The organism is Streptomyces sp. NPDC088350, assembly GCF_044753545.1.
Classification (GTDB): Bacteria; Actinomycetota; Actinomycetes; order Streptomycetales; family Streptomycetaceae; genus Streptomyces.
The window spans coordinates 1-51,334 of sequence record NZ_JBIVNL010000006.1 but is presented as its reverse complement, the minus strand read 5'-3'; the positions used below and the strand labels follow the sequence as shown (position 1 = coordinate 51,334).

The window sequence follows — 51,334 nt, the reverse complement described above, 5'->3', positions numbered from 1 at the left end:
CGAGCGTGCTTATGCGTCTTATTCGTCGCTGACCGGCGGCGGGCCACCCGTAATCGTTCGGGGTGGCCGTGAACGCTAACGTGGGCCCACCCCTCCGTGTCCCCGTGGGACACGATCCCCAGCGGTGGAGGACCTTCCGCAGCGAGAAGACACTCGTCGTGGCGGCCCGTACCGTCACTTCGACGGTACGGGTGCTGGAATCGCTCCCGGCCCTATTGCGCAACGACAGCAGGGTCACCGTCGTCTTCGCCTACGACCCCACCTCCGCCTTCAACGACGGAGTCCTCGACCTTCTCAGCGATGCCGGCTGCCGGATCATGCCCTGGTCGCAGTTGAGCACCATCACGCCCGACCTCATCATCACCGCCAGCGAGAACGTCGACGTGCCCGAGGGCGACTGCCCCGTACTCGTCCTGCCGCACGGCATAGGCTTCCAGAAACTCGTACCGGATTCCCGCGCCTCAGAGACCCGCCTGTCCGGTGCTGTTCCGGACTCCCTCCTCGAAACCGGACGGGCCTGGATCGCCGTCTCGCACCCGGACCAGGAGAAGCAGCTGCTCGCCGCGCATCCGAAGGCGGACGGCCGCACGCTGCTCATCGGAGACCCCTGCTTCGACGAACTGTCCGCGAGTCTCCCGGACGCCGCTTCCTTCAAACGCTCGCTGGGTGTTGCCGACGGTCAGCGCCTGGTCGTCCTCAGCTCCACCTGGGGTCCGACGTCGCTCCTCGGCCGGGATCCAGAACTGCCCGCGCGCGTGCTCGCCGAGTTGCCGTGCGACGAGTACCGGGTCGCCGCGATCGTCCACCCCAACGTGTGGTCGGCGCACGGCTCTTGGCAGATCCGTTCCGTACTGGCCGGCGCGCTGGAAGCAGGGCTGCTGCTGATGCCGACGGTCCACGCCTGGCGGTCGGCGCTGGTCGCAGCCGACGCCGTCATAGGGGACCACGGCTCCGTGACGCTGTACGGGGCAGCGCTGGGCAAGCCGGTGCTCCTCGCCGCGTTCGGCGACGACGCGGTGCAAGGGACGGCGATCGCCAGGCTCGGACAGGCCGCGCCCCGCCTCGATATACGCGGTGACCTGCACCGGCAGGTCGACTCGGCAATCACGGGCCACGTCCCCGATCGCTATGCGGGGATCGCGCAGGCCGCCTTCGTTCAGACAGGCCAGGCATCCGCCCGGCTGCGTACCGCCGTGTACCGCCTTCTGGAGCTGGCCGAACCCGGCTCGGCCCCACCACGTGCGCGTACGCTGCCCCGCCCGAACACGCCGACCGCCACCGTCACCTCGTGGACTGTGGAAAGCACTGCCACACCCGACAAGGGCGGGCAGTGGACAGTCACCGTCCGCCGCCGTCCCGCGGCCGTTGCCGGCGCCCACGGTGAGGGGACCGACGCATATCTGCATCTCGCGTGCCACGAGGAGGAGCAGGACCACCAGTTGACCGAGAGCGCTTCGGTGCTGCTGTGCCATAGCCCCGCGCCAACCACGGTCAGCGCCCTCCGCTGGATCCGGAACACGTTGAGCCGCTTCCCCGGCTGCCGACTTGCCGCTACGGCGCTGGGAAGGGGCTGCTTCCTGGTGGGGCTGAACGACGGACGGATCGTGGAGGCAACGATCACCGGCCCCGCCGTCGACCCTGGACTGCCCGCCGCCGCGGTCTACACGTGCCTGCGCGAGGACCTACCCCTGGACGGCGTCTTCGTGACCCTGCGCATCGACGGTGTCCGGGAGGAAGACATCGGCCTCCGCCTACGGAACTCCCTGCCGGACACCGCCGATCCGGAGCGCTGAAACACGCCCCTCACACCGCGCCGCCCAGACGGTCGAGGCGTTCCCGGAGTTTCTCCGCCTCCGGGCCGCCGCCCGCCTCGTAGATCTCGTGGGCCCGGACGAGTTGCTCCCGTACGGTCTCCTGAGCGCCGCCGCTCCGCTCCGTAATGTCGGCGAGCAGGACCAGGACTTGCGCCTCGTAGTGACTCGCCTTCTCCGCCCGCAACGCGTTAGCCGCCTCGCCCAGTACGCGCATCGCCGCGTCCGGGTCCCCCTTGTGGTCGTGGACGGCACCGATGGCAGCCAGCGCGCGGGCCGCCATCCGCTTGTCGTCGCGGGCCAGCAGGTCCTGATGGGCCTGGCGCAACGTGTCCAGGGCCTGGTCGTGGCGGCCTGCGGCATCCTGCGCGCAGCCCAGGAAGTACGTGGCGATGGCCACCCCTCGCCATTCCCCGGCCTCGATGTTGAGCTCGACGGACCGCCGGTACGCCTCCATGGCGCGGACTGCGTCGACGCGGTCCCAGTAGCGTCCGAAGAACTCCTGCACGGAAGCCTTCAGCGCGGCGTGCGCCGACACCTCGGCACAGGCGACCGCCTTCTCCAGCTCCGCACGCGCCCGGTCGTACTCCCCGAGGTCCATGAGCGGCCGCGACAGCAGGCTGCGCAACCGGGCCTCCGCGGCCGGCACCATGGCCTCGGCCGCCGCAGCCGCTCCCAGCTCCAATGACTCCTTCCAGTCCCCCAGGTACCTGCGGTGCAGGAACAGGACCGTGAAGCCCTCCGCCAGCTGCCATACGTGTTTGTGGAGACCGAGCCCGGACGCCTCTCGCAGTACGGCCAGGATGCCGGCGCGCTCGGCCTCCAGCCAGGCCAGCGGATCCGGTCCGCCCTCCGCCGCGAAAGGGTCCGACGCATCTCGCAGGAGGCCGGTCAGATTCCCGATCCTCAACCGGTCCGCCCTGACAGCCCGGTCGGCGAACGCGGTGAGAGCCAGGTAGTGGGTGGCCACCCGTTCCACCACAGCCTGCCGACCGCCCTCCGGCTCCACCTCAGATGCCTCAGCCGCACGCTCGCGTGCGTGCAGGCGTACGAGATCATGGAAGCGAAAGCGATCGTCCTCCGTCACATCGACGAGGCTGGACTCCTCTAGGACATCCAGCAACGCTTCCGCCTCCGCCACGTCCAGGCACGCGGCGACGGCAACCATACCGGCGTCGAATGTACGCCCCGGGAGCCAGCCGAGGGCCCGGTACAGCCGAGCCGCGTCGGGCGGGAGCGCACGGTAGGTGAGATCGAGTACGGCGGACACCGAATGTTCCCCTCGCAGAGACAGCCCTCGCAGGCGGCGGGTCTCATCGGCGAGTTCCTCGGCCAGCCGGCTCATCGTGAGCCGCTTGCCGGTCCGTAGGCGGGCCGCCACCAGTTGCAGCGCCTTCGGCAGGCCGGCGCAGAACCCAACGAGCCGTTCGGCAGCGCCCCGCTCCGCCTCGACGGCCTCCTCACCACACCGCTGCGCCAGTAACCTCAGTCCATTGGCCATGTCCAATGGTTCGAGGGGCAGCGGGTGTGCCCCTTCCAGAGCCACCAGCTCACCCAGCTTGCCGTTACTGGTGACCAGCAACGCGCTGCCCAGCCCCTTCGGCACCAGGGGCAGCACTTGACCGGGCTGGTTCACATCGTCGAGAACGACGAGAATACGGCGGTCCGCGGTCCGGGAGCGGTAGTGCGCGGTCAGCTCCTCAAGGGACTCCGACATGAACGTGTCGTGCACCCCGAGAGCTCTCAGGCACATCACCAGGGCCGCCGACACATCACCACCCACCCGGCGGCGCAGTGCCGCGTAGTCGATGAAGATCTGCCCGTCCGGGAACCGGTCACGGGCCGTGGCAGCCCACCGACAGGCCAGCGTGGTCTTGCCGACGCCTGGAAGACCAGAGATCACGACGAATCCGATGACGGAGGATCCGCGCGGGACAACGCACAGGTCTGAGTCGAGAGACGAGAGTTCTTGCGTGTGGTTGACGTACTCCACGGTCGGCGGCGGCACCTGATCGGGACGGAGGTACGGACCGTCGGCCACCACCGTGTTGAACGTGATGCCACCGTGGATCTCCCCGGCCTGGACGACTGGCCCGTCGACGTTCCCGGACAGTTCGTTCCTGATGTACGGATCCCCCTGACCATCCCCGGAACTCTCGCTCATCACACCGCTCCCGCGGACGGCCCGGGCGGAACCGACCCCGAGCCACCGAAGGTCAGGCCAGAGAAGTTCTGCCCCTGGACGACCGGGCCGTTCTGCACGCCCCCGCTGATGCTGTTGTGCACGGAAACAGAGGGGGTGCTCCCGGCACTCGGATCCAACTCCGCGAGCAGGAGCCGGAGTTCTTCAGCAGCCTCGGGGTCGGCCAGGAGGACACGACGCAGCCGCGTCCTCCATACGGCCTCGATGTCGGCCCCGGAGAGTTCGTCCTGCGCCGCATGAGCCGCCATCAGCTCCTGCTGGGACAGCTGAAGTTCTTCCCCAGCTGAGCTCTCGTCGCCGCCACGTGCAAAGAATCGAGCGACTCGATCCCTCGCCTGTGCCCAGGTCTCCGACACCATGAGCCCGACCAGCGTTGTCGCTCCGGACGCCGCCAGCGCCGCCAACTCAGCTTCCACAAAACCCCCTTGGGCACGACCTTCAAGACCTCGCTGATGCAACCGTAGAGAGCCCGCTGATGCTTTGGTAGCCCGGCCACTGCAAACGAGCTCTCGGAAGCCCGGCCGAACGGTGTTCGAGCTCCCCGGACTCCGCGCCGGGCCGGTTCGGAGCAGGTCACGCCATCACAACAGCGTCGACGACCGCAGCACTGCCTGCCACAAGTCCCCGCTTCTGGCGCGGCCCCTCACGTCTGCTGCGTCCGTCGAAGTGAACAGACTCACTCACATCCGAGCGGCTTCAGCGGGCCGCGAGCGGGGTCCATCAGCGCGGTGAAGTGATCAACGACCCGGCCAACAAGCGCCCGGTTGTGAAGGACTAGCCCGATCTCCAGGTTGTCGGCGAACGCACGGTCGGTGAGATTGGCGCTACCCAGCAGTATGACCTCGCGGTCAGCTGCGATAATTTTTGCGTGCAGTGCTGCCCTGCCACCTCCGGTACGGCTACGACCTTCATCTGGCCAGTGCCAAAGGCGTGCCGAGGGACCAAGGCCCTCGAAGGCATTCACAGCAGAAGTCGATGTCTCCAGCACGAGATCGAGACGAACCCCGCGCCCAGCCGCCAGCTTGAGCTCCTGGACGATCTCCTTCACACCGTACGCGGCAAAGCTCACCACAAGGAGATTGGCCCGAGCATGGCGGATGACTTCGACAGCCACGCTGCTCGTCGACCGTACTGGTACGGCCCGCGAGGTGGGGCCACTCACCACGAGGTCCAGGTGTTGCTCCGCGCGCAGGTAATCAAACTGACTTGCCGCAGTCTCCAGTGCAAGCGCCAGCGCGGACCCGGACAGCTCTGGGGCGTTCTGCCTCCACAGGCTGACAAGTGCGTCGGCCCGAGCGGCAAGACCGGCACCTGGGTGCGCTGCGAGCAGTCTGGCTACCGTCGTCGGGCCCGGCCCTTCGAGCGACTGCAATACACGTGCCCACGCCCGTCGATGCACGGGCGGGAGGAAGCGGCCCAACTCAGCAAGCTGAGCCGCCAGGGGATCCGTGTCAGCGTCAACGACGACGTGATCGGAACTCACGAAGCGAAGAATCCGAACGTGCCACCCGCCAGGGTCTCCACGAGCATGGCCCGGTCCAAGAAGTGGTTGCCCTTTTCGCACGAAGTCTCGGCTGCGAAGAGGCAAGCGTGACAGGCCGCTCCGTGGAGTCGACTGTGCACTGTGGGGTCGTGTTCCGCGCACAGCGGGTCTGAACTACACAACCGGGCTGCATCCAGTGCTTGCGAGAGAAGCGGGCCAAGCCTCCCCTGCTGCCCGAGCGTCACCAATCCACCGAGCGTTCCTTCACTGTCGGGGGCGGCGGTGTACAGCAGCACGCCGGCCATGGGGTTGTCCCCGGACCGTGCGTAGATCCGTTCGCCTATCCCGGAGGCCCCGTAGCCGCACTCCAGGGCGAATTCTCGGATGAGCATGTGCGAGAAGGAGTGGAGTAGCACATAACGGGCTCCCGGCCATTGCGGGTCGACGGAACGGTTGGCGCACCATTGCGCATAGGCACCGCGCAGATCGCTCTCCCGCCTCCTTACTTCGGGCAGTCGCTCCCAGGCTGCGATGCGCTTCTCGTCGAAGCGCAGGAACACTCCCTCTCCCCTTAGTTCGGCGCATGGCACCCAGGCCGGCGGTTCAACAGAGAGAGGCGCGAGCCGGTCGGCATCGTTATCGTCCTGGGGGCGCCACTCCGGCGCGTCGATGCGCGTGAACCCGGTAAGCGCTGCGACTTCCCGAAGCCTTTGGACGAGAACCACCTGTTTCAACCAGCCACTCGCGGCGAGAGGGACGGGCTCCGGCTTCGTTGTGAAATCGGGCAGTTGGCTGCGGGTTCGCTTTGTGAACGCTTCCCACTCCGGTGTCGCGAGATCCAGCTCGTCGATATCCTCGGCGTCGCCCTGCTGATGCGATGCCTGCCGGTCGGCCTCGCTGCGAATGGCTTTCCAGACCTCACCGACGCCAAAGGGCTCGAGCTGCGGCCAGCACACCTGAGTGGGAAGCAGCATGAGCGCAGCTTCCGCAGGAACATGGGCGAGGAGGCTGAGCATCTTCCAGTTATCCCGGATGGCCTGTTCAAGCGGCTCCTCCGCCTTGGGCAGGCTGAAGACGCTGAGCTGTGCCGCGAACCAACTATTCGTAGCTCCTAGTGCCAGAGTTCGCACGGTCTGCCCACACCCCTGGAACGTGTCCAGGTGGGGATGGCGCCCGCGACATCCGGGAAGTTCGGATTCGCCGCGCATCCCGATCGCCTCGGCCATGGTGCGGCTGCTGTCGCATGAGCACGTGACGAAGATGTTCGCAGCTTCGCCGGTGGTGCCCCGCTCCTGGAGCTTGAGTGTGTGCTCACCAATCGGCTCTACGCCTCGGTGGACGAAGTAGGACCATGGGAAATCGTCGAGGTGGCCCTCGGCGCATGCGATGAGGAAGCGAGCGGGGACTGCGGACGGACGATTCCCGCCGCTTCCTCGACACGAGTGCACGTAGCGGATCTTCTCGGGCGAGTACGTGTGCGGGAGCAGTTCGAAGAGTCCAGAGTTCGCTGGGGCGAGACGGTTGCACCGTCCGTCGGAACAGCGGAGCCACCGCGGAAAGAGCGTGACAGGTACGCCCACCCGAGCCCATGCACCGTAGACATCCGTGGTTTCCGGCGCGTAAGGCGGGGTCCGTAGGGTCTGCACCTGCTGCCCGAGCCGACGCTTGGTGGCTGCAAGCAGGCGATCCTCCGTAAGGATCTTGGTGTTCTCCAGATTCCAGTGATCGAGGCCCATCACCATGACAGACAGGTTCGGCAGATCGGCGACCGATCCGATCCCGTAGGTATGCAGAAGTTGACTCGGGCGGAGTTCGCCGACACGTAGCGGCTGGGCAGAGGCGGTGGTCACGGCTCAGTTCTCCTCGTCGGCAATGGCTCCGCCGAGCTGTTGCGGATGTGAGGTCTCCGGGTCGTCCACTCGAGGCTGGAAGGCAGGCTCCTCTGTCTCTTCACCACTCGGACCAGTATGGAGAATGAGCCGGATCCCCGGTTCCACCTCTCGCAGCGAAGTCGGACAGCTCATCGCACGCCAGGGGCCACCGTCCGGTTCGTGAAGCAAGCCGATCATGTCGTCTTGGATCCGGTACGGCTTGCGGTAGCCCAGGACGGTCGCGGGCTGCTTGCGCATACGGTCCCAGTGGTCGAGGCGGCTGTCGAGCTGGCGTCGAACCTCGTCACCGACGGGCCGGGCGGCAGCGACATCACGCGCTCGTCGGCTGAGGTAGCCCGATACGTGGTCGGACAGCTTGCCGCGAGTGTCGAACTGCTGCGCGCCCGTGTTGCCGTTGTACTGCTGCTCCAGGTTGCGGACCAGCGCGACGAGGACACCCGAAAGCCCACGGTCCACCGCGCGGTCAGCGAAGGGAGTGACAGACAGGGCCTCAACGTGACGGTAGATCGTGGCGTGGAACGACTCGAACGTCTCGTAGTGGGAGAGATCTCGGGGGCGAACCCAGTTGAGCACGGTGAAGACCAGGCCTGGAGAGGCACGGCCTACTCGGCTTGTCGCCTGGATGTACTCGGCCGTTGACTTGGGCTGGTTGGTGACCACCATGACACCGAGACGGGACACGTCCACGCCCACGGCGATCATGTTGGTGGCAAGGAGCACATCGATTGGTCGGCGCGAGGTGGTCCCGCCGCTCTTCTTCGGGCTTCGCGGCCGGAACGTGAGGTCCAACTGTTCCAGGACCTCGGGGATGTCGTCCGATGACATGCGCGAGGTGAGTTCGCGCAGTAGAGGGTCGTAGCGCTTGGCCAGGCCGCGCTGATCTGCACGGCCGAGTCGGGTGGTGACATCGTCCTCGACCAGCCGACGCATGCCGCCGAGGTCTCGCAGGCTGTTGAAGTACCCCACCAGCGTCATGTAGGGGTCGGTGATCTCGTTCTGGCCGTACTTCTCGTGAATGAGCTGGGCGGCTCCCAGTACAGCGACATAGATACGGATCAGCGTCGATTTCGTGCGCACGCCCTGCGCGCAGATCCCCACGTACCTGCGTCCGGGGACACCGGTGATGGCAGGTCGGTTCTCCGTTGCTTCCTGATCCTGAGTTTCACGCTGGCGAGCGAAGAAGTTGTCACTCGCCTCTAGCCCGGGTGGCGGGAAGACCTCGGTCCGACGGTTGAACAGCGAATGGATCTGGCGATCCGCTCGGCGGACCGTTGCCGTCGAAGCAATCACCTTGGGGCGCACTGACTTGCCTGGCGCGATCTCCCACGTAGAGAGTTTGTCGACCGCCGACTCGTAGAGGCCCACCAGGGATCCCAATGGCCCGGAGATCAGGTGCAGCTCATCCTGGATGATCAGATCCGGTGGCCGCACCCGCAAGGCCGGGGTGGTCGAAGCAGAAGGGTGCACACCCTTCGCGTCGTGGCTGGGCTTCTCCCACTCTGCGGAGGCCAGATCCTTGGTGACGTACCCATGCCGACTGCAACGCTGTGTCACCTGACCGAAGAGGGCCTGTGTCTCCCCCTTCCAGGGGAGCTGCGCGAACTTGTCGACCGTGGCGATGATGACGCTCGGCAGAAGTCGGTAGATCTCCTCATCCACGACGAGGACGGGCAGTCCTTGGCCCCCCGAACTGCTGTCGGACATCGCCCCGAATGGGCAGCCGAACAGTTCCGGGCAGGTGATAACGGTTCGACGGGTGGTCAGATCCACACTGACGTCGCGGCCGGGCACAATCTGACTGCCGCACCAGGGACAACTGGTGAGCTGATGCGGAGATCCCTGCGCCCGCGCCGGACGCCCCTGGGAACGACGGAGACTGGTCAGCCAGTCGTCGGCCTGATCCGTCCGGTTCGGCGTCACGCCGCTACCGACCCACAGGCCGAGCCGGAAGGGCTGCTCCCCCCAGACACCGGTGTCCTGACGACGCAGGACCTCGCAGGCGCAGATGAGTGCGGCTGCACGCTGGAACTGTTGGATCGTCAGTAGACGGAGGGTGTAGCGCATGAGCACTGCGACCCCGTTGCGGGCATCGATCCCGCCAAGGTCCGGCCGCAGACGACGGATTGCCAAGGTGAAGGCGGTCAGGCCCAGATACGCCTCGGTCTTTCCACCACCGGTCGGGAACCACAGGAGGTCGGCGATCGCACTGGTTGCTTCCTCCGCGCGTTCGGGGTGCCCCGGGTCCGCCAGGGCGGGGAGGTTAAGAAGCACGAACGCCAACTGGAAGGGACGCCAGCTGCGGTTCTTGGGGAGGTCCACGGCGGAGACAGCGGATTCCAGGTCAATATTGTCGTTCCGCCGACGGATCGCAGCGGCCATGCTGTGGACACGCTGATCGCGCATCGCCCTGTTAGCGAAGCGAAACGCCTCCAGTGCTGGCCCTGTCGTCAGAAGGTTGATGCCATCTTCGATCCGGCTCGCAGCCCGTGTGGCCCGTCGAAGATTGTCCCGAGCGTCTGCTGCGAATCCTTCGAGACGCTGCTCCGGATCATCGATCCGGGCTTCGCACCGACCGATCCAGGCTCGGTACCCGTCGACCAAGGGCATCAGAGCGCTTCGGAGCTGATTCGGCGTGAGCTCCGCCAACTCCTTCATGTCGAGTACAAGACCAGCGAGTTCCGGCAGATCGGAGTCTGCGGGGTGGGTGTAGCTCGGGACGTCCGTGAAGGGGACCTCGTACGCGGGTGCCGCGACAGTCCGGATCGCGGAGGCGCGGAGCCGATCATGCCGGGCAGGCACAGCATGTACGCCGGTACCGTGCCCGACCGCGAACTCGGGATGGAATCGGTAGGCCATGGCCAGCGCCCGCTGCTCTCCCTGATCGGAGGGATCACCACCTCCCGAGACCTGTGACCGTCGTGGCTTGAAGGGTGCCTCACCCTCAGTCCCATGGACCTCCAGTTCAGCCTGGAAGATCCAGTTCTTGGGCCCCGGCGTATCCAACTGGGCGTTCACCAAGAAAAGCGAGATCAGCCAGTCGCCCTGGAAACGCCGAGTCCGGCCGCGAACCATGATCTGCGGCTGCTCCGAGTTGAGCGACTGCGGCAGAATCTCACCTTCACTGATCTTGATCGCGGAAGTGCCAAGTACCGGAGTCCGGCGCCACACCGAGGCGGCCCGCTCGTGCTCGGGCGCCGGCACGCGCTCATAGCGGGCCCAGGAGGCCGCGACGGTCAGTTCGGTGGCGTCTCCGTCCAGGCAGATCGTGAAGCCGATGGCCGAGGGCTGAAGGCTGGGGACATTTGGAGCGTCCGGCTCCCGATCTCCCTCTTCGAGTGCCTGAGGCTCAGCATCAGCCAACGCATCGAGCTGGTCGGGCTCCACGGTCGAACCGTTGGGTGCGAGCCGGCCGATCACATACTGATCGACTGGGCTGTCGCTCAGCTCCTCGTTCTGATCCCCGATCGGCCCGAGTAGATCCCGCACGACAAGCTGCTCCAGCTCACTGCGGATCTCCTGCGGACGGGGCAGCGTCAGCACGTCCGAGGTCCCCGCCGCTGCCGAGCTGCTGGGGGACTGCGTCTCAAAGCTCTCCTGGGCCACGCACTCAACCCTAACTACCAGCGCAGACAACACGCTGCCGATTGCCGAACGTACAGTCGCGGACAGCGGGCAGGGAAGCCTTTGCCCCCGGCTGAAACCCGCCGTGCCCCGGACTCCTCTCACGCTGGATGGGTAGCGTGGGACATGACACCACCGGAGATGGGGAGTAGCACGAGTGCACGGTGGGGCCGGCGAGGCAACGAACAGCGGGACGTTCCACGGACTCCCGCACCAGCCATCACCAGCGATAACCGGGCACAGCGCTGCCGAGCAGTTTCTTTCGGGCCTGCCCATGGGCGATCAAGGGCACCAGGGAGACTTCGGTGAGATGTTCGTCGAAGCGCTCGCCGTGGCCGCAAACCTTGACATCCAGAAGCCGGGCCGACGCGACCGCATCGGCCTGGACTGGACGATCAACTACCCGGGCCGCGGGGGAACCATCGGCTTTCCGGCCATCAACGCCCAAGTGAAGAGCTGGTCCAAGCCCAAGGGCAACGACGCCGAGTTCAGGTACCCACTCGAAATCAAGAACTTCAATATGCTCGCCGGCCCGGCGTATCAGATCCCCCGGTTCCTCTTCTTAGTAGTGGTGCCGACCGATCCGTCCGACTGGATCGATGTCGACAAGACCAGGCTCCTCCTCCGGCACGCTGCCTACTGGGCCTGTTTCCACGGCGATGAACCGATTCTGGACGAGAACCGGCAGAGCAGCACACACACTGTGCCAGTCCCACGCGCCAATCTTCTGAGCGTCGAATCACTGCACGGGCTCTTCGCGCCCTCGTTCAGGAACATGCTGGTGGCGAAGTGAGTCTCTCCCAAGATCGTATCGCCCAGGTCACGTCCTTGGAGCCGCACGCCGTTCTCCGCTATCTCAGCGCACACGGATGGACATTCGCCCAGAACTACGGCAGTGGACAGATCTGGCAGTTCACCCCTCCGGACAGCGCTGACACCCGCCCCTTTCAGGTGTTGGTGCCACTCGACGCTGAGCTCCGGGACTACCCAGAGCGAATGGCGGAGCTGCTCGACACCCTTGGCACCGTGGAGGACCGACGTCCTAGCGAGATCCTTCGCGGCCTGTTCATGCCTTCATCGGACACGCAGTACCTGCGCTTGCAGCCCCTCGGACCGCCAGGCACCGCGCCCTTGCTCGACGTTGTCCCAGCACTCATCGGCTTGCAGGAGCTGATGCTCTCCGCCGCCACGTCAGCTCTCTCACTTCAACCACAGTCTGTACAGCCACCCGTTCGACCGAGCCAGGCCAGGAACTTCGTCGGCGGCGTACGCCTCGGGCAAACGCAGGTCGGCAGCTACATCATCGCGGTACAGACAGCGCTTCCCCAGCCCGAGCCACAGCAGTTGAGCATCTTCGACACTCCCTCGACCAACCCCGCTGAGCCCTTCGAACGGAAGGTGTCACGCACCCTGTATGCGGGCATCCTCTGCGCTCGCGATGCCGCAGAGCATGCGTTGAAGACCAACGACCTCAGCTACTTCGAGCGCTTCGCACCGACTGGCCTGTCCGCGAACCTGTGCGAAGCCCTCGTAAAGATCGGGGGCAAGGAAGGACAGAGCTTCGATCTCCAATTCAATTGGTCTCCCGACTATCCCATCGGCCTCGAAACCCATCCACTCACCTTTCGGCGAAGGTCACTTGAGGTGCTGGCTGATGGCGCAAAGGATCTACGTGCCCGCCTCGGCGAGCGCGACGTCAGGGTGAGAGGAACGGTCGTACGACTGCACCGTGAGGCCTCAGAGGGGCCCGGCGAAGTCACCATCTCCGGATACACCCTCGGTGACGAGTACCAGCGCAACCGCCGCTACCGGATGCTCCTGGCGGCCGAACCCTATTCCGAGGCCAACCGCGCCCACGAACAGGGACACGAGGTGCAGGTCCTCGGCGACGTCGAGATGAGCGGCAACCGTGCCCATATCCGGTCGGTCCACCAGTTCCAGGTCGTCGACGTCGACTGATGACACCAATGCCGACTACGCCGCAGCCTTATGGCAGTGGCTGCAAGGTGCTGAGGCAGTGACAGCACGTCGTGCGGGGGATCCGGACCCTGGCAAAGCCCGGATGACTTCATGGATTCGCTCATCGGCCACGGCGGCATACCCGGCCGTCGTCGCAGGTGAGGCGTGTCGCATCAATCTTTGAGTGAGCAGAAGATCCCTGCCGGAGGCTCGGTAGACAGCTGTCCCGAAGCGATGACGGAGTTGGTGATATCGCATCTTGATACCGATCCTGGCTGCCGTCGTCGCAACGGAGCGGGAGACACGTTCCGGACGGGCACCCGGCCAGAAACGTCCTTCCACGGACCTGTCCAGCGCTTTGAGTACAACTGGTGGAACCGGGACAATGTCTGTGCGACCGCCCTTGCCTGTCACTCGTATGACTACCTCGCCGTCCTCCCCATCGACCAGATCCTCGGCTTCCAGCTTCGCCGTCTCATGGGCACGTAACCCGCAGAACGCACCAAGGAGAACCCAGGCCCGGTTGCGCCCGGTTGTCACCTTGACCAGCTTGTTCAGCTCTGTGTCAGGCAAGGGATTCGGGATCGAACGGGGTGCCGGCGGCTTCCGGATGCCCTCGATCAGGCTGACACCCAACCACTTGCCGAAGGCCCCAAGGTGGTTGAGATACGTCCGCCGCGACCACGGCTTCAGCGGGCGCGACGCAAAATACGCCACCACATGGACGTTCCGCAGGTCCTCCGGCTCTACCCCGGCCTGCCGCGCGATGGACCTGACGCACACGGCCCGTGCCCTGATTGTGTTCGGCGAATACCCATCGGCGCGCTGCGCCTCTATGAACTTGTCGACGGCCATGAGCGGGTACGTCACCATCCGTCTGATGGCGTACGCAAAGCGCCACGAGAATGTCCGTAACTCACCTAAAGTCGGCCAACTTTAACCGCATGTCCCATGCCGGTTGGTAGCCAACCGAGGACAGTCGTTCCAAGGGTCAAATGTCCTTGGGAGGGGTTTCGTGCTTCAGTCCGAGCAAGCACAAGCCCTGATCGAACGTGACGTCCGCAACAGGGACGTGCTCTTTCCTTTCCTCAATGGTGAGGACCTCAACTCCCGACCGGACTGCTCGGCGAGCCGCTGGGTGATCAACTTCCACGACTGGACGGAGGAGCGCGCTCGCAGCTACCCCGAAGTGTTCGCCATCGTCGAACGCGACGTGAAGCCGGTACGCATGACGAACAACCGCAAGGTCTATCGGGACTACTGGTGGCAGTACGGCGAGAAGCGACCGGCGATGCTACGAGCTATTGCTGACCTCGACCATGTCCTGGTGGTAGCTCTCGTGAGCAGGACAGTTATGCCTGCGAGCGTGTCCAGCAAGCAGGTACTTTCACACAAGTTGGGAGTATTTGCTCTCGACGGCACTGATCATCTCGCGCTTCTCTCCAGCTCGGCTCACTCAAGCTGGGCGTGGCGCAACTCGTCGACCATGAAGGCGGACCTCAACTACTCGCCGTCCGACGTCTATGAGACGTTGCCTCGCCCTGAGAGCAGTCTCGAAATGACGACCGCGGGGCAAGCTCTCGACACGGTACGCAGCAGGATCATGCGAGATCGGCAAATCGGCCTAACGAAGCTCTACAATTTGGTTCATGATGAATCCATCGCAGACGCTGACGTTCAGAGCCTTCGATCTCTCCATGAAAACGTCGACCAGGCGGTTATGTCTGCTTACGGCTGGCAGGATCTCGATATTGATCACGGATTTCATCAAACTCGCCAAGGAATTCGTTACACAATCAGCCCAATGGCTCGGGTTGAAGTTCTTGACCGTCTACTAGAGATCAACCACGACCGACACGTTTCCGAGAGCGCGATCCAGCAAGGGGAAACGAACCTGCGAAATCACCAGACAGCTGCCCGTATTGGCGAGGTGCTGTTCTGATGGGCGGGTCAGAACAGTAACCCATCTGCCGAAATCTGCTCGCCTGGCTGTGAGGCCTTCCCGTCTTCACCGGGCGCTCGAAGCGATGATCTTTCCCGTACGACTGGTTGTGCTGCTGCCACCCTCACTCCACCATGGGCCTCCTCTAGGGCATGTCGTTGATGATTGAGCTCGAGGAGGCGATCAAGAATGTCAACCTGCATAGCAGGGTCAATGGTATATCGCTCACCCTGCCGTGTTTGATGGAATCCGCAGGAAGGGTCGATATCCTCCCAGCCGTAAGCACTCGTTACTGCTCGATCGATCTCGCTGTGAAAATCCCTCAGCCTCGAGATGTCACTGTCGATAACGGTCGCACTATGGACCAGATTGTAGAGCTTCGTCAATCCAATTTGCCGGTCATTCATAATTTCTCTGCGTGCCACTTCAAGGATTCGCCCGGCCGTTTCCATGCCGGCCGTGTTCTCTGGTAGCGGCAACGTTTCATAGACGTCTGACGGCGTGTAGCGGAGATCGCCCTTCAAGCTGGATGCGCGCGTGATAGCCCAAGTGTAGTGAATAGAGCTACTGAGCATGGAAAACAGGGAAGCTTCACTGCTTGCAAAGACCACCGTCTGCTCACTCATCACTTGGCCAGCAGACGTGAAGACCGGCAATCCCGTCTTACTCACGCGAGCTACCACCAGGACTCGGTCTAGCCCAGCGATTGCTTCATACATGTCGAGTGTTGGCCTTGTGAACCGCCACCAGATCTCTCGGCGACGACGATCGTTGTTCTTTGCCCGCTCTGGCTTCACGTCGCGTTCGACGATGGCGAACACTTCGGGGTAGCTGCGAGCGCGCTCCTCCGTCCAGTCGTGGAAGTTGATCACCCAGCGGCTCGCCGAGCAGTCCGGTCGGGAGTTGAGGTCCTCACCATTGAGGAAAGGAAAGAGCACGTCCCTGTTGCGGACGTCACGTTCGATCAGGGCTTGTGCTTGCTCGGACTGAAGCACGAAACCCCTCCCAAGGACATTTGACCCTTGGAACGACTGTCCTCGGTTGGCTACCAACCGATACGGATTCCCCGACACACGCGACTGCGCATCCAGCGACGGAGTAATCCCCCGGACGGCAAGATCGTCCAACACGTACTGCTCTCGCTCCGTGGTCCGCCCGATCCAGAGCAGCGACACTTCAAGCGCTGCTGCACCCGGCCACGGCTGTGACTTGACTGCCCGGTACACCGTCCATCCCTGCGCCACCGCCTGGTCGAGGCCCACCTCGCGTGTGTCTCCCTGCGCGATCGTGTTCGTGGCGATGATGCCGGTACGCCGGTTCGGAGCCAGGCTCAAATTTCGTAGCAGGAAGTACGCGCACAGGTCGGCGCTTCCGCGAGCGCCCTTGCCGATCTTGTCGACAAGGTATTCGCGATAGTCGGTACCGAGGTTGCCCGTAAGCTTCTGACCACCGATGAACGGCGGGTTGCCGATCACCGCGTCGAAGCTCCGGCCGCCTTCGACGCCCAGCAACTCCGGGAAGTCCAAGGGCCAGTGCAGTGGCCGAATCGGTACCTCGCGGGGACCCTTCAGCCAGCCGTCAACAAGCGTCCGGGCCTCGTCGTACGCCTCCTCGTCTCCAAGAATCGCGTTCTGGACCATCTCGGAGATGGCAGTCAACCGGTCGTCGTAGACCTCCTCCTTCACCGCAGCCGACGCGGAACGGAACACAGCGCGGTTTCCTCCCACGTTCCGCTTCCCGGTGACGTCTTCGACCTCGGACTCCTCCAGCACTTGCGCCGAGAGCGCCGCGCCCACAACCGCGTCCGCCGCCAGTCGGAGCCGGCCTGTCAGCTTCTCGGCCTCATGCAGCTTTTCGGCCTTTGTGTTGGCATCGCGGATATCGAGTACCGGCATCACCTCGATCTCCCGGCGCAACTCGGCAGCACGAGACAGAAGAGGGCCGGTCAGCTCGTCGATGGCGCCGGTGATGCGCGCGTTGATGAGGTGACCGCGTCCGGGGTCGAGATGGAATGAACTGATCTGGTCCGCCGACAGCGTCCCCACCAGCGAGTCGCCGCAGCGCAACGCATGATCGAGGAACGAGAAGGGCCGTCCCTTCGCCAGAGTCACCAACCACAGAGACAGTTTGGCAAGCTCCACCGCCATCTCGTCACGATCGACTCCGTGAAGGCAACGATCCGCGACCAGCCTTCGGGCATCAAGGAGCAGTTCGTCACGGTCAGCCTCAGCCGCGTACTCGGCAACATCATCCGGCAGCCCATCGCGTTCCCACGCCTCCACAACCCGCTCGGCGACATACCGGCAGGCGGAGACCAGGAAAGCACCTGACCCCATGGCCGGGTCGAGGATCTTCAGCTCCAGCAGTTCTCTCGCCGACTTGGCGTGCCACACACCGTCGTGGGAGACACCTTCCGCGGGCCCTGGGGCGTAGCACAGCGGCGCCAGCGTGTGTTCGACGATCTCTTCAGCGAGACGGCGTGGTGTGTAGTGCGTACCGGTGGCTCGACGGTCGCCGACCTGGGTGACGATCACCGCATCGGTGGGGAATACCGTCGGCTGGTCACGGAGGTCCATCCGTAGCAGTCCATAAAAGCCGGCCACCCGCGTCGCCAGCGCTTCGTCGTTGTCGCAGGCCGCATGAAGTGCTGCGTGCTGATCGAGGCTCGGCTGCGTCGTGAGGGCCTTGGCGATCTGCTTGAGCGTCGCTCCAGTCCGCTCTTTGAGCTCGTCCTCCAGAGTCCCCGCCTCCTGCCAGTTCTCCAGGTCGACGAGCTTGATCTCGGGCTCGAACTTGCCGAAGAGTCCCAGGTAGGGCTCCGTAACCTTGAGACAGGAGTACTCCAGCAGGCCTTCGTAGACGTGGCCGATCTGCTCGACATCGAGTCCCTTGTAGGAGAGCCTCTCGGCCCCCTTCCCCTTCCGGCGAAGCGTCAGCAACGAGTCGAGGATCTGATAGACGACACGGTCCGTTACCTTGGCCCGGGTCAGCCAGAAGAACCGGTCCGGGTCGAACAAGGAACCGCCGTAGGCGGGGATTCGCAGATCGGGGTGGCGTGAACCGCCATGCAGAGCAGCGAAGATCGACAGTAGCCGGGGCCAAGCCGCTTCACGACGGTCGCCGACCTCGTCGCCATGCTTGGTGCGCTCGATCTCCAGTAGGTCGTACAGCGCCGAGACCGCGTAGGAGTCATGGTAAAGCTCGTCGTCGATCGGCAGGAGCCGCTGCTCCTCCGCGTAGAGGAGGAAGACGAGCCGCATCATCACGGTCAGCGCAGCCCGGTAGACGTCCCGGGGTGCAACGGCATCGAGGACCTCTCCTCGATTCTCCCGGTCCAGCCGGGACAGTTCACCAACGAGCAGCTCTACCGCCGCGCGAACCTGTTTGCCCAGCGTGTCGGTAACTTCTGCCTGCGCTTCGGCGCTGCGAGCGAAGAGCGCGGCCAGGCTGTCCGTGTACTTGCCTTCGTTGGTCTTCGGCGCCTGGTACGCCCGCCTAGCGTTCAGCAACGTGGTGAAACTGCGCAGTAGAAGTGGCTCCTCCAACCACAGGTCTGCATCGAACACCGCGATCGTTGTCGGCTCCTGAGGCCGTGCATGCAGCAGTGCCCACTGGCGACCATTCGTCAGAAGCGCCACCGGAACATCGCGGCGTCGGCAGAGCTCGGCGGCCTGCTCGGTGAGCGCCTGTCGGTCCTTGCCCTCCGCCTTGTCCAGGCGCTCGGCCCAAGGACGCCGGTAGACGAGTACACGCTCAGCGAGACCACCGGAGCCGGGGCCCATCAGTACGGCATCCGGCAGGATGCGTCCTGAGACATCGCCGACAGTACTGGTTCCGAGATCGCCGGGCAGCGCAGCACCATGGCGAAGGACTTGCCCGCGGTAACCGAGGAGCTCTTCCAGGATCAGCTGCTGCCATGCGGGGCCGAGCAGGTCCGTGTCCCCCTGGACCTCGGCCCATGCCTGGCGGATCCGCTGGACGGTCTCGGCCGGCACCGTGTCGAGACCCTGCGGAAGCGCCTCGACCAGGACCGGTAGAGCAATGAAGGGGCCGTCGGGCCGGAGGAGCTTCAGCCATTCCTCGTGCTGCTCGACCGGCTTTTGCGCGATCTGCTTGAGTACGCACACAGGGGCCTTCTTGGCGGTCGGCGGCATCAGCGGTCACCTCGGGCGAGTGCGGACGGGACGAGGAAGGTCACAGCAACAGGGAACCAACGCGGGGTCGGGTCGGCGTATCGACGACGAAGGGCGCTGGTCTCCTGTTCGATGAGGTCAGGAATAGCCTTCAGGCGCGCCCGGAGGGCGTCGTGGTCCTTGCGGAGTTGGTTGCGCTGTTCTACTTCGAAGAGTGATGCCTGTTCCCAGTGAGTGTGGTCCTCCAGAGCTTGTCCGATGGACTTCTCGAGCTCTCGAAGGACTTGCTCGACGCCCTTGACCTCTTCGTCGCAGCGCTTCTTGAGCACGGCCTGCAGGGATCGGGCCCGCTGGTTGGAACGGGTCTCCAGAGCGCGGGAGAGCCGGTCCTCAAGGTTCGGCCACAGCTCGGTGAGGCGTTGGAGGACGGTCTCGTCCGGCAGTTCGTCGACTGCTGCGTGGAGCCACGCGTCTACGTCGTCCTGCTTGGCGGCTTCCAGCCTTCCCTCGACGATGCTGCCGCCTGCGGCGACGATCTCCTCGTGGAGTCGCATGCCGCCGTCTCCCGAGATGACGACACGGCCATGCGCGACAATCGCTGGCGCTCGCAGAAGATCACCAGGGACCACTTTCGCGGTGACCCTGCTCAGTTTGGCGGCGGCTCCGCCGGCCCAGAGTTCGGCACGCAGCAGGCGCAGACACATCTGCACGAGTCGGTGTCCGAGATGCATCAGTACGACGTCTGTCCGCCCAGCGGAGACGGCCTCCTGGTCGAAGGTCACCGGTCGTTCCTGCTTGGTCATCGGGTGCCGCAGCCCGTCATTGCGTGCCTGCCCCCAGACACCCGGCAGGTCGGGCAGGCGGAAGCAGCGAGCGGTGACGCCTTCCGGTGCCGGCACCTCCTTCAGGTCCTTCCGGTGAGCGAGGCGGAGGGCCGTACGTACCACTCGCTCGACCGTGCCGGGGGTCAGGTTCAGTTCGGTACGGCTGCCGGAGAGCTCACTGACGAGGCGCTCGAGGTCGCGTGCAAGGTCACGTTCGATCTTGAGGGTCGCACGCCCTGAACGCTTGCTGATCTCGGCGTCCGCGGTTTGCCAGTCAGCCCGTCGGCCGAGCATTTTCTGCTCAACCTGTGCGGCGATCACTTCTCCTGCGCTGCCGAGGTCCTCTCGGATCTGGTCGACCTTGCGAGCGGCAACGGCCAGGAAGTGGAGTTCATCCTCCAGCGTTCCTGTCGTGAACGCGCCCTCCTCGACCACGTCGGTGCTGATCTCGTCGAACAGGCCACCTCTCACGCGTTGCGATGTCGGCGCCTTCTCTGGCCGGATCTTGCTGCCCTGCCATCCGGTGGGGACGAAATGGAAGATCTCCACGGCCGGGGCGTTCTGGCCATGGCGGTCGATGCGGCCGTTGCGCTGCTCCAGACGATTGGGGTTCCAGGGGATCTCCCAGTGCAGGAGCCGATGGCAGTACGACTGGAGGTTGATGCCCTCGCTAGCAGCATCGGTGGCCAGCAGGATGCGGATCGGCGAGAGTTCAGGAGATTCGCGAAACACGGACTTGATGTGCTCCCGTTGCTCCTCGTCCTGGCCGCCGAACAGCATGGCGATTCGCTCCACAGGCACTCCTGCCGCAAGGAGTCGCTCGTGCAGCCAGCGCTGGGTGTCCCGGTATTCCGTGAAGATGATGACGCGCTCGTCGGTCCACTCCTCGCGTGGACCCTGCGGGCAGACGACCGGGTCGAGCCACAGGCGGAGGGCATCGAACTTGGCGTCGGTGCGGTCCTGCGCGATGCGTGCCCAGTCCCGGAGCCGAGTGAGCAGGCCGTGTTCCTCGCTGGTGAGTGGAGCGGAGAGGCTGCGCGCTGCGGTGAGCGCCTCGGTCGCGGCTTCGCCGTACGACTCGTCGTCCTCGGCTGTTTCGTCGAGTCGGTCAACGAGCGGCTTGAGGATCTTGACCCGTGAATCCCGTGTGGAAGCGTCGAGCTGACGGCCGGCCTGTCCCGAGGAATTGCCTTCGGATCTGGCCGTCATGGTCGCCAGGTGAGTGTCGATGGTCTCTGCAAACGCCTTGGGCGATGAGAGGAAACGCTTCCTGAGCAGCGAGGTGACGAAATCAGCAGCGGTGCGCTGGGCAACGGCGCCAGGCTGGTTGCCGGCGCCTCCTTGTCCGCGCCGACTCGCGGCATAGGCGGTGAGGTCGGCGTAGGCATCGCGCGTCTGAGCGTTGTACTCCACCTCCAGGGCACGCAGCTCCCGCTTCGGGAACCGCGCGGTGCCGTCCCAGTTGGGTGGCAGCTCCCGCTTGAGACGCCGAACCATGATGCGGGCAAGTTGTTCCTGAGAAGGCGGAACGCCACGGGCGAAACGCTGATCGTCGAGGAGTTCAAGCAATGCGGTGAAGGACTCCAGATAGCCGTTGTGCGGGGTCGCAGACAGGAAGAGGCGGTGCTCGCAGTGCGGAGCCAGCGTGCGGATCGCCGTGGTGCGCTGCGAGTCAACGGCGTACTTGCCGTTGCCTGACGGAGCACATGTGTGGATCTCATCGACGACAAGGAGGTCGAAAGCGCGGGGGTATTCAGGTACGGCAGGCAGTACGTCACGCAGCAGGCGCATAGGGCGTTCCCGCTTGAGCCAGTCCACGCTGACGATCAGGCGGGGGTAGTGCGTCCAGGGGTTGGTGTAGAGGCCCCGGGACCGGCGGAGCTCACGGAGCAGCTCACTGTTAACAATCTTGAAGTCGAGGCCGAACTTGTCTCGCATCTCATCCCGCCACTGCACCGTGAGGTTGGCAGGACAGACGATGAGCATCGTGCGGGCACGGTGGCGCAGCATTAGTTCCTGCATGACCAGACCGGCTTCGATGGTCTTGCCGAGGCCAACATCGTCGGCGATGAGCAGGTTGGTTCGAGGCATCGACAAGGCTCTGACTACTGGGTCGAGCTGGTAGTCCTCGACCTTGATTCCGGAGCGGAAGGGGGCTTGGAGCGCGGTCTTGTCGGCCGAGGCGATGGCGCCCCAGCGGACCGCGTCAAGGAAGGCGTCCAAGCGGTCCGGATCGTCGAAGCGAGGAACGCTGTCATCTCCGACCGGCTGCGGACTCGGGAGAGCGTGCCGATCGTGAGTGACGGCCTGCTGTTCGAGCTCCCATACCACTCGGAGCTCCTCGTCGCCGGCGTCATCCTCAATCGAGACCAACGTGACCAGATGCTGAGGCGTCGCATCGAAGCCCCGAGTGGGGTCGTCCGCGACAACGCTGGAACGAGACACCTCGGTGGCGACCCACTGACGGTTGCGAACAGTCACGGACTGACCTGGCGCCGGGGCCTCCCCGGAAGTTCCGGTCGGACGGCGCTTGCGGCCCCGGGTTGGACCGGCCTCGCGCAGCCCGGACTCAGCCACTGCTTCGGTCACTTCCGCCACCCTCGTGTTCGTGGAATTCGGCGTCTTGTCGCCTTCCTCCAAGTCTAGGCAGGCTGAAGGTATCGAGAGGCGAAAGTGAGCCGCTCTATCGCGGCCACCAGGCTGATCGTCTGGCCGCTCGCGGGCCCGCCGGGGAGGGCCCGATGTGACTCTCCGCGATCCGCGACGCCTTCTCCCTCCGGGCAGTGGCCTGAAACCCCCTCCACCCATCTGACCAGCTGATCAGCAACTCACGCACAGCCGGAGAACCTCACCAGGGGCAGATCTCGGCGACGCCTGCACCGCCTGCGCCCGCCACCACATGACGCTCTGCCCTCTTGCTCGGGTTGGCCCAGCGCTGAGGCACAACCTGACGCCCGATGCGGTGAGGTGAGAGGACGCGGAAGAGCCAACGCATACGGACTCACTCCGCGGGTGCGCCGCTCCAAGGCGTCTTCCTCATCGAGGGCCTCGACGGTTGCTGGTGCCTGGACTGGGAATGCCCCCAGGTGCGGCTGACGTGGACGTTCGGGCCCACGCAAGGTGCACCGACTCATACACGCCGCATCCGGCCCGGCAGCCGAAGCGTCCCGCCGGAGGGGCCATGAGACCGTCATCCCTCATGGCTCCCGTGCGGTCCGTCCGGCGGTCAGCCGGGCGGTCGGATCCGCCGCGCTGCCGCCGCCGTGACCTCATCGGGAGTGAACGTGCGGAGCAGGGTGTTGAGTGAGCAATCCAGCCGCGCCCGGCGTGCGGACCGATCGCGGGCGAGAGCCTGGGCGATGGCCTCCCGCAGATGTTCCTCCGGGGTCTGTCCCGTGGCAGCTGCCTGAGCGCGGATCCGTTCCCATGTCTGCTCGGTCATCGGGATGCTCATCAGGTACTGCCCGTCCGGCCCGGGAAACACGCTGCAGAGTACGTCGATGGGCAGTGCGTCCTCCAACCGTTGCCAGATCTTCCTCATCGCCCTGGGTTCGTTCTTCGCGGACACGAGAACCACCAGGCGTGTACGGTCCTCAGAGGCCGCCAGGAGCAGACGACTTCCCTGTTGCGCCGCCTTCAGCTCGACGGTCCCAACGGCGCGGGTCAGGGTGATCTCGATGGCGTGCAGGGTCACTTTCTGGTCTCCTTCATGGCGATAGGCACAGTGGATCTCACTCAAGTGAGATCTCTCCGTCGGGCAGCCATCCCTCCCAGTAGCCGTCCATGAGCAGTGGCAGCGTGTCTGGCTCCACCCACACACCTGCGTCCCGCAGTTCGGCCGTACTCCACCAGCGAGCGCCGGTCCCCAGCACGGTGCGCACTTCCCGCTGCCAGGCTCCGGTGGCCGGTCGCGCCAGGACGACGTACTCGACACAGCCCCGCTCACCAACAGCCGGAAGGACTCCGACGACCGGCGCGATCCGCGAACCGGTCAGGCCGAACTGCCGCCGTAGGTAGCGCGCTGCGGCCCGACGGTAGGGCTCGCCCGCTCGCACCGGTACGGCCGGCACCGACCAGAAGCCGACGGGTCCGCATCCGGCGGGCCGCAGCAGAAAGCGCCGTGCGACCGGGTCGATGACGACGGGACGGACACGTGCGGCTGGCGCGGGGTCGGGATACGTCACATTTAAGACTCTGCCAAGATGTTATTGGAATTGCATCCCGGTGCGTTCCATACGGGTGTCGTAGGTCAGGATCCGCCCGGTGCCGTCCCGCGAACCAGATGGGACGCACGCGCGTCCGACTCCGCGTCCGGTTCCCTGGACTCGAGGCCTGGCTGAGCCGCGGCGCCCGGCAGCCGAACGGGAAACCGGAGATCGGGATCCGACTATTGCCGCCCCGTTCGCTACCGTGTACGCGTCCCACCTGGGGTCCCGCCTCCCTCATCGGGCAGGACGGGGTTTTCCTCGCGGCTGCTGACTGAACTCCCCTTCGACGAATACCTGGTTGGGGCGATTCGCCATCCCAACGTGTGGTCAGGGCACGGGTCCTGGCAGCTCCGCACCCTCCGGGCCGCCGCGCTGGATGCGGGTCTACTGCTGATGCCGCCCGTGCACGCCTGGCGACCGGCGCTCGTAGCCGCCGACATCGTGGTGGGGGACCACCGTTCGCAGACACACCGCCCAGTCGACGGTCACTGTGTGCCACTACCCCTAGATCGCCACCGCAGCCGTGTCCTCGGCCGGGCGCCCGCCCGAGGACTCCCGCTCGTTCGCCCACCTCGCCGCGCTCTCGGACGAGGAGCGCGACCGGTGTCTGACCGAGAGTGCCTCCGTACTGCTGTGCTGTGAGCCCGCCCTGGCCACCGTCACGGCCCTGAGCTGGATCCGCGATGCGCTGGACAGGTGGCCCGGAAGCCTTCTGGCTTCGTGCACCGTGGACGGAGGGGCAGTCTGGTGGGGCTCGGGGACGGACGGGGCAGGGAGGACGCGGCGACCGGCCCGGGCCTGACTGCCGCGGTCGTCTATGCCTGTCTACGCGCCTGGCCGATGGACGGCGCCATGGCGACGCTGCACATCGGCGAGGTACGAGACGAGGGCATCGTGCTGCGTCTGCGTCCCTCCCTCCGCTGGATCAGGGAGCACTGGCCCGACCAGCCTTTGCGCCACAGCAGCGCGAGGCTCTGAACTGCTCTACCGCCGAGCGGCGCGCCTCGTCGAGTCGCCCTTTGTCCTCAGTCTTCACCGGGCGTCGTCCAGTCGCCGTACGCGCTCCCGCAGTGCTCCCGCCGAGGGGCTGCCCGCCGCTTCGTGGATGTCGGCGGCGCGCGCAAGCCAGTCCCGTACGGAAGCCTGCTCCTCGCCCCCCATCCGTTCGGCGATGTCAGCGAGGATGGCCAGGGCCTGGGCCTCGTAGTAGGTCGCCTCCTGCTCCCGCAGAAGGTGCGCCGCCTCGCGCAGCGCGTGGACCGCGACCACGGAATCGCCCAGGTGGTCGTGGACGACACCGATCGCCGCCAGTGCCCGCGCGGCCATCCTCCGGTCGTCCAGGTCCGACAGTTCCGCGTGCGCCCCACGCAGAGTCGACAGCGCCTGGCGATGGGCACCGCGTGCGTCCTGTGCGCACCCCAGGAAGTACCGCGCAATGGCGGCGCCACGGCGTTCGCCCGCGTGGACGTTGAGACTGACGGACCGCGCGTACGCCGCCACCGCCTGCTCAGGGTCGAAGCGGTCTCCGTACCGGCCGAGGAACTCCTGCACGGAGGCGCTCAGGAGAGGGTGGCCGGCGACCTCTGCGCAGGCGGCGGCCTTCCGGAGTTCATCGTGGGCCCGTTGGTGCTCGCCCAGGTCCATCAGCGGGCGCGAGAGCAGGCTGCGCAGCCGCGCCTCGGCGGCCGGGGCCACGGCGGCCGAGGCGGCTTCCGCGCCCAACTCCAGCGACTCCCTCCAGGCCCCCAGATACCTGCGGTGCAGGAACAGAGCCGTAAAAGCCTCCGCCAGCTGCCAGGCGGGGGTGTGTAGTTCGAGCCGGACTGCGGTTCGCAGGACCGCCAGGATGTTGGCCCGCTCGGCATCCAGCCACTCCAGTGGAGAGGCGGCGCCGGCGGAGGAGAACGGATTGTGGACGTACGGCAGAAACCCTGACAGGTCGGCGATGCGCAGCCGGTCCTCACGCAGTGCCCGGTCAGCGAACGCAGTGAGGACGAGATAGTGGGTGGCCACACGCTCCGCGAGGGCGACTTCCTCGGTCTCCGCCTCTTCCTCGACCGCGCGCTCCCAGGCGTGCAGGCGTACGAGGTCGTGCATGCGGTACCTGTCGTCTTCCAGGCGGAGGAGGAGGTTGGCGTCCTCCAGTACGTCGAGGAGGCGCCTGGCGTCGGTCGCGTCGAGGTCTCCTGCGACCGCGGCGGTTCCCGCGTCGAAGGTGCGGCCGGGCAGCCAGCCCAGAAGGCGGTAGAACCGTGCGGCATCAGCATCGAGCAGCCGGTAGGCGGAGCCGAGAACGGTGGACACGGAGCGCTCTCCTCGTGGGTTTCCAGGCAGTCGCAGAGCCATGCCGCCCAGCCGTCCAGTCTCGTCCTCCAGTTCCGCGGCCAGCGAGGCCATGCTCGTCCTGCGGTCGGTGAGGAGTCTGCCCGTCACGATCTGGAGCGCGACGGGCAGCCCGCCGCACAGCTGCACGAGTCGCTCGGCGGCCGGGCGGTCGGCGTCGACGGCCTCCTGCCCGCAGCGGTCGGCCAGAAGCGCCAGTCCGTCCTCCGCGTCCAGCGGTTCCAGGGGCAGCCGTCGGGCACCGTCCAGGGCCAGTTCGGCGAGGCTGCCGTGGCTGGTGACCAGCACCGCGCTGCCCGGTCCTTTGGGGATCAGCGGTCTGACCTGTGCGGGCTGGGTCACGTCGTCGAGCACGAGCAGGAGGCGGAGCCCCGCCGTGGCCGAGCGGAACACTGCGGCACGCTCGGCGAGCGAGCCGGGGATGAACTCCTCGCTCACGCCCAGGGACCTCAGGCACATGGCCACCGCTTCGGACACGTCCCCGCCGGCCAGGTCACGCAACGCGGCGAAGTCCACGTAGAGCTGGCCGTCGGGGAACCGGTCCCGCGCTCTCTGCGACCATCGGCAGACCGTCGCGGTCTTGCCGACACCGGGAAGCCCGTCCACGGCACCGATCCTGACGGGCGCGGCCCCTTCTGACCCGAACCAGTCGTCCAGGGCGCGGATGTCGTTCGTGCGGCTGACGAACCGGAAGGTCAGAGCCGGTACTTGGTCCGGCTTGGCCCAGGGTTCGCGGGCGGGCTGTGCCTGGACCTGGAAGGTGATGCCGCCGTGAACCTGCGATCCCTGGAAGGCCGGTCCGTAGGTGACGCTCCCGCTGACAGACATGCGCGGGCCCAGCTCGGCCACAAGGTCCCGCAGCTCCCGCGCGGCGCCGGGATCCGTCCGCAGGATCTCCTCCAGCCGCAGCCGCCAGGCCTCTTCGGCGCGCGCCACGACGGTGTCGTCCCCCACCGCGCGGGCGCCTCCCACCGCCTCGCTCGCCGCCTGCAGTTCCTCCTCGGCGGCTTCCGCGGAGCCTGCCGAGCCCTCGCGCCGGGTGAGGAACCGGGCCAGCCTCGTCTTCGCCTGTTCCCAGGACTCCGACACCATCAGCCCCACCAGCGTCGTCGCCCCCGACGCGGCGAGCGCCGCCAACTCGCTCTCCACAAAACCCCCTTCAGGCCTACACCGGCACTGAGAACCTGGCACCACCGTAGAGAGACCCGCCAGGGTTGGACAGTCGGGTTCACGCGAACGAACCGTCTGGCCGCTGCACTTCTCACTCCAGGGTGATCTTCACATCCGGTAGTCGGCCTTCCCTATACCCGTCGATGAGACCAGGCAGTGCCACAGATTCGCCAGCGACGTCCGCCAGACGCAGTCAGGCAGTCGACCACCAACAAGCGCCCGAGCCGAAAAGGGCAGCGTGCACCACACCGCCGTATGCCATTGGAATGGCGCGCGGACTGTTCCATACGGGCACCACCGGGCAGGATCGTCCTCGTAGAGCCTGGTGCAAATGCGGAATGCCTGGACACCTGCCCGGCCCCGGTGAGGCCATGCGGGGCCGGGCGGACAGCGAGGGATGAATGAACACTACGTGGCCCGACCGGCTGGGAATCGGCGACCGGATCCGGTTCGACGGGCGGGCGTGCACGGTCACCGAACTGTACGGTCGCCGCCTCACGGTGACGGACACGTTCGGTGACGCCCAACGAGTGGACGTGGCAGAACTGTTGCTGAGCCACGGCTTCGCGCTGCTCGAACTCAAGCATCCGCCCGACGGGAGCCGGCCCAAGCCCACTGGGGACACCATGAACCGGGCACGGTGGTGGGAGTTGCACATCGTCGAGGTGCTCACGGGCCTGCCTCCGACCGCCCCGCCGGACACGCGCCCCCACCCCGCCTACGACCCCGTACTGCACACCCTGGGGGAGCGAGAGGCAGCGAAGGCTGAGGAACTCACCCGTCAAGGGGTGCGAGGTGCCTCGGCCCGCTCGATCCAGCGCAAGCGACAGCGATACGAAGTCGAAGGCCTGGCAGGCCTGACCGACGGCCGTGCCGAGCGGCGCGAGGAAATCGGCGCCCGGTGGGACCCGCGCATTCTCAGCGCGATCCGGCAAGCGGCACGCCCCGGAGTCGACGGCAGGAAGCTCAGCGTCGAAGAGGTCCGACGCCGGGTGAGCAGAATCTTCGAATCCGAAACGGAAACCGGGCAGGGGAAGCTGGCTCTCCCATCGCGGTCCGCGTTCCACCGGCTGTACACCGAGATGGAAACCGCTGGGCTGCTGGCGGGTTCCGCCAGATGGCCGGGGCGCCAAGTCGTCCTGGAATCAGTCCTGTTACCGCAGTTGCCAGGACAGGGACACCACACCAACGGGGACAGACGACTACTCTTCGCCGTGGACGCGGACACCCGTGTCGTACTGACCGCGGTGGTACAGGAACAGACCCACCCAGTGGACAGTGCGTCCCTGCTCGCCCGCATGTGGCTGCCTGGGGATCTGAAGGCCGGCTGGCCGTCCGCGCAGCCTGCCACACCTTCTCAGATCTCCCTCGTGGAGGCCCTCCCGCCACTCGTCCGACCGCAGACCCTGCTTCTCGACCGGTCTCGCGGTCCGCACCTGCGCGGGCTGACGGAGGTCTGCCGTCGCCACGAGGTTCAGATCCAGCGTTCGGGCAACGCCCTCCCCCAGGTCCGACACTTCATCGAGCGCATGGGCGTACACCTTGGCCGGCGCTTCGCCGACTACTTGTGCTCAGCAGCCGGTGACGCGGCGCGAACCGCAGGATGGCCGACGGTCATGCTGCAGGAGCTCCTGGACTCATGGCTGCTTACTGTGTGGCCCCACGAGGAACTTCCCACCGAGAAAGGGGCCTCCACGGTACTGGGCGGCGTCCCGGCCGGCCTGCGCAGATACGCGGGACTGATCGCCCGGACGGGCTGGATCCTCACGCCTCCCTCACCCCAGGCCTACGTCGCGCTCCTACGCTCCGAGCACCGGAGAGTGCGGGCCTCCGGTGTGTACGTGCAGGGACGCAGGTTCGACGGGCCCGGGCTGGACAAGCTCCGCAGCGCTACCCCTTCGTCCCGGAAGTCCCCGGCATGCCAGGTCCGCTACGACCCGTACGACACCCGGCGCGTGTGGGTGCGCACGCCCGACCAGCGGTGGCTCGCCGTCCCTGCAGCCACCCCGGCACCGGCACCACCACTGCCCCGGAGCGAAGCCCCCACAAACCCCGCCGTCCGCTCCGCCCCCCGAGCTTCCCCATCCAGCGGCTTCATCATCGCCGACACCTTCTCCCCTCCCGCCCTCATCCCCACACAGGCATCCCCACAGCCTCCGCCGGCCGACGCACCCGACGACGTCCGGGTGACCTACCACGCCCAACTCCCGCTGCACACACCCGACGTTGTGGCCGCGATCCAACGGGCCGAGGAGCTGATCCTGCTCAACCAGCACGCCACAGGCGCCCGGCACGGCCTGCTGGTGTGCGGCGAACCCGGAACCGGCAAGTCGACGGTCCTCCAGGAACTCGCGCGGCGCCACACCACCCGGGCCCGAACCCGGTACGAGCCGGACAACATCCCGGCCGTCCACGTCGCCCTCCCCCCGCTCGCCACCCCCCGCATGTTCCTGGTCGAACTGGCCCGCAGTACCGGAGCGCCGTTCCATGCCCGGGCCACGACTGCGGACCTCACCCACCGGGTACACAACCACCTGCTCGCCACCGGCACCGGGCTCGTCCTCGTCGACGACCTCAACTTCCGCTACAACAAGCCGAGTTCGACCGTCCTGATGGCCGAGACCATGAACTATCTGTGCGACCAGGTACCTGCCACGTTCGTGTTCGCCGGCCGTCTGCCCGCCACCCCGGAGATGCACAGCCGCCTTCTGCCTCTGACGCTTCGCCGGCTACCGCCAGGTCCCACCTGGCTCGAAGTCGTCGCCCAGGCAGAGAAGGCCCTGCGTCTCCGAAACCATCCCCCAGGCGCACTGCCCGACCTGGTCGACCACCTCCATGAACTCACCGCCGGAACCGCTCTCCGTCTGGGCTATCTCGTACGCAGTGGGGCCATCCGCGCCATCCGCGACGGCACGGAACGCATCACTGCCAGCCTGCTCGACGACCTGTCCGCCCCCTGGCAGCGAGCTGACGGAGAGCCATGCATGGACAACTACAACGGGACAACGTGACAGAGCCCCACGCATCAGCCATCTAAAGCGAGATGAACAGAGCCGCCCCTCATCGCCACCTTCAGGATTTCCGCAAACACATTCGAGCTGACCCATGTAATTCACACAACCGAACTAAATAAATGCACCTAATCGGGCATCGCCGCTGGCCGAGACGGATGCTTCGCCGAAGGCATAGCGGCAGAGCACGGCGCGGCTCTACCGTGCTTCTATGGCCCACCCGCCGACCTTTGATGAAAAAGCCAGCATTTTCATCAACGAGACAGAGCTTCTCCATGCCCCTTTCGACAAGGTACTTCGGAGATACGACGAGCTGGCCGAAGGCCTTGAGACCTTTCTGCACGAAGTCCAGCAGAAACGAGCAGCAATCGCCTCACTACGAGACGAGAGCCACACCCTGTTCCCCGCCCTCCGCGCCATGCAACAGCGCGCACGCGAGCTGGGCCTCCTGCAGACCTCGACGGATCCGGCCGCCCATCTGTGGGTGGCCTCCGACGAGGAGGTAGCCCCTCAGCCCTTGGACACGCAGACGCCACTTGCCGATCCGGCCGATGACCCCGCCCCCACGGCCCGGGAATCGGCCGCGCCCGCCTCCCCGGCAGACAGTGCGGTCCCTGAGGTGGTCGTGGTCCGTGGAGCCCGAATGAAGGAGATCCTCACTGCGGTGGGCTCCCGCCCCGACGTGGAGTGGGGAAGCGGCGACGTCGCCGAACTTCTCGGCATCAGCCGTTCCGACCGGTCGGGCCGTCGCGCGCTGCGGGCGAACCTGCACGCGCTCACCGAGCGTGGCGCACTGGAACGCATCACCGTCGAGGGCGACTCCCGCACCTACTACAAAGCCCGGATGAACTGGAGTTTCGTCTGATCTCGGATCGCCCACCAAAAACAGGAACCCATCACCGCGAGACCACTCGCGCATTTTTGACCGTCGCCGCGTAACGCGATCCGGGGTGCGACCCGGATCTACGGCGACGGTCAGGCCTGCGGCCGTTTCCGACGTTACCCGGCATCGCCCGGGACCGTCCGGCATTCGGCCATTTCTTCCTGCCCTCTTTCCCGAGGAGCCGAATGCCCATGCGAATTCACACCCCGCCCTTCGGTGGATTGCCCGGATTCCTCCCGGGCCACAGGTCCACGTCGAAGGCCTTCTCCAGGCTCGCGATCGTCAAGAGGTCGCACCACACCTCGCCGCCTAGCACCTTCATGATGGTCAGCCGGGCGACGCCACTGCGCCGCGAGACCTCGGCGATCGACCAGCCGTGCGCGTCGATCGCCCTGCGCAGCCGCGCGGCGACTTCCTGGGCGACCTTCGCCCCATGGTGGTCATCTAGCACGGCGTGCGGCCAGTCGCCGGTGAGCCGGTACGCGGCGGGGCTGCGGCTTCGCTTGTCTCCTTGTGACACAGCGAAGAGTGTCGCCCATCCGGACCTCCTGACATGACAACGGCCGTTATCTCCCCCAACTGTAATTGGAATGGCACCCCAGCCGGGGTCCTTTCCTGGTGGAGAGTCACGATGGACGCGATCGAGCGGTACCGGCCCCGACTTCCGGCCCCCGTCTGGGAACGCATCGGGCCCGACTGCCGCCGCGCCGTGGCCCAGGCCAAGCCGTCCACGCCCAAGGAAGCCCGTGACTGGCTCGGCGCGTTGGCGTATGCCGCCACCCATGCGTATGGGTGCGGCCAGCCCACGAAGGCCGAGCATCTGCTCGCGCCCGAAGCGATCGAGTGGTACATCGCCACAGGCGCGCAGCACCTGCCCGACGCCTCCCGCGGCAACCGCCGGGGACGCCTCAACAAGCTCCGGCGTGCCCTGCTCGGCCCCGACCTGATCACCGGCGACCCTGCCGCGTATTCCGGCTCGGACCCTTCCCGCCCCTACTCCCGCACCGAGCAGTCCGCGCTGTATGCCGCCGCCCGCGCCCAGCCCACCGACGAGCTGCGCCACGGAAGCCTGCTCCTGCTCGCCCTCGGCCTGGGCTGTGGCCTGGATTCACCGGAGATCATCCCGCTGCGTACTCACGATGTCCGTACAGCGGCCAACGGGGCTGTCGCCGTCGCCATCCGCGGCAGCCGCGCCCGTCTCGTGCTGTGTCGCAACGCATGGGCACCGGTCCTGACCGAGGCCGCCGCCTGGGCCTCCCGCCCGGAACAAGCCCGCTACCTCTTCCGACCCCACAGCCACGCCCGCGGCACGAACACCGTCACCAACTTTCTTGCCCGCACGAAGAAGTCACCCGGCACACCGGCCCTGGTGATGGGTCGGGCCCGTGCCACCTGGCTCGTCGACGCCATCGAAGCCCGCATGTACCTGCCCACCCTGATGGCCGCCGCTGGCCTGACGACGCTCCGCTCGATCGACCGAGTCCTGCCCTACGTCCGCAACCTGCCCCCGGACCAGGCCGCGGCTGCGCTCAGGGAGCTGTGATGACCAGCCAGCTCGCGCGCCACGCGTGCATAGGCAAGTACCGCTCCCGGCGCCACCCCGTCGATGACGAGCACGTGCGGGAGCTGCTCGCTGACCTCGATGAGACCGGCATCGTCCCCATCGTCGAGGAACTGGTTGCCCGGTCGACCGGGCACCCTCGCCACCTGAGTGTCCGTGGCCTGTTCGCCGGCATGTTCCTGGCATCCGAACTCGGCGACGGAAGCGTCGTCTTCACTCAGGTCGCCAATCTGCTCGGGTTCTGTCTTAGCGACGCCATGCGCGGTGAACTCGGCATCCACCGCTACCCGGACAACGACCGCGGATTCGAGGCCATGTACGGCGTCGTCCGCCGCCTCTTCAAAGCCATCCTGACGGAAGTCGATCCCTCTCCGCTCCCAAAGAACAAGCGCCTCGACCTCACCGACGTCGCCGGTCTCCTGGCCGAGGCAGACCATGACGCCCTGGCCGATCGCCGCGATCTCATGCTCGATCTCGCCAACAAGATCCTGGGCATGTCGCTGCTCGACGCTCTGAACTCCTCGGAGACAGCGACGGGTCCGCCTGCGTCGATGCCACCGTCATCGGCACCTACTCCAAGGGCCTGTCCCCGGACAGCCCCACCACCGCCACCGACCCAGAGGCCGGATGGTACGTCCGCAACGCCAAACACCAGGACCCCCTCGCCCTCGATGACACGGCATCCGAACCACCCACGTCCGCAAAGGGCGGCAAAACAGCGACGAAGGGGAAGAAGAAGCAGAAACAGGTAAAGAAGAAGCTCTACGGCTACGACCTCACCCTGATCGTCGCCACGGACCCCGCCCACGACGGCGCACCCCTGCCCGACGGAGCCGCCGACCCCGACGTCGTCCCCGCCCTCGTCCTGGCCATGTCCGTCGACAAGCCCGGCAACCGCCCCGGCGAAGTCGCCATCGAAGCCCTCCGCCGCATCGACCCACGCCATCCACGCAGCTATCTCGCTGGCGACCGTCTCTACAACAAACAGCAGCGGGACAAGTTCCAGCTCCCCATCTGTGCCATGGGCTACCAGCCCGTCTACGACTACGCCCTGGACCAGCTCGGTGTAAAAGATCACTTCGCCGGAGCCGAACTCATCGAGGGAAACTGGTACTGCCCCTCCATGCCTCAGCCCCTCAAGGACGCCACCAAGGACCTCGCCGCCGGGAGAATCGACAAGCAGACCTGGATCGACCGGATCCGTGAACGCACGACTTACCTGTTCATGGCCAAGGAACGCACCGATGCCGAGGGCCACCGGCGCCTCATGTGCCCCGCCGAAGCACGCCGCACTCAATGCACCCTCAAGCCCTACACCCTCGGCCGCGGGATCCACCTGCCCCTCATCGACCCAGACCTCGGCCCTGTCGACGCGTTCAAGTGCTGCGACCAGCGCACCATCACCCTCCCACCCGAAGCCGGCGCCAACCTCTGGCAACCCCTCCAGTACGGCACCGCGGAATGGCAGCGCGTCTACTTCCGGCTCCGCAACGCCATTGAAGGCATGAACGGCTTCGCCAAAGACCCCCTCCGCGAGCGCATCGAGCCCGGCGGCACCCGCCGCATCCGTGGCATCGCCGCCCAGACGATCCTCGTCGCCTTCCAGCTCGCCCACGCCAACCGGAGAAAACTCACCAGTTGGGCCGACGCCATCGCCCTCCACGGCGACCGCCCCAAACGCCGCCCCACCCGACGCCGAAAGACCAAACCCATCGGCGCTTGGACCCCCAAGGGCTACGTCACCACAGCCTGAGAGACTCATCACACCTCGGGCACGACAACCTGACCATCTGAACACCGCACCACGACCGCCGTAGGCTCCCCGCCGACGGCGGTCCTCGTGCTGTCTCCGAGGCCTCTGACCAGGCCGAATCACAGCTCTAGCCTGACCCGGAAAACCGAAACGGGATGATCGTTTTCACGATCATCCCGTTTCGTCGGTACTGCTAGGACACTTTCGTCGGTGTCCCGTTGTGCGCGAGGGGGGAGTTGAACCCCCACGCCCTTTCGGGCACTGGAACCTGAATCCAGCGCGTCTGCCTATTCCGCCACCCGCGCATTGGGTGTGTCTTCAGGCCCTTCCCCCAGGGGGCTGGCGCCTTCCGACATGCAGAAGATTAGCACGGTGCCCGGGGTGGATTCACATCCCTTATCCGCACCCCGTGACCTGGCCCGGGGTCGCCCGGGGACCCCCCAGGAACCCCCAGGAGCCCCCTCCGAACACCCCGCACCCCCCGCTACGTATCAACGTGGGCCGGTTCACGTATCAACCTCGTACCGGTAACCGCCATCTCCCCAGGAGGCGGGCAAGGTCCACAGTCAGGTGCGGGACACTTGTCTGCGGCCCCCTCTACGATCCTGGGCAGGAGTAGTGACAGGAGTAGTGCAGTAAGGAGTTCGACCGGGCCGACAAGGGGGAACCAGCCGATTTACCGGCGCGTGGATACGATCAGTAAGCAGTACCAAGGCAGCCGGCACGGCAACCAGTGCGGCGACGACGGAGGAGGTGCCCCATGGGAGTCCTGAAGAAGTTCGAGCAACGCCTCGAAGGTCTGGTCAACGGCACCTTCGCCAAGGTGTTCAAGTCCGAGGTCCAGCCCGTCGAGATCGCCGGCGCGCTCCAGCGGGAGTGCGACAACAACGCGACGATCTGGAACCGCGACCGGACCGTCGTACCCAACGACTTCATCGTGGAGCTGAGCACGCCGGACTTCGAGCGGCTCAGCCCCTACTCCGGCCAGCTCGGCGACGAACTCGCCGGCATGGTCCGCGACTACGCCAAGCAGCAGCGCTACACGTTCATGGGGACCATCAAGGTCCACCTGGAGAAGGCGGACGACCTCGACACCGGTCTGTACCGCGTGCGCAGCCGTACGCTCGCCTCCTCCACCAACCAGCAGGCTCCCGGGACCCCCGCTCCGGCGGCACCCCCGGCGGCAGGCCGGCCCGGCGGCTACGGCTATCCGCCCGCCGGCCCCACGAGCGCCCCGCCGCCCATGCCGGCCGCACCGCCGCCCGGTGGCCGCGGCTCGGCGCCGTACCTCCAGCCCGCGCCCACCGCCCCGGCGGCCGGCGCGCGGATGCGGTACTGGGTGGAGATCAACGGCGCCCGCCATCAGATCTCCCGCGCGACGCTGGTGATGGGCCGCAGCACCGAAGCCGACGTGCGGATCGACGACCCCGGCGTATCCCGCCGGCACTGTGAGATCCGGACCGGAACGCCCTCGACGATCCAGGATCTCGGATCCACCAACGGCATCGTGGTGGACGGGCAGCACACCACCCGCGCTACGCTCCGCGACGGCTCGCGGATCGTCGTGGGCAGCACCACCATCATTTACCGGCAAGCCGAAGGGTGAAGCGGGGGCAATGTCAGAGCTGACCCTCACGGTCATGCGGCTGGGTTTCCTGGCCGTACTGTGGCTGTTCGTGATCGTGGCCGTGCAGGTCATCCGCAGCGACCTGTTCGGAACGCGTGTCACTCAGCGCGGCTCGCGACGGGAAGCCGGACGACCGCAGCAACAGGCCGCCCGGCAGGCGGCGCCTCCGCAGCAGCGCCAGCAGCAGTCGGGCGGGGGCGGCCGGCGGGGCCGTAACGCCCCCACCAAACTCGTCGTCAGTGAGGGAATCCTCACGGGTACGACCGTCGCGCTCCAGGGCCAGACCATCACCCTGGGCCGGGCGCACGATTCGACGATCGTGCTGGACGACGACTACGCCTCCAGCCGCCATGCCAGGATCTACCCGGACCGCGACGGCCAGTGGATCGTCGAGGACCTCGGATCCACCAACGGCACGTACCTGGACCGGTCCCGGCTGACGACCCCCACACCGATTCCGCTGGGCGCGCCGATCCGCATCGGCAAGACCGTCATCGAGCTGCGGAAGTAGTCACCACGTCATGAATGAGCGCGAGCGGAGCGAGCACGCAGCGGCGGACCGCCTGGCGGACCCCGGCGCGCTCCCGACCGGAGGGTGGGCACCGTGCGGATGTACCCGGAGCCGACGGGCGAGGTGCGCATGAGTCTGTCACTGCGCTTCGCCGCCGGATCGCACAAAGGCATGATCCGCGAGGGCAACGAGGACTCCGGCTACGCCGGTCCACGCCTCCTCGCGATCGCCGACGGGATGGGCGGCCAGGCCGCCGGTGAGGTCGCCTCCTCCGAGGTGATCTCCACCATCGTCTCGCTCGACGACGACGTGCCGGGCTCCGACATCCTCACCTCGCTCGGCACCGCCGTGCAGCGGGCCAACGACCAGCTGCGGATGATGGTCGAGGAGGACCCCCAGCTGGAGGGCATGGGCACCACGCTCACCGCCCTGCTGTGGACCGGGCAGCGGCTCGGCCTCGTCCATGTCGGCGACTCCCGCGCCTACTTGCTGCGCGACGGGGTGCTGACCCAGATCACCCAGGACCACACCTGGGTGCAGCGGCTGGTCGACGAGGGCCGGATCACCGAGGAAGAGGCCACCACCCACCCGCAGCGCGCCCTCCTCATGCGCGCGCTCGGCAGCGGCGACCACGTCGAGCCCGACCTGTCGATCCGTGAGGTCCGCGCCGGCGACCGGTACCTGATCTGCTCCGACGGGCTGTCCGGAGTCGTCTCCCACCAGACGATGGAGGACACCCTCGCCAGCTACCAGGGCCCCCAGGAGACCGTGCAGGAGCTGATCCAGCTCGCCCTGCGCGGCGGCGGCCCCGACAACATCACGGTGATCATCGCCGACGTCCTCGACCTCGACACCGGCGACACCCTCGCCGCGCAGCTGTCGGACACCCCGGTGATCGTCGGCGCGGTCGCCGAGAACCAGCTCCACCTGCACGACAACGGCATCATGCAGACCCCGGCAGGACGCGCCTCCGGGCTCGGCCGCCAGGTGCCCGGACAGAACGGCGGGGGCGGCGAGTTCGGCCCGCCCGGCTCCGGCGACACCACCGGTTACATCCCCGCGGGCAGCTTCGGGGACTACACCGACGACGACTTCGTAAAGCCCTCCAAGGGCCGCAAGTGGCTGAAGAGATCCTTCTACACGGTGCTCACGCTCGCCGTCATCGGCGGCAGCCTGTACGGCGGCTGGCGCTGGACGCAGACGCAGTACTTCGTCGGCGCCAACGGCCAACACGTCGCGCTGTACCGGGGCATCAGCCAGGACCTCGCCTGGGTCTCGCTGTCGAAGGTGGAGAAGGACCACCCCGACATCGAACTCAAGTACCTGCCGCCCTACCAGCAGAAGCAGGTCAAGGCGACGATCGCCGAGGGCGGTCTCCAGGACGCCCAGAAGAAGATCGCCGACCTGGCGGTGCAGGCCTCCGCGTGCAAGAAGGAGTCCGAGCGCCAGAGTGCCGCGACCAAGCCCAGTGGCACCACGGGAACCACCAGCACCTCGCTCACGTCCAAGGCCACGCCGAAGCCGTCTCCTTCGACGACGGCTTCGACGTCCCCGTCCCCGACCAAGTCTGCGACTCCCAGCCCCGGTCCCAGCCTCTCGGAGGAAGAGCAGCAGGTCGTCTCGCAGTGCAGCAAGTAATAGGCAAGCCGTGAGAGGCCCCGTCACACGATGAGCAGTTCTACGAACACGCCGGCGCACCATACGTCCACGATCGGCTCCATCGGCGCACCGAGCAGACGCAACACCGAGTTGGCGCTCCTGCTCTTCGCGGTCGTCATCCCGGTCTTCGCCTACGCCAACGTGGGCCTGGCCATCGACGACAAAGTGCCGTCCGGCCTGCTGAGCTACGGCCTGGGCCTCGGCCTGCTGGCCGGCGTCGGACATCTGGCCGTACGCAAGTTCGCGCCGTACGCGGACCCGCTGCTGCTGCCCCTGGCCACGCTGCTCAACGGCCTCGGGCTCGTCGTCATCTGGCGGCTGGACCAGTCGAAACTGCTGCAGTCCATCAACCAGGCGGGCAACGCGGCGCCCCGGCAGCTGCTGTACACCGCGATGGGCATCGGACTGTTCTCCGTCGTGCTGATCTTCCTCAAGGACCACCGCGCCCTGCAGCGCTACACCTACATCTCCATGGTGGGCGCGCTCGTCCTGCTGCTGCTGCCGCTCGTGCCGGGTCTCGGCGCCAACATCTACGGCGCGAAGATCTGGATCTCGGTCGGCGGATTCTCCATCCAGCCCGGTGAGTTCGCGAAGATCGTCCTGGCGATCTTCTTCGCCGGCTACCTGATGGTGAAGCGCGACGCGCTCGCGCTGGCCAGCCGCCGCTTCATGGGCCTGTATCTGCCGCGTGGCCGCGACCTCGGCCCGATCCTGGTCGTCTGGTTCATCTCGATCCTGATCCTGGTCTTCGAGACGGACCTCGGCACCTCGCTGCTGTTCTTCGGAATGTTCATCATCATGCTGTACGTCGCCACCGAGCGGACCAGCTGGATCGTCTTCGGTCTGCTGATGTCGGCGGCCGGCGCGGTCGGCGTGGCCAGCTTCGAACCGCACGTCCAGCAGCGTGTGCAGGCCTGGCTCAACCCGATGAAGGAGTACACGCTCAGCAAGACCGTCGCCGGCCACTCCGCGCAGTCGATGGAGGCCCTGTGGGCCTTCGGCTCCGGCGGCACGCTCGGCACCGGTCTCGGCCAGGGCCACTCCGACCTCATCCGGTTCGCCGCCAACTCCGACTTCATCCTGGCCACCTTCGGCGAGGAACTGGGCCTGGCCGGCATCATGGCGATCCTGATCATCTACGGCCTGATCGTGGAGCGCGGTGTCCGTACCGCCCTCGCGGCCCGCGACCCGTTCGGCAAGCTCCTCGCGATCGGCCTCTCCGGCGCCATGGCCCTCCAGGTCTTCGTGGTCGCGGGCGGCGTGATGGGCCTGATCCCGCTGACTGGTATGACGATGCCCTTCGTGGCGTACGGCGGTTCCTCCGTCATCGCCAACTGGGCGCTCATCGGCATCCTGATCCGCATCAGCGACACCGCCCGCCGCCCGGCGCCCGCGCCCGCCCCGAACCCCGACGCCGAGATGACCCAGGTGGTCCGCCCGTCATGAACAAGCCCCTGCGCCGGATCGCGCTCTTCTGCGGCCTCCTGGTCCTCACCCTGCTGCTGCGCGACAACTGGCTCCAGTACGTCAAGGCCGACGGCCTCAAGGACGATCCGAAGAACCGCCGTGTCACCATCGCGCGCTACTCCACCCCGCGCGGCGACATCATCGTCGACGGCAACCCGATCACCGGTTCCACCGAGACCAGCACGTCCGGGCTGAACGACCTGAAGTACAAGCGCACCTACAAGAACGGCGCGATGTGGGCGCCGGTCACGGGATACGCCTCGCAGGCCTTCGGCGCCAACCAGCTGGAGTCCATCGAGGACGGCATCCTCTCCGGCACCGACGACCGGCTCTTCTTCCGCAACACCCTGGACATGATCACGGGCAAGGAGAAGTCGGGCGGCAACGTCGTCACCACCCTCAACCAGGCCGCGCAGAAGGCCGCGTGGAGCGGTCTGAAGAACCAGGGCGGCAAGGGCGCGGTCGTCGCCCTCGACCCGTCCACCGGCAAGATCCTGGCGCTGGCGTCCTACCCGTCGTACGACCCGTCGACGTTCGCCGGGAACTCCACCACCACGGACTCCCAGGCCTGGCAGAAGCTCCAGAAGAAGTACGACCCGAACGACCCGATGCTCAACCGGGCGCTGCGCGAGACCTATCCGCCGGGCTCCACCTTCAAGGTGGTCACCGCGTCCGCCGCCCTGGAGAACAACCTGTACTCGTCGGCCGACACGGCGACCGACTCGCCGCTGCCCTACATCATGAAGGGCACCACGACCGAGCTGAAGAACGAGGGCAACATCCCCTGCAAGAACGCGACCCTGCGGGAAGCGCTGCGGGTCTCCTGCAACAGCGTGTTCGGCAAGATCGGCGCCGACCTGGGCAACGCCAAGATGCTGGCCGAGGCGAAGAAGTTCGGCTTCGACGCCGAGCAGTTCACGCCGGTCCGCTCCAGCGCCTCGGTCTTCTCCGACAACATGAACTCCTCGCAGACCGCGCTGTCCTCGATCGGCCAGTTCAACACCGCGGCGACCCCGCTGCAGATGGCCATGGTCGCCTCCGCGGTCGCCAACGACGGCAAGCTGATGAAGCCGTACATGGTCGACAAGCTCCAGTCGTCGAACCTCGACACCATCGCGCAGACCGAGCCGCAGCAGCTGAGCCAGCCGCTGTCGTCGAAGAACGCGCAGATCCTGCAGTCGATGATGGAGACGGTCGTCGAGAAGGGCACCGGCACGAACGCCAAGATCAGCGGCGTCACCGTCGGCGGCAAGACCGGCACCGCCCAGCACGGCGTCGCCAACAGCGAGAACCCGTACGCCTGGTTCCTCTCCTACGCCAAGCTCCCCGACGGCAGCTCGCCGGTGGCCGTGGCCGTGGTCGTCGAGGACTCCAGCGCCAACCGTGACGACATCTCCGGCGGCGGCCTCGCGGCCCCCATCGCGAAGAGCGTGATGGAGGCGGTCATCAACAGCAAGAAGTGACCCCGATCACGTCCCCTTCACATCGGTGCACGTTGGGATACCGGTCCTGTATCGGGTGACGGGCTTGGCCAGGTCACACAGAGCCGGCCGGGTACGGTAGGCCCGGACGGCTAGCCTCCGACCGCACATCCGTGCGGATCGGGACCGACGGAGAGGGCTGGTAGGGAACTATGGAAGAGCCGCGTCGCCTCGGCGGCCGGTACGAGCTGGGCCAGGTGCTCGGCCGTGGTGGCATGGCGGAGGTCTACCTCGCCCATGACACACGCCTCGGCCGCACGGTGGCGGTGAAGACGCTGCGCGTCGACCTTGCGCGCGACCCTTCCTTCCAGGCCCGGTTCCGCCGGGAGGCCCAGTCGGCCGCCTCGCTCAACCATCCCGCGATCGTCGCGGTCTACGACACGGGCGAGGACTACGTCGACGGGGTCTCGATCCCGTACATCGTCATGGAGTACGTCGACGGTTCCACCCTCCGTGAGCTGCTCCACAGTGGCCGCAAGCTGCTGCCGGAGCGGGCCATGGAGATGACCATCGGCATCCTCCAGGCCCTGGAGTACTCGCACCGCAACGGCATCGTCCACCGCGACATCAAGCCGGCCAACGTCATGCTGACGCGCACCGGCCAGGTCAAGGTGATGGACTTCGGCATCGCCCGCGCGATGGGCGACTCCGGCATGACGATGACGCAGACGTCCGCGGTCATCGGCACCGCCCAGTACCTCTCCCCGGAGCAGGCGAAGGGCGAGCAGGTCGACGCCCGCTCGGACCTCTACTCGACGGGCTGCCTCCTCTACGAGCTGCTGACGGTACGGCCGCCCTTCGTGGGCGACTCCCCGGTCGCGGTGGCGTACCAGCACGTACGCGAAGAAGCGCAGCCGCCGTCGGTCTTCGACCCCGAGATCACGCCCGAGATGGACGCGATCGTCCTCAGGGCCCTGGTCAAGGACCCCAACTACCGCTACCAGTCCGCCGACGACATGCGCCTGGACATCGAGGCCTGCCTCGACGGCCAGCCGGTCGCGGCGACGGCGGCACTGGGTTCGGTCGGCTACGGCGGTTACGGCGACGACCAGGCGACCACGGCGCTGCGCTCGGACGCCGGCGCCACCACGATGCTGCCGCCCATGAACCCGGACGACGGCGGCTTCGGCTACGACGACCGTCCCGACCGGCGCCGCCAGCAGAAGAAGAAGTCGAACACGTCGACGATCCTGCTGGTCGTGGCGGCGGTACTGGTGCTGGTGGGCGCGATCCTGATCGGGAAGTGGGCGTTCAGCGGGAACAGCGCGGCCAACGACACCGTCAACACACCGAACTTCGTCGGGCAGACCCAGTCCACCGCCAACACCATGGCGGGCAACATCGGCCTGAAGCTGTCCTTCACGTCGAAGACCTGCGAGAACCAGCCCAAGGGCAAGATCTGCTCGCAGGACCCGGCTCCGACCACCTCGGTCAAGAAGGACTCCACCGTCAACCTGGTCGTCTCGACCGGCGCCCCGAAGGTCGTCGTACCGAGTGTCGTCGGCCAGAACATCGACGAGGCCACGACGACGCTCGAGGGCGACAAGTACAAGTTCGTCGTGAAGACGCAGCAGAAGGTGTCAGGGGAGGACCCGGGGACCGTCCTGGACCAGACCCCGGCCCTCGGCGCGGAGGTCCAGAAGGGCACCACGATCACCCTGACCGTCGCCAAGGCCCAGGCGAAGTCCACGGTCCCGGACGTCACCGGCCAGAGCTGTGACGATGCCAAGGCGCAGATGACCGCCAACAACCTCGTCGGCAACTGCACCCAGGTCGACACCAACGACTCCAACCTCGTCGGCAAGGTCGTCTCGACCAACCCGCAGGCCAACACCCAGGTCGACAAGAACTCCACGGTCAACATCCAGATCGGGAAGTCGACGCAGGTCCAGGTCCCGAGCGTCGTCACGCAGACAGTGAAGAACGCCAAGCAGATCCTGCAGCAGAACGGCTTCACCAACATCCAGTTCGCCGACGGCAGCGACCAGAGCGACAACGCGATCGTGACCGGGATCGACCCGGGCGCGGGCAACACGGTCGACCCCAGCAACACGACGATCACCCTCACCACCGTGAGTGTCGGAAACGGCAACAACAACGGCGGGAACAACAACGGCGGCACCAACTTCTTCGGCGGCAACTCCGGATAGCGGCACCCCCGTACGAACGACGGAGCCCCGGCACCCTGAGAAGGGGGCCGGGGCTCCGTCGTGCCAGTGCCAGTGGTCTCAGCGCAGTTCCTTCGGCGGTGTCCGCGCGCTGTCCACCTTGTCGACGCGGACCAGTTCGCCCCACACCACATACCGGTACCGGGACGTGTACACCGGCGTGCAAGTCGTCAGCGTGATGTAGTGGCCGGCCTTCTTCTTGCCGGATTCCTTGGGGACCTGGGCGAGGACCTTGACGTTGTACTTCGAGGTCTCCGGAAGGATGTCGTAGACCTTGTAGACGTACCACTCGTCCTTCGTCTCGAAGACGATCGGGTCGCCCTTCTTGAGCTTGTCGATGTTGTGGAACTTGGCGCCGTGGCCGTCCCGGTGGGCGGCGAGGGTGAAGTTGCCGGTCTTGCCGGTGGTGGGGAGGGCGGCCTTGACGGGGTCGGTGTAGTAGCCGGCGACGCCGTCGTTCAGGACGCTCGTCCCGGTGCCCTTCTCGACCAGTACCTCGCCGTTCTTCATGGCGGGCACGTGCAGGAAGCCGATGCCGTCCTTGGTGTCGAGCGCGCCGGGGCCGGTGTCCTTGTCCTTGGACCAGTTGTTCCGGACCTTGTCGCCCTGTCTGTCGGCCGTGCGGTCGGCGACGACGTTGGTCCACCACAGGGAGTAGACGACGAACAGGCCGAGGATCAGGCCCGCCGTGATGAGGAGTTCACCGAAGACGCTGACCGCGGTCGCGACCGGACCGGTGCCGCGGGGGCGGTCCGGCGGTGACGCGGGCGTGTCGGTCTGCTCTTCGGTGTCGTCGGTGGTCGCTGCCACGTTCATCTGCCCCTACTCGAAGAGCGCATCCGGCTTGCCCTTGCTGCGCGGCCGTTCCTCGACCATCTTGCCCCAGACGATCAGCCGGTACTTGCTGGTGAACTCCGGCGTACAGGTCGTCAGCGTGATGTAGCGGCCGGGTTTCGTGAACCCGGAGCCCTTGGGGATGGGGTCGATGACGCTGGTGTTGCTCGGCGACGTCACGGGCAGCGTCTTCGTCATCTTGTAGACGTAGTACATCTCCTGGGTCTCGACGACGACCTCGTCGCCGGGCTTGAGCTGGTTGATGTACCGGAACGGTTCGCCGTGGGTGTTGCGGTGCGCCGCGAGCGCGAAGTTGCCGGTCTTCGCGTCCGGCATCGCGGTCTTCAGGGAGCCCTCGCTGTAGTGCCCGACCATGCCCTTGTCGAGCACCTTCTTGTTGCTGACGCCCTCGGCGATCGGCGCCACCACGTCCAGCTTGGGAATGTGCAGGATGGCGAAGCCCTGCCCCGGCGAGAACTCTCCCGGAGCGCGCTTCCCGCTCGCCCAGTCGTTCTGCAGCTGGCTCGTCTCGCTGCCGGCCTGCGCGTGCGCCCGGACGTTCGTCCACCACAGCTGGTAGGTGACGAACAGCAGCATCAGGACGCCGGTGGTGATGAACACCTCGCCGATCGCCCGGCTCGCGAGCACCGCGGCACCCGGCTTGTTCGCCCGCGCCCGCCGCCGCGCCTCGACACGCGAAACGGGCGAGCCGGTCGAGCCGGGCGACCCAGGCGCGCCGACGCCCGATTCCGGGGTCTCGACGGTCTCCTCGGGCGCGCCGGTGCCCCCATGACGCCCGTGACGGCCCTTGGCGGCCTTTCTGCGGGCCGCACGGCCACCGGCGGGGGTTCCTGTGGCGGAGGAGGCGGACGAGGCGTCAGAGGCCGGTATGGACCGCCCGTGGCCGCGCCGCTCGGGCGGCGGCTCCGGTATCCGCAGCGCCATGGTCTCTTCGTCGATCGGACCGTACGGCACCCCGGACGCGCCCTGGGCCGACGCGTCGTACCACTCCTCGAACCCGCCCGGCTCCCCGTACGGCTGCTCCCCGTACGAGGCCTCGGACTCGCGCTCGGGGCGCAGCGCGGTCACGCCGTGGCCCTGCCCACCACCGGGGCGAGCCCCGCCGACCTCGCCACGGCACCCTGGTCGCCGCACTCCACCAGCCAGTTCGCCAGCATCCGGTGGCCGTGCTCGGTGAGCACCGACTCCGGGTGGAACTGGACGCCCTCGACGGGCAGTTCGCGGTGGCGCAGGCCCATGATGATGCCGTCGTGCGTCCGGGCGGTGACTTCCAGTTCGGCCGGGACCGTCGCCGGCTCGGCCGCCAGGGAGTGGTAGCGGGTCGCCATGAAGGGCGAGGGCAGTCCGGCGAAGACGCCGCGGCCCTCGTGCTCGACGAGCGAGGTCTTGCCGTGCAGCAGCTCGGGGGCGCGGTCCACGACACCGCCGTAGGCCACCTGCATCGACTGCATGCCTAGGCAGACGCCGAAGACGGGCACGCCGGTCGAGGCGCAGTGCCGCACCATCTCGATGCAGACGCCGGCCTCCTCGGGGGTGCCCGGTCCTGGCGAGAGGAGGACGCCGTCGAAGCCGTCCTGGGCGTGCGCCGTCGACACCTCGTCGTTGCGCAGCACCTCGCACTCGGCGCCCAGCTGGTACAGGTACTGGACCAGGTTGAAGACGAAGCTGTCGTAGTTGTCGACGACGAGAATCCGTGCACTCACTGGTTGTTCACCGTCACATCGTTGAAGGGCAGCAGCGGTTCGGCCCACGGGAAGACGTACTGGAAGAGGATGTAGACCACGGTCAGGGCAAGGACGAGCGAAATGATCGCCTTGATCCAGGCGTTGCCCGGCAGATGCCGCCAGATCCAGCCGTACATGCCGTCCCTTCCGTCGCGCCACGGCACCAGACTCACGCCGTACGCCACCAGACTAACGGCGCAGCGCGGCTGGTCTCCCGGCCTCCACAGGCTGTGTGGAGTCGAGATGTGCCCAGACGATCAGCCGGTGGCTGTGCCCCCACTCCGGATCGCACGTGGTCAGCGTGAGATAGCGGCCCGAGGCCGTGTACCCGGACTTACGTGGCACAGGATCGATCACCTCAATGTCGGTGGGAACGGTTTTGTAAGGCCCTTTGTCGATCCGATACGTGAACCAGGTCGTCCCGTCCGTCAGCACCACCGCGTCACCCCTGCGGAGCTCGGGAAAGTCCACGAACGGGTCGCCGTACGTCCGCCGGTGCCCGGCCACCGCGAAGTTCCCGACCTGCCCGAGCTGCGCGGTGCCGGCGTAGTGCCCGAGCCCCTTCTTGAGGGTGTCCACGGCGGTGTCCTCAAGGACGGGCTTGTTCCACGTGAAACCAAGCCGCGGGATGTACATGATCGCGAAAGGCTTGCCGTCCTTGTAGGCGGCCGGTTTCGCCGGGGCGGCGGGCGAGGGGGCCCGGGACGCCTTCGGGTGCGCGGTCTGCCGCGACCACTGGCTCTGCAACTGGTGGATCTGGTCGCTCATCGTGTGGTCGGCCTTCACACCGGTCCAGAAGAGCACGTAGACCACGAAGAGGACGATCAGGGTGCCTACGGTGATGCAGAGTTCGCTGACGCTCCTGACGATCACGCGCACCGGCAACTCCTGTACGGCCGCCTACTCCACTGGCTTCGCGTAGTGCAGATCCACTGTGCCCGAGTACCCGGGAAGAGTCACCGTCCCGTCGTCGGTCACTTTCCAGCCGAGCCCGTAGACGTCGACGTACACCATGTAGTTCTGGATCGCCTTGGACGCCGCCAGCGCCCGATGCATCTTCTCCGGGTCACCCACGGCGGTGATCTTGTACGGCGGTGAGTAGACCCGGCCCTGGAGGATCAGGGTGTTGCCCACGCAGCGCACGGCGCTGGTCGCGATCAGCCGCTGGTCCATCACCTTGATGCCCTTGGCACCGCCCTGCCACAGGGCGTTCACCACGGCCTGGAGGTCCTGCTGGTGGATGACCAGGTAGTCGGGCTGCGGCTCGGGGTAGCCGGGGAGCTTGGCGGTGGCGTTGGGCGGGGCGTCGTTGAGGGTGACCGTGAGGGCCTTGCCCTTGAGCTGCTGCGCGCCCGCGGTCCGCTCCAGCGCCGAGAGCTTCTTGCCGTCGGCGCCCGTGCCGGTGTCGTCCTCCTTGCGGAGCGCGTCGACCTCGTCGCGCAGGACTCCGTTGGCATCCTCCAGCCGGCCGTTCTTCTGGCTGCGGTTCTGGATGAGGTCGGACAGCTTCAGGAGGGAGGCGTCCGTGCGGATGTTGGTGCCCTTGGCCGTGTTGAAACTGGTGAAGAAGATGAGCCCCGCGAGGGCGAAGACGGCCACCGTGAGAATCCGTACGGGACGGAAACGGCGGATACGGGCGGGACTGGTACCCGTCCCGGGGGAGTCGGCAGAATTGCTCAACGTACCCTTATCTCCTTCGGCGCCGCGGAAGCACTACGCTAACGGACGCCCGGGGGAGCACTCAGTGTCCCCTTGTACGCTGCCCCGGAGCCCGCCCCAGTTCCCTGCGCGGCCACGCAGCGCATCGACAGGAGAGACCCTCGTGCCGAAGTCACGTATCCGCAAGAAGGCCGACTACACGCCGCCGCCGGCGAAAGCGGCGACCGCCATCAAGTTGAACAGCCGTGCCTGGGTCGCACCGGTGATGCTGGCCATGTTCGTCCTCGGCCTGGCCTGGATCGTCGTCTTCTACGTCACCGACGGCTCCTTGCCCATCGACAGTCTGGACAACTGGAACATCGTGGTGGGCTTCGGCTTCATCGCCGCCGGGTTCGGCGTCTCCACGCAGTGGAAGTAGCGGCCACACCCCGGTGAACTCAGCTCTGCCCACGGCTTTCCGCTGAGTTATCCACAGGCCAGGGAAGTATCCACAGCGGGCCTGGGGAAAAAGAACGACGATCTGTGGATAACCCACCGGGTGTTGACGCTGGTGTGACTGACACACTGGCAACCGCAAGCCTGTTCGCCCCCTGCCTGACCTGCACAAATACGGGTCGGTGACAGGGGGCACAGCTGTTCCCGCACGGTATGCACAAGATCCGGCACGCGCTGTGGACAACGGTTTGGTATCAGCTGAGCTGAGCCGTCCTGATCAGCGTCAACACCACGACGACGACCAGTACGAGGGCACAGGTGCCGTACTGGATCAGGGCTCGGCGCTCCCGCGGGGCGTGGACCATCGCGTAGCCGACCACGACACCGGCGACGAGACCGCCGATGTGGGCCTGCCAGGCGATGTTGCCCCAGCCGAAGGTGAAGATGAGGTTGATCACCAGCAGGGCGAGGATCGGGCGCATGTCGTACCGCAGCCGGCGCATCAGCACGGCGGTCGCACCGAAGAGGCCGAAGATGGCACCGGACGCACCGAGCGAGGATTCGGTCGGCGAGGCCAGCAGATACGTCAGCGCGCTGCCGGCCAGGCCGGAAACGAAGTAGAGCGCGAGGTACCTCACACGACCGAGCGCGGCCTCCAAGGGGCCTCCGAGCCACCAGAGGCTCAGCATGTTGAAGCCGATGTGCCACACGGCCTGGTGCGCGAACATCGCGGTCACCAAGCGGTACCACTCGCCGTCCGCGACGCCCATCGTGGCCTTGTAGGGCGCCGGCGGCCACTCGCCGACGAGGACGAGGTGGTCGAGGAGCGACGGGCGCACCTGGACGGCGATGAACACCGCCACGTTGATGCCGATCAGGATCTTGGTGAGCAGCCGCGGATCCGCCACCACCGTGCCACCGGCGATCGTGCGGGGCTGGGCCGCCGTCGGGGCGTGCCCGGTACCGGAGCCGTTGCGGACGCAGTCGGGGCACTGGAAGCCGACGGAGGCGCTGACCATGCACTCGGGGCAGATCGGGCGCTCGCAGCGGGTGCAGCGGACGCCGGTCTCCCGGTCCGGGTGGCGGTAACAGACCGGCAGACTGTGGGCATCCTGGGGCCGCTGCTCCTCCGGGCCCTGCGGGCTGCCTGGCGCCTGGTCCATGGGGTCCCCTCAATCCTTCGTACGCAATGCACCGCCCCGCCCATCCTTACGGATGAGCGGGGCGTTTGGTTCCCGGCGGTAAGAGCTGCCGGAGTGGCCCTAGCGGGTCTCGATGACGACCGACTCGATGACCACGTCCTGGAGCGGACGGTCGGTGCGCGCGTTGGTCTTCGTGGTCGCGATGGTGTCCACGACCTTCTGGCTCGCCGCGTCGGTGACCTCACCGAAGATGGTGTGCTTGCGGGTCAGCCAGGCCGTCGGGGAGACGGTGACGAAGAACTGCGAGCCGTTGGTGCCCGGACCGGCGTTGGCCATGGCCAGCAGGTAGGGCTTGTCGAAGCGGAGGTCCGGGTGGAACTCGTCCTCGAACTGGTAGCCGGGGCCGCCGGTGCCGTTGCCCAGCGGGTCTCCGCCCTGAATCATGAAACCGCTGATCACCCGGTGGAAGACCGTGCCGTCGTAGAGCTTGTCCGTGGACTTCTCACCGGTCGCCGGGTTGGTCCACTCACGCTCGCCCTTGGCGAGCTCGACGAAGTTCTGGACCGTCTTGGGCGCCTCGTTCGGCAGAAGCCGGACTTCGATGTCGCCGAGGTTGGTCTTCAGGGTGGCGTAAAGCTGCTCAGCCACGATCTGCCTTCCGTTGTCTTCCTGTGACTCCCAGATCCTCGCACGCTCGACGGGCTGCGTCGCCCGACGGCCTCCTCTGGGGGCTTTTCCACAGGATTCGCTTGCAGAAAACCGTTCGAGTGGGTCCGGGACAGGGGCATGAAGCGGGGATCCGTGGCATTGTCGACGACAAGCTGCCGTTCCCCCGTATTCATCCGTTATTGCCCGTGATCGTGACCCGGATGCCCGCCCTCACATGCCCCGTCCCCATCTGGCAGGCATGATCCGTAATGGGGTGGATAGACGAAGAACCGTACGCCACCGAGGAGGAGGAACCCGTGACCCGCATCGACAGCGTGCGCTCCGCGACCGGATCGGCGAAGGACAGCGTGCTGCACGCCGCGGAAGTGGTGGCGCCCTACGCCGACACGGCCAAGGACAAGGCCGCGTACTACGCCCACGAGGCCCGCGTACGGCTCGCGCCCAAGGTGTCGCTGGCCGCCGACCAGGCCCGCGTCCAGTACGACGCCCATGTCGTCCCGCGCCTGGAGCAGGCCCGTACGCATGTACCGCCGAAGGTCGACCAGGCCGCCCAGGAGGCGGCCGTCCGTACCCGCAAGGCCGCGCAGCAGGCCGCCGAGTACTCCCGGCCGAGGATCGAGCAGGCGGTGGCCGCCGCCGGACCGGTCAGGGACGAGGCCGCCGCGCGCGGTGCGGCGGCGCTCGCCGCGCTGCGCGGCCAGGTCTCGGCCAAGGACATCCAGAAGCTGGTCCACAGGCACGAGCGGCGCGCGAGGGCCGGCCGTCTCGCGAAGGGGCTGGCGGTACTGGGCGTCCTCGCGGGCGGCGCTTTCGCCGCCTGGAAGTGGTGGGACAAGCAGGCGAACCCCGACTGGCTGGTCGAGCCGCCCGCCGCGACCGAGGTGCCCGAGACCGGGCGGCTCTCCGCGGTGGACGGCAGCCCGGAGGCCGTGCTCGACCCCGAGGTCGAGGCCAAGCAGGCCGAGGACGAGGCCGCCGAGAGCGACGACCACCGCTGACGTCCGACGCACCGTCAACATCGCCGTGGGGGGGGGGGGGGGGCGGGGGGGGGCCCCCCCCCCCGGGGGGGGGGGGGGGCCCGGGACCACGGCGGGCGCGGGGGGCGGGCGACCCCCTGATTTTAGGCAGCTGCCCGCGGTG

The 51,334-nt window shown here is 66.7% G+C and carries 38 protein-coding genes and 1 tRNA gene; 18 read left to right on the top strand and 21 right to left on the bottom strand.

What is annotated here, in order from left to right; translation table 11 throughout:
• The first annotated feature begins 104 nt into the window (after positions 1–104).
• Positions 105–1,793, top strand: a complete 1,689-nt coding sequence (locus ACIQBL_RS21615; RefSeq protein WP_401944111.1) for a hypothetical protein — start codon at positions 105–107, stop codon at positions 1,791–1,793.
• 10 nt (positions 1,794–1,803) lie between these two features.
• Here the strand turns inward: ACIQBL_RS21615 and ACIQBL_RS21610 are convergent, their stop codons facing one another.
• From ACIQBL_RS21610 to drmA, 5 genes are all read right to left on the bottom strand, one after another.
• Positions 1,804–3,975 carry an NB-ARC domain-containing protein gene (locus ACIQBL_RS21610; RefSeq protein WP_401944109.1) on the bottom strand — a complete coding sequence of 724 codons (2,172 nt, stop codon included), beginning with the start codon at positions 3,973–3,975 and terminating at the stop codon, positions 1,804–1,806.
• Entirely contained in the window at positions 3,975–4,262 is a 288-nt protein-coding gene (locus tag ACIQBL_RS21605) for a hypothetical protein (protein WP_401944107.1), read from the bottom strand. The genes ACIQBL_RS21610 and ACIQBL_RS21605 overlap by 1 nt, the downstream gene beginning before the upstream one ends.
• A gap of 428 nt (positions 4,263–4,690) precedes the next feature.
• Positions 4,691–5,497, bottom strand: coding sequence for a DISARM system phospholipase D-like protein DrmC (gene drmC, locus ACIQBL_RS21600; protein WP_401944106.1), 807 nt, complete (start codon positions 5,495–5,497; stop codon positions 4,691–4,693).
• Positions 5,494–7,347 (bottom strand): DrmB family protein, encoded by a 1,854-nt coding sequence (gene drmB, locus ACIQBL_RS21595; RefSeq protein WP_401944104.1) that lies wholly within the window; start codon positions 7,345–7,347, stop codon positions 5,494–5,496. Before drmB ends, drmC begins: the two co-directional genes overlap by 4 nt.
• A 3-nt stretch (positions 7,348–7,350) precedes the next feature.
• Positions 7,351–10,992, bottom strand: a complete 3,642-nt coding sequence (gene drmA, locus ACIQBL_RS21590) for a DISARM system helicase DrmA (protein ID WP_401944102.1) — start codon at positions 10,990–10,992, stop codon at positions 7,351–7,353.
• Positions 10,993–11,167: 175 nt separating this feature from the next.
• On the opposite strand from drmA, the gene ACIQBL_RS21585 reads away from it, so the two are divergent.
• Both ACIQBL_RS21585 and ACIQBL_RS21580 read left to right on the top strand, forming a co-directional pair.
• Positions 11,168–11,803: a DUF4365 domain-containing protein gene (locus ACIQBL_RS21585; protein WP_401944100.1), complete on the top strand. Its 636-nt coding sequence runs from the start codon at positions 11,168–11,170 to the stop codon at positions 11,801–11,803.
• Between the two features lie 203 nt (positions 11,804–12,006).
• On the top strand, positions 12,007–12,969 hold the full coding sequence (locus ACIQBL_RS21580) for a hypothetical protein (protein ID WP_401944099.1): 963 nt from the start codon (positions 12,007–12,009) through the stop codon (positions 12,967–12,969).
• Positions 12,970–12,984: 15 nt separating this feature from the next.
• Here the strand turns inward: ACIQBL_RS21580 and ACIQBL_RS21575 are convergent, their stop codons facing one another.
• The gene (locus ACIQBL_RS21575) at positions 12,985–13,824 is read right to left on the bottom strand and encodes a tyrosine-type recombinase/integrase (RefSeq protein ID WP_401944097.1); all 840 of its coding nucleotides are present in this window, start codon (positions 13,822–13,824) and stop codon (positions 12,985–12,987) included.
• A gap of 160 nt (positions 13,825–13,984) precedes the next feature.
• Here ACIQBL_RS21575 and ACIQBL_RS21570 point away from each other — a divergent pair, with 160 nt between their 5' ends.
• Positions 13,985–14,911, top strand: coding sequence for a type IIL restriction-modification enzyme MmeI (locus tag ACIQBL_RS21570; RefSeq protein ID WP_401944095.1), 927 nt, complete (start codon positions 13,985–13,987; stop codon positions 14,909–14,911).
• Between the two features lie 8 nt (positions 14,912–14,919).
• Here the strand turns inward: ACIQBL_RS21570 and ACIQBL_RS21565 are convergent, their stop codons facing one another.
• From ACIQBL_RS21565 to ACIQBL_RS21550, 4 genes are all read right to left on the bottom strand, one after another.
• Complete coding sequence (locus tag ACIQBL_RS21565; RefSeq protein ID WP_401944093.1) at positions 14,920–19,065, bottom strand: Eco57I restriction-modification methylase domain-containing protein; 4,146 nt, start codon at positions 19,063–19,065, stop codon at positions 14,920–14,922.
• Positions 19,065–22,457 carry a DISARM system SNF2-like helicase DrmD gene (drmD, locus tag ACIQBL_RS21560; RefSeq protein WP_401944092.1) on the bottom strand — a complete coding sequence of 1,131 codons (3,393 nt, stop codon included), beginning with the start codon at positions 22,455–22,457 and terminating at the stop codon, positions 19,065–19,067. Before drmD ends, ACIQBL_RS21565 begins: the two co-directional genes overlap by 1 nt.
• Before the next feature lie 637 nt (positions 22,458–23,094).
• Entirely contained in the window at positions 23,095–23,562 is a 468-nt protein-coding gene (locus ACIQBL_RS21555; protein WP_401944090.1) for a hypothetical protein, read from the bottom strand.
• A gap of 37 nt (positions 23,563–23,599) precedes the next feature.
• Positions 23,600–24,052 carry a hypothetical protein gene (locus ACIQBL_RS21550; protein WP_401944088.1) on the bottom strand — a complete coding sequence of 151 codons (453 nt, stop codon included), beginning with the start codon at positions 24,050–24,052 and terminating at the stop codon, positions 23,600–23,602.
• A gap of 876 nt (positions 24,053–24,928) precedes the next feature.
• On the opposite strand from ACIQBL_RS21550, the gene ACIQBL_RS21545 reads away from it, so the two are divergent.
• A complete protein-coding gene (locus ACIQBL_RS21545) occupies positions 24,929–25,054 on the top strand; it encodes a hypothetical protein (RefSeq protein ID WP_401944086.1) in 126 nt (41 codons plus the stop codon).
• Between the two features lie 54 nt (positions 25,055–25,108).
• Here the strand turns inward: ACIQBL_RS21545 and ACIQBL_RS21540 are convergent, their stop codons facing one another.
• The gene (locus tag ACIQBL_RS21540; RefSeq protein WP_401944084.1) at positions 25,109–27,568 is read right to left on the bottom strand and encodes an NB-ARC domain-containing protein; all 2,460 of its coding nucleotides are present in this window, start codon (positions 27,566–27,568) and stop codon (positions 25,109–25,111) included.
• 422 nt (positions 27,569–27,990) lie between these two features.
• On the opposite strand from ACIQBL_RS21540, the gene ACIQBL_RS21535 reads away from it, so the two are divergent.
• Both ACIQBL_RS21535 and ACIQBL_RS21530 read left to right on the top strand, forming a co-directional pair.
• Entirely contained in the window at positions 27,991–30,600 is a 2,610-nt protein-coding gene (locus tag ACIQBL_RS21535) for an AAA family ATPase (protein ID WP_401944083.1), read from the top strand.
• A gap of 211 nt (positions 30,601–30,811) precedes the next feature.
• Positions 30,812–31,465 carry a hypothetical protein gene (locus tag ACIQBL_RS21530; protein WP_401944082.1) on the top strand — a complete coding sequence of 218 codons (654 nt, stop codon included), beginning with the start codon at positions 30,812–30,814 and terminating at the stop codon, positions 31,463–31,465.
• Positions 31,466–31,682: 217 nt separating this feature from the next.
• On the opposite strand, the gene ACIQBL_RS21525 is transcribed toward ACIQBL_RS21530, so the two are convergent.
• A complete protein-coding gene (locus ACIQBL_RS21525) occupies positions 31,683–32,003 on the bottom strand; it encodes a helix-turn-helix domain-containing protein (RefSeq protein ID WP_401944080.1) in 321 nt (106 codons plus the stop codon).
• Positions 32,004–32,114: 111 nt separating this feature from the next.
• On the opposite strand from ACIQBL_RS21525, the gene ACIQBL_RS21520 reads away from it, so the two are divergent.
• From ACIQBL_RS21520 to ACIQBL_RS21510, 3 genes are all read left to right on the top strand, one after another.
• Positions 32,115–33,026 (top strand): hypothetical protein, encoded by a 912-nt coding sequence (locus ACIQBL_RS21520; protein ID WP_401944079.1) that lies wholly within the window; start codon positions 32,115–32,117, stop codon positions 33,024–33,026.
• Positions 33,026–33,796 (top strand): hypothetical protein, encoded by a 771-nt coding sequence (locus tag ACIQBL_RS21515; protein ID WP_401944078.1) that lies wholly within the window; start codon positions 33,026–33,028, stop codon positions 33,794–33,796. Before ACIQBL_RS21520 ends, ACIQBL_RS21515 begins: the two co-directional genes overlap by 1 nt.
• A 119-nt stretch (positions 33,797–33,915) precedes the next feature.
• Complete coding sequence (locus ACIQBL_RS21510) at positions 33,916–34,797, top strand: hypothetical protein (RefSeq protein ID WP_401944077.1); 882 nt, start codon at positions 33,916–33,918, stop codon at positions 34,795–34,797.
• 221 nt (positions 34,798–35,018) lie between these two features.
• Here the strand turns inward: ACIQBL_RS21510 and ACIQBL_RS21505 are convergent.
• A tRNA-Leu gene (locus ACIQBL_RS21505) sits at positions 35,019–35,102 on the bottom strand.
• Between the two features lie 455 nt (positions 35,103–35,557).
• On the opposite strand from ACIQBL_RS21505, the gene ACIQBL_RS21500 reads away from it, so the two are divergent.
• From ACIQBL_RS21500 to pknB, 6 genes are all read left to right on the top strand, one after another.
• Positions 35,558–36,403: an FhaA domain-containing protein gene (locus ACIQBL_RS21500; protein ID WP_401944076.1), complete on the top strand. Its 846-nt coding sequence runs from the start codon at positions 35,558–35,560 to the stop codon at positions 36,401–36,403.
• Between the two features lie 10 nt (positions 36,404–36,413).
• Positions 36,414–36,935 (top strand): FHA domain-containing protein, encoded by a 522-nt coding sequence (locus ACIQBL_RS21495; RefSeq protein WP_019073543.1) that lies wholly within the window; start codon positions 36,414–36,416, stop codon positions 36,933–36,935.
• A gap of 99 nt (positions 36,936–37,034) precedes the next feature.
• Complete coding sequence (locus ACIQBL_RS21490; RefSeq protein ID WP_401945055.1) at positions 37,035–38,573, top strand: Stp1/IreP family PP2C-type Ser/Thr phosphatase; 1,539 nt, start codon at positions 37,035–37,037, stop codon at positions 38,571–38,573.
• A 30-nt stretch (positions 38,574–38,603) separates the two neighbouring features.
• The gene (locus ACIQBL_RS21485) at positions 38,604–40,040 is read left to right on the top strand and encodes an FtsW/RodA/SpoVE family cell cycle protein (RefSeq protein ID WP_401944074.1); all 1,437 of its coding nucleotides are present in this window, start codon (positions 38,604–38,606) and stop codon (positions 40,038–40,040) included.
• A complete protein-coding gene (locus tag ACIQBL_RS21480; RefSeq protein WP_401944072.1) occupies positions 40,037–41,524 on the top strand; it encodes a peptidoglycan D,D-transpeptidase FtsI family protein in 1,488 nt (495 codons plus the stop codon). The genes ACIQBL_RS21485 and ACIQBL_RS21480 overlap by 4 nt, the downstream gene beginning before the upstream one ends.
• 170 nt (positions 41,525–41,694) lie before the next feature.
• Complete coding sequence (pknB, locus tag ACIQBL_RS21475; protein ID WP_401944071.1) at positions 41,695–43,692, top strand: Stk1 family PASTA domain-containing Ser/Thr kinase; 1,998 nt, start codon at positions 41,695–41,697, stop codon at positions 43,690–43,692.
• Positions 43,693–43,770: 78 nt separating this feature from the next.
• Here the strand turns inward: pknB and ACIQBL_RS21470 are convergent, their stop codons facing one another.
• Genes ACIQBL_RS21470 through ACIQBL_RS21445 form a run of 6 tightly spaced genes read right to left on the bottom strand, consistent with a single transcriptional unit; the run spans position 43,771 to position 47,969 of the window.
• Positions 43,771–44,526, bottom strand: coding sequence for a class E sortase (locus ACIQBL_RS21470; protein WP_401944069.1), 756 nt, complete (start codon positions 44,524–44,526; stop codon positions 43,771–43,773).
• A 6-nt stretch (positions 44,527–44,532) separates the two neighbouring features.
• Positions 44,533–45,633, bottom strand: coding sequence for a class E sortase (locus ACIQBL_RS21465; RefSeq protein WP_401944068.1), 1,101 nt, complete (start codon positions 45,631–45,633; stop codon positions 44,533–44,535).
• Positions 45,630–46,268 carry an aminodeoxychorismate/anthranilate synthase component II gene (locus ACIQBL_RS21460; RefSeq protein WP_401944066.1) on the bottom strand — a complete coding sequence of 213 codons (639 nt, stop codon included), beginning with the start codon at positions 46,266–46,268 and terminating at the stop codon, positions 45,630–45,632. The genes ACIQBL_RS21465 and ACIQBL_RS21460 overlap by 4 nt, the downstream gene beginning before the upstream one ends.
• Positions 46,265–46,462: a hypothetical protein gene (locus tag ACIQBL_RS21455; protein WP_401945079.1), complete on the bottom strand. Its 198-nt coding sequence runs from the start codon at positions 46,460–46,462 to the stop codon at positions 46,265–46,267. Before ACIQBL_RS21455 ends, ACIQBL_RS21460 begins: the two co-directional genes overlap by 4 nt.
• 16 nt (positions 46,463–46,478) lie before the next feature.
• Positions 46,479–47,168: a class E sortase gene (locus ACIQBL_RS21450; protein ID WP_401944064.1), complete on the bottom strand. Its 690-nt coding sequence runs from the start codon at positions 47,166–47,168 to the stop codon at positions 46,479–46,481.
• A 21-nt stretch (positions 47,169–47,189) separates the two neighbouring features.
• Positions 47,190–47,969: a DUF881 domain-containing protein gene (locus tag ACIQBL_RS21445; RefSeq protein ID WP_401944062.1), complete on the bottom strand. Its 780-nt coding sequence runs from the start codon at positions 47,967–47,969 to the stop codon at positions 47,190–47,192.
• 142 nt (positions 47,970–48,111) lie between these two features.
• Between ACIQBL_RS21445 and crgA the strand changes: the two genes are divergently transcribed.
• Positions 48,112–48,366, top strand: a complete 255-nt coding sequence (gene crgA, locus ACIQBL_RS21440) for a cell division protein CrgA (protein WP_043675969.1) — start codon at positions 48,112–48,114, stop codon at positions 48,364–48,366.
• Between the two features lie 271 nt (positions 48,367–48,637).
• Here the strand turns inward: crgA and ACIQBL_RS21435 are convergent, their stop codons facing one another.
• Both ACIQBL_RS21435 and ACIQBL_RS21430 read right to left on the bottom strand, forming a co-directional pair.
• The gene (locus tag ACIQBL_RS21435; RefSeq protein ID WP_401944060.1) at positions 48,638–49,546 is read right to left on the bottom strand and encodes a rhomboid family intramembrane serine protease; all 909 of its coding nucleotides are present in this window, start codon (positions 49,544–49,546) and stop codon (positions 48,638–48,640) included.
• 99 nt (positions 49,547–49,645) lie between these two features.
• Positions 49,646–50,173, bottom strand: a complete 528-nt coding sequence (locus tag ACIQBL_RS21430) for a peptidylprolyl isomerase (RefSeq protein ID WP_401944058.1) — start codon at positions 50,171–50,173, stop codon at positions 49,646–49,648.
• Positions 50,174–50,490: 317 nt separating this feature from the next.
• On the opposite strand from ACIQBL_RS21430, the gene ACIQBL_RS21425 reads away from it, so the two are divergent.
• Positions 50,491–51,192 carry a DUF5324 family protein gene (locus ACIQBL_RS21425; protein ID WP_401944057.1) on the top strand — a complete coding sequence of 234 codons (702 nt, stop codon included), beginning with the start codon at positions 50,491–50,493 and terminating at the stop codon, positions 51,190–51,192.
• The last annotated feature ends 142 nt before the right edge of the window (positions 51,193–51,334 follow it).

What these genes read in the sequence shown, in the direction of transcription:
- ACIQBL_RS21480 (WP_401944072.1), top strand. Translation starts at nt 40,037, where the DNA reads ATGAACAAGCCCCTGCGCCGGATCGCGCTCTTCTGCGGCCTCCTGGTC.
- ACIQBL_RS21490 (WP_401945055.1), top strand. Translation starts at nt 37,035, where the DNA reads ATGTACCCGGAGCCGACGGGCGAGGTGCGCATGAGTCTGTCACTGCGC.
- ACIQBL_RS21520 (WP_401944079.1), top strand. Translation starts at nt 32,115, where the DNA reads ATGGACGCGATCGAGCGGTACCGGCCCCGACTTCCGGCCCCCGTCTGG.
- ACIQBL_RS21470 (WP_401944069.1), bottom strand. Translation starts at nt 44,526, where the DNA reads ATGAACGTGGCAGCGACCACCGACGACACCGAAGAGCAGACCGACACG.
- ACIQBL_RS21580 (WP_401944099.1), top strand. Translation starts at nt 12,007, where the DNA reads ATGGCGGAGCTGCTCGACACCCTTGGCACCGTGGAGGACCGACGTCCT.
- ACIQBL_RS21435 (WP_401944060.1), bottom strand. Translation starts at nt 49,546, where the DNA reads ATGGACCAGGCGCCAGGCAGCCCGCAGGGCCCGGAGGAGCAGCGGCCC.
- ACIQBL_RS21500 (WP_401944076.1), top strand. Translation starts at nt 35,558, where the DNA reads ATGGGAGTCCTGAAGAAGTTCGAGCAACGCCTCGAAGGTCTGGTCAAC.
- ACIQBL_RS21605 (WP_401944107.1), bottom strand. Translation starts at nt 4,262, where the DNA reads ATGGCGGCTCATGCGGCGCAGGACGAACTCTCCGGGGCCGACATCGAG.
- ACIQBL_RS21510 (WP_401944077.1), top strand. Translation starts at nt 33,916, where the DNA reads ATGTCCGTCGACAAGCCCGGCAACCGCCCCGGCGAAGTCGCCATCGAA.
- ACIQBL_RS21565 (WP_401944093.1), bottom strand. Translation starts at nt 19,065, where the DNA reads ATGCCGCCGACCGCCAAGAAGGCCCCTGTGTGCGTACTCAAGCAGATC.
- ACIQBL_RS21485 (WP_401944074.1), top strand. Translation starts at nt 38,604, where the DNA reads ATGAGCAGTTCTACGAACACGCCGGCGCACCATACGTCCACGATCGGC.
- ACIQBL_RS21575 (WP_401944097.1), bottom strand. Translation starts at nt 13,824, where the DNA reads ATGGCCGTCGACAAGTTCATAGAGGCGCAGCGCGCCGATGGGTATTCG.
- ACIQBL_RS21515 (WP_401944078.1), top strand. Translation starts at nt 33,026, where the DNA reads ATGACCAGCCAGCTCGCGCGCCACGCGTGCATAGGCAAGTACCGCTCC.
- ACIQBL_RS21610 (WP_401944109.1), bottom strand. Translation starts at nt 3,975, where the DNA reads ATGAGCGAGAGTTCCGGGGATGGTCAGGGGGATCCGTACATCAGGAAC.
- ACIQBL_RS21545 (WP_401944086.1), top strand. Translation starts at nt 24,929, where the DNA reads ATGGCGACGCTGCACATCGGCGAGGTACGAGACGAGGGCATCGTGCTG.
- ACIQBL_RS21495 (WP_019073543.1), top strand. Translation starts at nt 36,414, where the DNA reads ATGTCAGAGCTGACCCTCACGGTCATGCGGCTGGGTTTCCTGGCCGTA.
- pknB (WP_401944071.1), top strand. Translation starts at nt 41,695, where the DNA reads ATGGAAGAGCCGCGTCGCCTCGGCGGCCGGTACGAGCTGGGCCAGGTG.
- ACIQBL_RS21535 (WP_401944083.1), top strand. Translation starts at nt 27,991, where the DNA reads ATGAACACTACGTGGCCCGACCGGCTGGGAATCGGCGACCGGATCCGG.
- ACIQBL_RS21530 (WP_401944082.1), top strand. Translation starts at nt 30,812, where the DNA reads ATGGCCCACCCGCCGACCTTTGATGAAAAAGCCAGCATTTTCATCAAC.